The organism is Desulfovibrio sp., from assembly GCF_009712225.1.
Classification (GTDB): Bacteria; Desulfobacterota; Desulfovibrionia; order Desulfovibrionales; family Desulfovibrionaceae; genus Desulfovibrio.
On the sequence record NZ_WASP01000010.1, the window covers coordinates 42,668 to 99,295 of the forward strand.

The 56,628-nt window shown below is 57.4% G+C and carries 53 protein-coding genes, 2 tRNA genes and 1 riboswitch; of the genes, 45 read left to right on the top strand and 10 right to left on the bottom strand.

Going from position 1 to position 56,628, the window contains the following annotated elements; translation table 11 throughout:
* Positions 1-37: 37 nt before the first annotated feature.
* The 7 genes from F8N36_RS12595 to rplL all read left to right on the top strand — a co-directional run bounded on the left by F8N36_RS12595 (position 38) and on the right by rplL (position 3,456).
* Positions 38-114, top strand: a tRNA-Trp gene (locus F8N36_RS12595).
* Positions 115-136: 22 nt separating this feature from the next.
* Positions 137-376 (top strand): preprotein translocase subunit SecE, encoded by a 240-nt coding sequence (gene secE / locus F8N36_RS12600; RefSeq protein ID WP_291333167.1) that lies wholly within the window; start codon positions 137-139, stop codon positions 374-376.
* A gap of 8 nt (positions 377-384) precedes the next feature.
* A complete protein-coding gene (gene nusG / locus F8N36_RS12605; RefSeq protein WP_291333168.1) occupies positions 385-957 on the top strand; it encodes a transcription termination/antitermination protein NusG in 573 nt (190 codons plus the stop codon).
* Between the two features lie 66 nt (positions 958-1,023).
* Complete coding sequence (rplK, locus tag F8N36_RS12610; RefSeq protein ID WP_291333169.1) at positions 1,024-1,446, top strand: 50S ribosomal protein L11; 423 nt, start codon at positions 1,024-1,026, stop codon at positions 1,444-1,446.
* Between the two features lie 180 nt (positions 1,447-1,626).
* Positions 1,627-2,334 carry a 50S ribosomal protein L1 gene (rplA, locus tag F8N36_RS12615; protein WP_291333170.1) on the top strand — a complete coding sequence of 236 codons (708 nt, stop codon included), beginning with the start codon at positions 1,627-1,629 and terminating at the stop codon, positions 2,332-2,334.
* 165 nt (positions 2,335-2,499) lie between these two features.
* Positions 2,500-3,024, top strand: coding sequence for a 50S ribosomal protein L10 (gene rplJ, locus F8N36_RS12620; RefSeq protein ID WP_291333171.1), 525 nt, complete (start codon positions 2,500-2,502; stop codon positions 3,022-3,024).
* 51 nt (positions 3,025-3,075) lie between these two features.
* Positions 3,076-3,456 (top strand): 50S ribosomal protein L7/L12, encoded by a 381-nt coding sequence (gene rplL, locus F8N36_RS12625; RefSeq protein WP_291333172.1) that lies wholly within the window; start codon positions 3,076-3,078, stop codon positions 3,454-3,456.
* A gap of 69 nt (positions 3,457-3,525) precedes the next feature.
* Here the strand turns inward: rplL and F8N36_RS12630 are convergent, their stop codons facing one another.
* Positions 3,526-4,005 (bottom strand): hypothetical protein, encoded by a 480-nt coding sequence (locus F8N36_RS12630; RefSeq protein WP_291333173.1) that lies wholly within the window; start codon positions 4,003-4,005, stop codon positions 3,526-3,528.
* Positions 4,006-4,028: 23 nt separating this feature from the next.
* Between F8N36_RS12630 and F8N36_RS12635 the strand changes: the two genes are divergently transcribed.
* From F8N36_RS12635 to F8N36_RS12645, 3 genes are read left to right on the top strand one after another with little or no spacing between them, the layout of a single operon-like run.
* Positions 4,029-4,889, top strand: coding sequence for a c-type cytochrome (locus F8N36_RS12635; RefSeq protein ID WP_291333174.1), 861 nt, complete (start codon positions 4,029-4,031; stop codon positions 4,887-4,889).
* A gap of 3 nt (positions 4,890-4,892) precedes the next feature.
* Positions 4,893-6,245 carry a cytochrome ubiquinol oxidase subunit I gene (locus F8N36_RS12640; RefSeq protein WP_291333175.1) on the top strand — a complete coding sequence of 451 codons (1,353 nt, stop codon included), beginning with the start codon at positions 4,893-4,895 and terminating at the stop codon, positions 6,243-6,245.
* Positions 6,246-6,247: 2 nt separating this feature from the next.
* Entirely contained in the window at positions 6,248-7,801 is a 1,554-nt protein-coding gene (locus tag F8N36_RS12645) for a c-type cytochrome (RefSeq protein ID WP_291333176.1), read from the top strand.
* Between the two features lie 312 nt (positions 7,802-8,113).
* Here the strand turns inward: F8N36_RS12645 and F8N36_RS12650 are convergent, their stop codons facing one another.
* Both F8N36_RS12650 and F8N36_RS12655 read right to left on the bottom strand, forming a co-directional pair.
* Positions 8,114-9,343 (bottom strand): glycoside hydrolase family 3 protein, encoded by a 1,230-nt coding sequence (locus F8N36_RS12650; protein ID WP_291333177.1) that lies wholly within the window; start codon positions 9,341-9,343, stop codon positions 8,114-8,116.
* Between the two features lie 127 nt (positions 9,344-9,470).
* Positions 9,471-10,052, bottom strand: a complete 582-nt coding sequence (locus tag F8N36_RS12655) for a formylmethanofuran dehydrogenase subunit E family protein (RefSeq protein WP_366247051.1) — start codon at positions 10,050-10,052, stop codon at positions 9,471-9,473.
* A gap of 241 nt (positions 10,053-10,293) precedes the next feature.
* On the opposite strand from F8N36_RS12655, the gene F8N36_RS12660 reads away from it, so the two are divergent.
* The 5 genes from F8N36_RS12660 (at position 10,294) to F8N36_RS12680 (ending at position 14,594) form a co-directional block, all read left to right on the top strand.
* The gene (locus F8N36_RS12660; RefSeq protein WP_291333178.1) at positions 10,294-10,842 is read left to right on the top strand and encodes a cysteine hydrolase family protein; all 549 of its coding nucleotides are present in this window, start codon (positions 10,294-10,296) and stop codon (positions 10,840-10,842) included.
* 97 nt (positions 10,843-10,939) lie between these two features.
* Complete coding sequence (locus F8N36_RS12665) at positions 10,940-12,571, top strand: bifunctional metallophosphatase/5'-nucleotidase (protein ID WP_291333179.1); 1,632 nt, start codon at positions 10,940-10,942, stop codon at positions 12,569-12,571.
* A 107-nt stretch (positions 12,572-12,678) separates the two neighbouring features.
* Positions 12,679-13,614: a symporter gene (locus F8N36_RS12670; protein ID WP_291333180.1), complete on the top strand. Its 936-nt coding sequence runs from the start codon at positions 12,679-12,681 to the stop codon at positions 13,612-13,614.
* A 55-nt stretch (positions 13,615-13,669) separates the two neighbouring features.
* A riboswitch (Fluoride riboswitch) is annotated at positions 13,670-13,728 on the top strand.
* Positions 13,729-13,781: 53 nt separating this feature from the next.
* The gene (crcB, locus tag F8N36_RS12675) at positions 13,782-14,261 is read left to right on the top strand and encodes a fluoride efflux transporter CrcB (protein ID WP_291333181.1); all 480 of its coding nucleotides are present in this window, start codon (positions 13,782-13,784) and stop codon (positions 14,259-14,261) included.
* A gap of 9 nt (positions 14,262-14,270) precedes the next feature.
* Complete coding sequence (locus F8N36_RS12680; protein WP_291333182.1) at positions 14,271-14,594, top strand: DUF190 domain-containing protein; 324 nt, start codon at positions 14,271-14,273, stop codon at positions 14,592-14,594.
* A gap of 94 nt (positions 14,595-14,688) precedes the next feature.
* Here the strand turns inward: F8N36_RS12680 and F8N36_RS12685 are convergent, their stop codons facing one another.
* Complete coding sequence (locus F8N36_RS12685; protein WP_291333183.1) at positions 14,689-15,960, bottom strand: competence/damage-inducible protein A; 1,272 nt, start codon at positions 15,958-15,960, stop codon at positions 14,689-14,691.
* A gap of 233 nt (positions 15,961-16,193) precedes the next feature.
* Between F8N36_RS12685 and F8N36_RS12690 the strand changes: the two genes are divergently transcribed.
* A complete protein-coding gene (locus F8N36_RS12690) occupies positions 16,194-17,477 on the top strand; it encodes an O-acetylhomoserine aminocarboxypropyltransferase/cysteine synthase family protein (protein ID WP_291333184.1) in 1,284 nt (427 codons plus the stop codon).
* Positions 17,478-17,699: 222 nt separating this feature from the next.
* Positions 17,700-18,158: a hypothetical protein gene (locus F8N36_RS12695; protein ID WP_291333185.1), complete on the top strand. Its 459-nt coding sequence runs from the start codon at positions 17,700-17,702 to the stop codon at positions 18,156-18,158.
* A gap of 97 nt (positions 18,159-18,255) precedes the next feature.
* Here F8N36_RS12695 and F8N36_RS12700 read toward each other — a convergent pair whose 3' ends face one another.
* The gene (locus F8N36_RS12700) at positions 18,256-19,230 is read right to left on the bottom strand and encodes a glycosyltransferase (protein ID WP_291333186.1); all 975 of its coding nucleotides are present in this window, start codon (positions 19,228-19,230) and stop codon (positions 18,256-18,258) included.
* A 47-nt stretch (positions 19,231-19,277) separates the two neighbouring features.
* Entirely contained in the window at positions 19,278-19,976 is a 699-nt protein-coding gene (locus F8N36_RS12705; RefSeq protein WP_291333187.1) for a glutamine amidotransferase, read from the bottom strand.
* A 335-nt stretch (positions 19,977-20,311) separates the two neighbouring features.
* Between F8N36_RS12705 and F8N36_RS12710 the strand changes: the two genes are divergently transcribed.
* The 8 genes from F8N36_RS12710 (at position 20,312) to der (ending at position 28,403) form a co-directional block, all read left to right on the top strand.
* The gene (locus F8N36_RS12710; RefSeq protein ID WP_291333188.1) at positions 20,312-21,082 is read left to right on the top strand and encodes a DUF4198 domain-containing protein; all 771 of its coding nucleotides are present in this window, start codon (positions 20,312-20,314) and stop codon (positions 21,080-21,082) included.
* Positions 21,083-21,175: 93 nt separating this feature from the next.
* The gene (gene cbiM, locus F8N36_RS12715; RefSeq protein ID WP_291333189.1) at positions 21,176-21,787 is read left to right on the top strand and encodes a cobalt transporter CbiM; all 612 of its coding nucleotides are present in this window, start codon (positions 21,176-21,178) and stop codon (positions 21,785-21,787) included.
* Positions 21,788-21,803: 16 nt separating this feature from the next.
* A complete protein-coding gene (locus F8N36_RS12720) occupies positions 21,804-22,496 on the top strand; it encodes a cobalamin biosynthesis protein CbiL (protein ID WP_291333190.1) in 693 nt (230 codons plus the stop codon).
* A 9-nt stretch (positions 22,497-22,505) separates the two neighbouring features.
* The gene (gene cbiQ / locus F8N36_RS12725) at positions 22,506-23,267 is read left to right on the top strand and encodes a cobalt ECF transporter T component CbiQ (protein ID WP_291333191.1); all 762 of its coding nucleotides are present in this window, start codon (positions 22,506-22,508) and stop codon (positions 23,265-23,267) included.
* On the top strand, positions 23,260-24,000 hold the full coding sequence (locus F8N36_RS12730) for an ABC transporter ATP-binding protein (protein WP_291333192.1): 741 nt from the start codon (positions 23,260-23,262) through the stop codon (positions 23,998-24,000). The genes cbiQ and F8N36_RS12730 overlap by 8 nt, the downstream gene beginning before the upstream one ends.
* Before the next feature lie 354 nt (positions 24,001-24,354).
* Entirely contained in the window at positions 24,355-25,593 is a 1,239-nt protein-coding gene (locus tag F8N36_RS12735; RefSeq protein ID WP_291333193.1) for a diguanylate cyclase, read from the top strand.
* Positions 25,594-25,672: 79 nt separating this feature from the next.
* Complete coding sequence (locus F8N36_RS12740) at positions 25,673-26,845, top strand: RluA family pseudouridine synthase (protein WP_291333194.1); 1,173 nt, start codon at positions 25,673-25,675, stop codon at positions 26,843-26,845.
* A gap of 190 nt (positions 26,846-27,035) precedes the next feature.
* Positions 27,036-28,403 carry a ribosome biogenesis GTPase Der gene (gene der / locus F8N36_RS12745; RefSeq protein WP_291333195.1) on the top strand — a complete coding sequence of 456 codons (1,368 nt, stop codon included), beginning with the start codon at positions 27,036-27,038 and terminating at the stop codon, positions 28,401-28,403.
* A gap of 124 nt (positions 28,404-28,527) precedes the next feature.
* Here the strand turns inward: der and F8N36_RS12750 are convergent.
* Positions 28,528-28,621 (bottom strand) — tRNA-Sec (locus F8N36_RS12750).
* Between the two features lie 333 nt (positions 28,622-28,954).
* Here F8N36_RS12750 and ftsH point away from each other — a divergent pair.
* From ftsH to F8N36_RS12800, 10 genes are all read left to right on the top strand, one after another.
* On the top strand, positions 28,955-30,925 hold the full coding sequence (gene ftsH, locus F8N36_RS12755) for an ATP-dependent zinc metalloprotease FtsH (protein WP_291333196.1): 1,971 nt from the start codon (positions 28,955-28,957) through the stop codon (positions 30,923-30,925).
* Positions 30,915-31,793, top strand: coding sequence for a dihydropteroate synthase (folP, locus tag F8N36_RS12760; protein ID WP_291333197.1), 879 nt, complete (start codon positions 30,915-30,917; stop codon positions 31,791-31,793). The genes ftsH and folP overlap by 11 nt, the downstream gene beginning before the upstream one ends.
* Positions 31,794-31,888: 95 nt before the next feature.
* Complete coding sequence (locus tag F8N36_RS12765; RefSeq protein WP_291333198.1) at positions 31,889-33,166, top strand: diguanylate cyclase; 1,278 nt, start codon at positions 31,889-31,891, stop codon at positions 33,164-33,166.
* Between the two features lie 162 nt (positions 33,167-33,328).
* Positions 33,329-34,063, top strand: coding sequence for a diadenylate cyclase CdaA (gene cdaA / locus F8N36_RS12770; RefSeq protein ID WP_291333199.1), 735 nt, complete (start codon positions 33,329-33,331; stop codon positions 34,061-34,063).
* A complete protein-coding gene (locus tag F8N36_RS12775; protein ID WP_291333200.1) occupies positions 34,050-34,982 on the top strand; it encodes a CdaR family protein in 933 nt (310 codons plus the stop codon). The genes cdaA and F8N36_RS12775 overlap by 14 nt, the downstream gene beginning before the upstream one ends.
* A 154-nt stretch (positions 34,983-35,136) precedes the next feature.
* The gene (gene glmM / locus F8N36_RS12780) at positions 35,137-36,489 is read left to right on the top strand and encodes a phosphoglucosamine mutase (RefSeq protein ID WP_291333201.1); all 1,353 of its coding nucleotides are present in this window, start codon (positions 35,137-35,139) and stop codon (positions 36,487-36,489) included.
* 135 nt (positions 36,490-36,624) lie between these two features.
* Positions 36,625-37,497, top strand: coding sequence for a UTP--glucose-1-phosphate uridylyltransferase GalU (gene galU / locus F8N36_RS12785; protein WP_291333202.1), 873 nt, complete (start codon positions 36,625-36,627; stop codon positions 37,495-37,497).
* Positions 37,498-37,640: 143 nt separating this feature from the next.
* On the top strand, positions 37,641-40,019 hold the full coding sequence (gene priA / locus F8N36_RS12790) for a primosomal protein N' (protein ID WP_291333203.1): 2,379 nt from the start codon (positions 37,641-37,643) through the stop codon (positions 40,017-40,019).
* Positions 40,020-40,149: 130 nt separating this feature from the next.
* The gene (locus tag F8N36_RS12795; protein ID WP_291333204.1) at positions 40,150-41,430 is read left to right on the top strand and encodes an outer membrane protein transport protein; all 1,281 of its coding nucleotides are present in this window, start codon (positions 40,150-40,152) and stop codon (positions 41,428-41,430) included.
* A gap of 295 nt (positions 41,431-41,725) precedes the next feature.
* Positions 41,726-42,403 (top strand): outer membrane beta-barrel protein, encoded by a 678-nt coding sequence (locus F8N36_RS12800; RefSeq protein ID WP_291333205.1) that lies wholly within the window; start codon positions 41,726-41,728, stop codon positions 42,401-42,403.
* On the opposite strand, the gene F8N36_RS12805 is transcribed toward F8N36_RS12800, so the two are convergent.
* On the bottom strand, positions 42,400-42,768 hold the full coding sequence (locus tag F8N36_RS12805) for a hypothetical protein (protein ID WP_291333206.1): 369 nt from the start codon (positions 42,766-42,768) through the stop codon (positions 42,400-42,402). The two genes, F8N36_RS12800 and F8N36_RS12805, sit on opposite strands and share 4 nt — an antisense overlap.
* 272 nt (positions 42,769-43,040) lie before the next feature.
* On the opposite strand from F8N36_RS12805, the gene F8N36_RS12810 reads away from it, so the two are divergent.
* The 6 genes from F8N36_RS12810 (at position 43,041) to F8N36_RS12835 (ending at position 48,213) form a co-directional block, all read left to right on the top strand.
* Positions 43,041-44,621 (top strand): DnaA/Hda family protein, encoded by a 1,581-nt coding sequence (locus F8N36_RS12810; protein WP_291333207.1) that lies wholly within the window; start codon positions 43,041-43,043, stop codon positions 44,619-44,621.
* A gap of 234 nt (positions 44,622-44,855) precedes the next feature.
* On the top strand, positions 44,856-45,608 hold the full coding sequence (locus F8N36_RS12815) for an ATP-binding cassette domain-containing protein (RefSeq protein ID WP_291333208.1): 753 nt from the start codon (positions 44,856-44,858) through the stop codon (positions 45,606-45,608).
* A complete protein-coding gene (gene modA, locus F8N36_RS12820; protein ID WP_291333209.1) occupies positions 45,586-46,353 on the top strand; it encodes a molybdate ABC transporter substrate-binding protein in 768 nt (255 codons plus the stop codon). Before F8N36_RS12815 ends, modA begins: the two co-directional genes overlap by 23 nt.
* Positions 46,340-47,038, top strand: a complete 699-nt coding sequence (locus F8N36_RS12825; RefSeq protein WP_291333210.1) for an ABC transporter permease subunit — start codon at positions 46,340-46,342, stop codon at positions 47,036-47,038. The genes modA and F8N36_RS12825 overlap by 14 nt, the downstream gene beginning before the upstream one ends.
* A 78-nt stretch (positions 47,039-47,116) precedes the next feature.
* Positions 47,117-47,995 carry a ModD protein gene (modD, locus tag F8N36_RS12830; protein ID WP_291333211.1) on the top strand — a complete coding sequence of 293 codons (879 nt, stop codon included), beginning with the start codon at positions 47,117-47,119 and terminating at the stop codon, positions 47,993-47,995.
* Between the two features lie 11 nt (positions 47,996-48,006).
* Positions 48,007-48,213, top strand: coding sequence for a 4-oxalocrotonate tautomerase family protein (locus F8N36_RS12835; protein ID WP_291333212.1), 207 nt, complete (start codon positions 48,007-48,009; stop codon positions 48,211-48,213).
* 92 nt (positions 48,214-48,305) lie between these two features.
* Here F8N36_RS12835 and F8N36_RS12840 read toward each other — a convergent pair whose 3' ends face one another.
* Positions 48,306-49,130 (bottom strand): nitroreductase family protein, encoded by an 825-nt coding sequence (locus F8N36_RS12840; protein ID WP_291333213.1) that lies wholly within the window; start codon positions 49,128-49,130, stop codon positions 48,306-48,308.
* Positions 49,131-49,711: 581 nt separating this feature from the next.
* On the opposite strand from F8N36_RS12840, the gene F8N36_RS12845 reads away from it, so the two are divergent.
* From F8N36_RS12845 to F8N36_RS12860, 4 genes are all read left to right on the top strand, one after another.
* A complete protein-coding gene (locus F8N36_RS12845) occupies positions 49,712-52,132 on the top strand; it encodes a methyl-accepting chemotaxis protein (protein ID WP_291333214.1) in 2,421 nt (806 codons plus the stop codon).
* 369 nt (positions 52,133-52,501) lie between these two features.
* Positions 52,502-53,140 carry a carbonic anhydrase gene (locus F8N36_RS12850; protein ID WP_291333215.1) on the top strand — a complete coding sequence of 213 codons (639 nt, stop codon included), beginning with the start codon at positions 52,502-52,504 and terminating at the stop codon, positions 53,138-53,140.
* Positions 53,141-53,559: 419 nt separating this feature from the next.
* Positions 53,560-54,171, top strand: coding sequence for a rhodanese-like domain-containing protein (locus F8N36_RS12855; protein WP_291333216.1), 612 nt, complete (start codon positions 53,560-53,562; stop codon positions 54,169-54,171).
* Between the two features lie 57 nt (positions 54,172-54,228).
* Positions 54,229-55,098: an MBL fold metallo-hydrolase gene (locus F8N36_RS12860; RefSeq protein ID WP_291333217.1), complete on the top strand. Its 870-nt coding sequence runs from the start codon at positions 54,229-54,231 to the stop codon at positions 55,096-55,098.
* A gap of 119 nt (positions 55,099-55,217) precedes the next feature.
* Here the strand turns inward: F8N36_RS12860 and F8N36_RS12865 are convergent, their stop codons facing one another.
* Positions 55,218-56,603: a serine hydrolase domain-containing protein gene (locus F8N36_RS12865; protein WP_291333218.1), complete on the bottom strand. Its 1,386-nt coding sequence runs from the start codon at positions 56,601-56,603 to the stop codon at positions 55,218-55,220.
* Positions 56,604-56,628: the final 25 nt, after the last annotated feature.

A 56,628-nucleotide genomic window follows, 5' to 3' on the forward strand; every position in this document is an offset into this window, starting at 1 on the left:
CAGCCCCCGGGCCCCTCCCCCCCCCCGGACGGTGTGCAGGGCAGTAGCTCTAACGGCTAGAGCGGCGGTCTCCAAAACCGCATGTTGGGGGTTCGAATCCCTCCTGCCCTGCCATTTTTTATCTCCGGATTACACCATGGCAAAAAAACAAGCTCAAGCTGCCGACCTTAAGGCTGACAAAGGCCCCAACCCTGTCGTACGGTTTACACGCTACGTTGAGGATGCCAAGGCCGAATTGCGCAAAGTTACCTGGCCCACATTGCAGGAAACGCGCAAAGCCACCTTGGCTGTTTTGGGTTTTGTAGCCGTGATGGCTGTCATCCTGGGGCTGGTGGACTTTGGTCTGTCTACCCTGATCAAGACCCTACTGTCCTGAAGGCCAATATGAAAGACCCTGTTATCGACGAAACTTCCGAGCTCTGCAAAAAGGCTCGCTGGTACATCGTGCACACCTACTCTGGTTTTGAGCAGCGTGTGCAGAAGACCATTAACGAGTTGCGCCGCACCGGGCAGGATGAGGGGCTTATTGAGGAAGTTGTGGTTCCCACGGAAAAGGTTATCGAACCTACCAAGGGCGGCCAGCAGCGTACCTCTACTCGCAAGTTCTACCCCGGGTATGTCATGGTACGCATGACCATGACGGATCTTTCCTGGCATCTGGTTCAGTCCATCCCCAAGGTCACGGGTTTTGTGGGCGGTAAAAACCGTCCTACCCCAATGCGCGAAAGCGAAGCCCAGCGCATTCTCGATCTCATGGAATCGCGCCAGGAAACGCCAAGGCCCAAGTTCAACTTTGACCGCGGCGACGAAGTACGCGTTATTGAAGGACCGTTTGGCGGTTTCAATGGCGTTGTGGAAGACGTCAACTACGACAAGGGGAAACTGCGCGTTTCCGTTTCCATTTTTGGGCGTCAAACCCCTGTGGAACTGGATTTCGTACAGGTATCCAAAGGTTAATGACTTGCCACCGCGCAGTTGTGGTTTTGCCATAATCAGCGCGAGCAGCGATGAAGGATAACGAAAATGGCCAAGAAAGAAGTTGCCAAAATCAAACTGCAGATCCCCGCAGGCGCGGCTAACCCCTCGCCGCCGGTGGGTCCCGCTTTGGGTCAGCATGGCCTGAACATCATGGGTTTCTGCAAGGAATTCAATGCCCGCACCATGGAACAGAAGGGCACCATCATTCCTGTGGTTATCACCGTGTATGCTGACCGCTCTTTCACCTTCATCACCAAGACCCCCCCGGCCTCGGTGCTGATCATGAAAGCCGCAAAAATCGAAAAGGGCTCTGGCGAACCCAACCGTAACAAGGTCGGCAGCCTGTCCATGGCGCAGATCGAAGAAATCGCCAAGCTGAAACTGCCCGACCTGAATGCTGCCAGCATTGAATCTGCTGTGAAGACCATTGCTGGTACTGCTCGCAGCATGGGCATTGACGTAAAGTAAGGCTCTTCATGATGCCGTGAGCGCCCAAGGGCGCTCGTTACATATACGGCACTTTGCCTTACCAGGCTGCCCAGCATGAGCCACCGGCCAATGCACTGCAGCCATCGTTGAAATCAATTGTACTGCCGCCTTTGCGCAAGACAAAGTTCGGCAGGAGATGCAAAACGAAAGGATTATCCCATGCCCAAACATGGCAAGAATTTCCGCAAGGTTCTTGAAGGTAGCAATCTCCAGGAACGTCTCAGCATTGAAGACGCCGTCAGCAAATCGCTTGGCGCATCCTTTGCCAAATTTGATGAAACCGTCGACGTGGCTGTTCGCCTTGGCGTTGACCCCAAATATTCTGATCAGATGGTTCGCGGCGCTGTGACCCTGCCCAATGGGCTTGGCAAGACCGTTCGCGTGGCCGTTTTCTGTAAGGGTGAGAAGCAGGCTGAAGCCCGTGAAGCCGGTGCCGACGTTGTGGGCGCTGAAGATCTGGTGGCAAAGGTCAAGGAAGGCTGGCTGGAATTTGACGCCGCCGTCGCCACCCCCGACGTCATGGCCCTTGTTGGTCAGATTGGTCGCGTGCTTGGCCCCCGTGGTCTTATGCCCAACGCCAAGACCGGCTCGGTTACCTTTGATGTGACCAAGGCCGTTACCGAACTCAAGGCTGGCCGCGTGGACTTCAAGGTTGACAAGGCTGGCGTGCTGCACGCTCCCCTTGGCAAGGTTTCCTTTGGTCCCGAAAAGATCCTGGGCAACCTCAAGGCCCTGCTTGACGCCGTCAACCGCCTTAAGCCTTCTGCCGCCAAGGGCGCTTACATGCTCTCCATGGCAGTGTCCACCACCATGGGCCCCGGCTTCAAGGTTGACATGACTCAGGTTAAAAAATTTCTTGAGGGCTAAGCTCTCAAGGTTGTGGGCACTCTGCAAAGAGTGCCCACTATCTGTCTAAGGAAACGGAATTCGAGTCGAAGACGGCAGGTGAGCGAAAGCTCTTAATACCCTGTCTAGACACATCTTCTTTGGCTCGGCATTCCACCTGGCAACCCCGAACGTGAGAGGTATCACGTGAACAGGTCTGGAAAAGCCGCTATAATTGAAGCCGTTAAGGCCCGTGCCGACAAAGCTTCTTTTGCGGTTATCACGGACTTCAAGGGCATGACGGTGGAAGAGCTGACGAACCTGCGTGTTGCCCTGCGTAATGCAGGCGGCGAGTATCTCGTCGTTAAAAACACGCTGGCCCGAATTGCTCTGACCGACGGTACGCACGACGCTATCAAGGACAAGTTCCATGATAACTGCGGCGTGGCCTTTGGGTTCGATGACCCCGTGGCGGTGGCCAAGGCGCTCAGCGATTTCGCCAAGCAAAGCAAGCTCTTTGAGCTGCGTTGCGCCAGCCTGGACGGCAAGGCTATGGACGCCGCCCAGATTGACGCTCTGGCCAAGCTGCCCGGTAGGGAACAGCTCCTCGGCCAGTTGCTCGGCACCATGAACGCCGTGCCCACCAACTTTGTTTCGCTGTTCGCCAACATGGTGCGTGGCCTGCTTTATGCCCTCAAGGGCATCGAAGATCAGAAAGCCAACGCCGCGTAGCGATCAACCATCGAATTATTTGCACTCAAGCCAAAGATCAGGAGACTTATCATGGCCGTTACCAAAGAAGAAGTTGTTGAATTTATCTCCAATATGACCGTTCTCGAACTCTCTGAGTTCATCAAGGAACTGGAAGAAAAGTTCGGTGTGTCCGCTGCCGCTCCTGCCGCCGCCATGGTTATGGCTGCTCCCGCCGCCGCTGCTGAAGCCGCTGAAGAAAAGACCGAATTCGACGTTATCCTGAAGGAAGCTGGCGCCAACAAGATCGGCGTCATCAAGGTTGTGCGCGCTCTGACCAGCCTTGGCCTCAAGGAAGCCAAGGAAAAGGTTGACGGCGCCCCCGCTACCCTGAAGGAAGGCGTGTCCAAGGAAGAAGCCGAAGACGCCAAGAAGCAGCTCACCGAAGCTGGCGCCACCGTCGAAATCAAGTAAGTTCGGTTTTACCGTACTTTTTGGGGCGGAACCTTCGGGTTCCGCCTTTTTTTTGTCTTTTCACACAATTCACATGCGCATTTTTTCCGTATACCAGCCTGATTGAATGCCAGTCAGATCATTACTTCGCCTTGGGTCTAGCAAAACTGCGCCCTGATAGTTAAGGCTTCTGACCGCAGCCAACGAATTTCTCCGCCTCGCTTGTGCTTCACTCTGCAAATATGCAGCTGCACACCTTCGTGCCAGCTCTTGCACAAAAGCCATTCCTGCATGGCTCGTCATGGCGATTGCACCTCGCCCAAATTTTTCCAAACGAATGGTTCCATGGCCGGTCTGAGCAGCAAACAGGCAGTACATCAGCCCTGTTTTGCCTCCATTTGCTGCACTATTGACGGGGATAGGCAAAAGCTGTGGGTACTGAGCTTTCTGATGATCGTACCCGCTATGTTGACATAGCGTGATGTTCTGATACCCATTAGGATATATCTGTTTTTTTCCTTCCACTCGTGCCTTTGAGAATTTTGTTCGACCAGGGGCCTCTTGATTCACGGTCACCGCCAACCGGAGCCGCCATGAACAACCGTAATCTTCTGTATGCTCTCGCTCTCTGCTGTATCCTGCTCGCTTTTGGAGCCTGGATACTCGGTTTCTTCCATTACAGTGCGCCTGTGCGGCAAAGCCCGGCGGCCCAGGTGCTGCCCAACCTTCAAAACGCCCCCGCTGCAGAGCTCAAATATGCCCCTCCCCGACCGCAAGACGCGCCAGAATCCATCAGGGAGGCGGTCATGCTCGGCTTTAACATCATAAACGACACGGCCCAGTATGCATCAAAGCATGTGGGCAATGAGCTGGCCTGCGCCACCTGTCACCTGGAGGGAGGCACCAGCAAGGCGTCCATATCTCTTGTGGGCGCTGCGGCAACGTATCCGCGTTTTTCCGCCAACCACGGTACCAGCATTGATCTTGCGCAAAAGGTGCAAGACTGTTTTGCCCGCAACCTCAACGCAACCCCACCGGCCCACGACAGCCGCGAGATGCAGGCTGTGCTTGCCTACCTGCAATGGATTTCAAAAGATATCCCCGTATATGCCAGCCTGCCCTGGGCCTTGCCCGGCAAACTTGATACTTCTCACAAGCCCGATGCCGCCGCTGGCGAAAAAGTTTACGCCGAAAGCTGCGCCGCATGTCATGGTGATGCAGGCGACGGCTCTCCGCCGTTATGGGGCAAGGGAGCCTATTCCGATGGCTCGCCCCTGCACAATGTGGACACCTTTGCCGTTTTTACCCACCGCTTTATGCCGCCAGAGGCAGCCACTCTCACGCCAGAGCAGTCACTTGATGTTGCGGCCTACGTAGACGGTCAGCCCCGCCCGCACTTTGCACCAGCACAATCTCACGGCGACGCAGGACAAAAGTCGCCACAAGGAAAGTAGGCCATGAACTTTCCTATTCTGCACATACCGGTGGTGGGTGATGGCATGACCATTGCTCTCAATGCCGTACTGCATGTCTGTATCAGCCACGGGCTGGCTATTGGCCTCATGGGCATGGTGGTGCTGTTTCAGACACTGACATGGAAGGGCAAGGGACAATTTTGGGCCGATATTGCCCGCAAGGTGCTGGGGCCGCTGGTGGTTATTACCACCTCCATTGGCGCAGTAACCGGCGTTGGCATCTGGGTTCTGACCGGCAGCCTTGCACCCGAGGGCATCGGCGCGCTGATCCACCTGTTTTTCTGGCCCTGGTTTATCGAATGGTTTGCCTTCACCGCTGAAGTAATTCTGCTGCTCTACTATTATTATAACTGGGAAAAGCTGATCACCACCAGACCCGGCAAGCTGGCGGCCATCGGCTGGGCTTACGTGGCCACATCGTTTGTTTCGGCTGTGCTCATCACCGGTATTCTGGGTTTCATGCTTACGCCGCAGGGTTGGCCCTGGGCCCGCAGTTTTACCGAGGCCTATTTCAACCCCACTTTTGCGCCCCAGTGCTTTTTGCGCGTAGGTGGTGGATTTGCCATGGGCACGCTGATGATGATGGGCTGGATTGCCTGGCGCTTCACCGGCACCCCGCTGGAGCGTGGCCGGGCCTTGCGGGCATGCGGCATTGCGCTGCTGCTTTCAGTGGCCGTAACGGCTGCCGCCAGTTATGTGTATTTTTCGCGCGTTCCGTCCACCTACCTTACCCACTGGAAGTTTGCGGTCGCCACATCATACCTTTCGCAAATGCCCGACTTTCTGCCTGCCGCTAATGTGGGGGCAGTGCTGGTGCTGGTGCTGGCCGCACTGGCCGCCATGGCACGTCCCCCGGTGCTGAGCCGTCTGCTGTGCATACCGGCGCTACTGCTAAGCATCTGCTTTGTTATGGAATTTGAACGCGTGCGCGAGTTTGTTCGCGGGCCGTACCTCATGCCGGGCTATATGCACGCCAGTCAGATAACCCTGGTGGAAAGCGAGGCCATGATCGCCGAAAACCAGCCCCTGCTGCCCAGATTGCGCTGGGTCAACACCAGCGACAAGCTGCCCCCGGCAACACAGGCCGCCAGGGCGCTGTTTGCGGCCAACTGCGGCGTGTGCCATGCGGAAAGTGGCATCAACGGCATAGATCAGCGCCTTGCCGGGCGTTCTGCGGACGGCATCAACGCCATGCTGGGCATTACACAACGGCTTGCACCGTATATGACCCCCTTTGTAGGCTCGGAACAGGAACGCACCCTGCTGACAGAGTATCTGTTCCAGCTTTCTTCCAACTATTCACGCCGCAATCAGCAGGCAACGAGGGAGAAGTAGCCATGCAGCAATGGACTGACCTTTTCCTCAATATGCCCCTGCCAGAAAACTGGATGAAGGGCCTGCTGTTCATCACCTTTGGCCTGCACCTGCTCTTTGTGCTGCTCATGCTTGGTACGGCCATCCTGAGTCTGCTGTTCTTTTTGCGTGATCTTTTGCGGCAGCCCTCGCCCTCGCAACACTGGAACGAGCATGTGGCGCATTCGCACATGGGCCTCAAAAGTCTGGCAGTGGTGCTGGGCGTGGCCCCCCTGCTGATCATGCAGGTGAGCCATTCACAGGCGTTTTTTACGGTCACCGTGCTTTTTTCGTACTCATGGCTGGCCATTATCCCGCTGCTCATAACGGCTTTTCTGCTGTTTGACGCCTTTGCCCACAAGCTTGGCTCCACCACGTGGCTGGCCCTGGTCTGCGGGATTGTGGGCGTGGCGGCCCTGCTCACGGTGCCAGCCATCTTTACCGGGGCGCTTGCCCTCATGGAACGTCCCGCAAGCTGGGCCGACTTTGCCGCCCATGGTGTAAGCCTAGATACAGACTGGATGCCGCACTGGGTGCTGCGCTATCTGCATATCGTGGGCGCGGCTCTGGCCTTTGGCGCGGCCTTTCACCTGTTTTATTCTGCCAAAAATGATGCGCCCAAGGCAGTATTGCTGCGCAAGTGGCTTATTGGTGCTCTGGCAGTTCAGGCGATCATCGGTTTTGCACTGCTGGCAACCATTTTGCCGCAAATGTCATCACCTGTACTCACGCTTATCAGCCTTGGCGCTCTGGCCCTTGGTTCTGCCCTGTGGATACTGCGCCCCGATTCAACTGCGGCAGCTTACCGCCTGCTGGCACTGCTGCCCCTTATTTTTGTAACCATGCTGCTGGCCCGCCAGCTGCTGCAAAACGAGGCCATGGCCCCGGCACAGGCCGAGGCAACAGCCTGGCGCGCACAAAAAGCGGCAGAGCTGGCTCCCTTCAGCCAAAAAGCGCTCGATGCCTTTGCCGTCAAGCTGCGCACGGTCTACGACAACGGCGACACCATCTATGACGGCGCGTGCGAACCCTGCCACGGTCTGGACGGACGCGGCGTAGGATCGGAATCGCACCGTCTGCGCATCCCCGCCACGGATCTGGCCGCCCTGCGCATCGACCGCGACTATGCTTACGAGATGATCCGCGATGGCACGCCGGGCACAGGCATGCCGTATTTTCGCATGTTTGACCGTGAAAAGATTGATGCCCTGCTAGATACCCTTGACCGTCGCTTTTCCATGTTTGCGGCCACACCGCCGCCCCCGCGCGACATCAGCCCCGACTCGCTGGAGGTGTGGATAGCCGCCTGCGCCAAGTGCCATGCGGCAAACGGCAGCGTTACCGCCAGTGGCAAGGCAATGCAGCCGCCGCCGCCCGATTTCAGGCGCAGCAGCGTGACCCACGAACGCGCGCTCAAAATAATTACCGAGGGTTACCCAGGCACGGGCATGCCGGCGTACCGCAATCAGCCTGAAAAAATACGCGAAGATCTGGCCATAATCAGCAACAGTTTTCGCGCTGCCCACAACAAGAACTGATACCCGACACCGGGCATAAATAGCACCACGATAAAGCCCCCGCTTACATGAAGCGGGGGCTTTATCGTCAAAATACATCATCGCGGCCTTTCGGCCCGGCTATTTGCCCTGTTTGCGGGCTTCTTTTTTGGCCTTTCTGCGCAAGCGCCTTTCTTCGTCATCAAGCAGAGCACGCTGCTTGTCAAAGGGTATTCAACCGCAGTTCAAGCGGTCGGTGGGTAGCCAGCCTTTTTTGAGGGCAAACAGGTACAGGGCGGCAATTCCGCCAAATACCAATAAAAGAATAAGTATATCCATGAAACCTCCGCCGCGTTATCTGGCCCAGGGATAAAGCGCTGCCGAACCGTCGGCTGCTGCCCTGACGGCAGTGGCGCGGTTTGTATACAGATTTGAGATGCGCAGCCAGGATTCCATAATGCGCTGCTGCGAAATTCGCCCGCTTTCCACAAGCCCCTTGAGGGTAGCAAAGGCTTTGCGCGGCAGGTTCTCGTCCCAATACAAGTTATTGCCAAACAGCAAAATGTCCACCCCCGCGTTAACTGCCAGCAGCACTGCCTGCTCAAGGCCATAGTGGTCTGTTATGGCCTTCATCTGCATGTCGTCGCTGATGATCACGCCTTGCCAGCCCATGCGCCCGCGCAGCAGATCGGCAACAATCGCGCGGGAGAGCGTGGCCGGATAATTGGCGTCAAGCCCGGTATGGAACAGATGCCCCAGCATGACCATGCCCGGCCAGCCCTGAGCAAAAGCCTGCGCATAGGGCGCAAGGTCTGCCTTGGCGTTCCAGCTGCGGGTGATATCTGTCAAGCCCAGATGCGAATCTTTCTGCGCACCGCCCTGACCGGGAAAGTGCTTGAGCGCGGGGATAACCCCCTGCTGCGCCAACCCCTGTCCAAAAGCAAGGGCGTGGGCCGCCACAAGGGCCGGGTTGGGGCTGAAGCTGCGTTCAAGCGCGCCGATGGCAGGGTTGGCGGGGTTGCTGTTTACATCGGCCACCGGAGCCAGATCTACCGAAATGCCAAGGGCTGCCAGTTCCTTGCCCAGCTGGCGGGCCATGGCGCGGGTTTTTTCGGGCTGTCCCGCGCCCATGCTCTGGGCAGAGGGCAGATCGGCAAAACCCTTTTGTGTTTTGAGCCGCCGCACACGGCCGCCCTCCTGATCTACGGCTATGAGCAGAGGACCGGGCGCTGCCGCCCGCAGCGTGGCCGTAAGCTGCCGCAACTGCCGGGGCGAAGCAATATTACGCTCCCCACCAGTGGTAACATCGCGGTCAAACAGAATAACATGTCCCACGTGCCCCGTACGCACCTGCGCAAGAAAGGCATCGCCGGGGGGCAACTCTGCCCCGCGAAAACCCAGCATGAGCATGGAACCAATCATCATGTCCAGCGATGGCGTATTCCTGGCAGAGTTTTGACCGGTCGCGCCGGTACCGGCTGCAGGGCCAGAGGCCGCAGAAGCAGCAGTTACGCCCCCCAAAACCACAAAGCACAAGGTCACCGCAAGGCACGCCACGCGTGCCGCTGAAAACATCAAACGCATACTCCTCCCTGTGCAGATTGCCAGATCATGGCAAAACATGTTGGTGCCACCATGCGGTGGTGTTCGCAGGCACATGCCGCACAGGCCCGGCAGCACTCAAGGCAGGCCGGGCACTCAGGGGCACGGGCTAGGCCTCCGGGTCGAGCGTGGTGTAGGGGGCCTGCCCCTGACAGCCAAGGCACTGGGAGCCGTGCTCCAACGGGTAGGCCTCGCCGCAGCAGCTGCACACGCTCACCGTGCCCATGTGGCCATGGCCCAGAAATTCCTTGTCAATCTGCACGCGCTGCACCTTGCATATACAATGCCCGGCCTGTTCAATCTCGCGCTCAAGTTCTTCCACATCCTGAGCTTGCTTGGGCTTTTCCTTCATGAACCAGCCGCGTATTTCCGGATATGCATAGAGCTTGGCGGGGTCTATGCTCACCCGCACGCCCACGCCCGTCTTTTTGTCGTACAGCGAAACAGCGTACAGCCCCAGATCGCGAATGTGCAATCGCCTGTTGCCAGTACTGCACAGTGTGAGCAGCTGCACGGCGTCTGGCAGGCATTTACCGGTTTCAACCACTGCTTCAAACAGGGTTTCCTCTGGCAGCAGCCCTTTGGCAAGCTCAACCATATAGCCGCCAACAAGCAGGCCAGGAGCAGCATAGCCGTGAAATTTTTCTGCAATTTCATTGAATTGCGAAAAAGTATACGCGCCAATATTCATGGGACCACCATTGAGCCTACGCGAGTGCGGAAAAAAGGTGGGATGCACAGACAGTGAAACCGCAGCGCAAAATACGTGTTCTTCTGGCTCAATTGTCACCATTTACCTTGCAGCGTCAAGTGCACCACAGGCCATGCTTGACCATGCAAAGCGCGTGCTGTTATCGAACAAAACACAGTCATTCAATGCGTCAGCATTCCGCATAATCCTGTAGGAGCGGTACGTCCGCGTGAGGCATAGCATGCAAGCTCTGGTCATCATAGATATTCAGAACGATTACTTTCCCGGTGGCAAGATGGAACTTGTGGGCAGCAATGCCGCAGCAGAAAATGCAGCACTGCTGCTTGCCGCTTTCCGCAAGGCGCAGAAACCTGTCTTTCATGTGCAGCACATTTCACTAGCCCCCACGGCCACATTTTTTCTGCCCGATACGCCGGGCGCGCTGTTCCACCCTCTGGTCTGCCCGCAGGAAGGCGAAACGGTTGTGCAAAAGCACTACCCCAACTCATTCCGCGACACTCCCCTGCTGGACCTGCTGAAGGTGCGAGGCATCAACAGCATCGCCCTTGCAGGCATGATGACCCACATGTGTGTGGATACCACAACTCGCGCCGCCTTTGACCTTGGTTTTACCTGTCATCTGGCGCACGATGCCTGTGCCACCCGCGACCTGGCGCACGATGGCAAAACAGTGGATGCCTCTCACGTGCAAACCGCCTATATGGCGGCTCTTGGACAGGTTTTTGCCAAGGTTTTGAGCACGCAGGAAATGTGCGCCAACCTCGCCTGACAGGTCAACCCGCCCAAACCACGCGGTCTGCCCCACACCACGGCACGGTAGCCGCAGCGCCACCGCTGCACGCAAATTCCACCATCAGGGGAATATCATGGACACACTGCTGAAACGTCTTCGCAGTAGCGCACGCACACTGTTTTTTTGCGTCAGTCTGCTTACCGGTCTTTGCCTGTTTGCTCTGCCCTGCACGGCGCAGGGCAATGCCGGACTTGACCTGATACTGCTGCACACCAACGACCTGCATTCGTACATTGCGGGCCGCGATGCACAAGGCAATGCCTGTTTTAAATCAGAGGGATGCACCGGCGGTCTCGCCCGCCTTGCCACCGCCATGAAGCGCGTCCGCGCCGAGCACGACAACGTGGTGGCGCTTGATGCTGGCGACCAGTTTCAGGGAACCCTGTTTTTCACGGCCAACAAGTGGCCCATGCTGGCCGACATAAACTCGCTGCTGCCCTATGACGCAATGACGCTGGGGAACCACGAATTTGACGACGGCTGCGAGGCCACGGCGGGTTTTGTGCGGGCGCAGCCCTACCCGGTACTGGCCGCCAATCTGGATGCCCGTCCCGGTTGCCCTCTTAAGGGTATGCCCTTCCGCCCCTGGATCATCAAGGAAGTGCGCGGCGTAAAGGTGGGTATTATCGGCCTTACCAACCCCAGTGTGCGCTCGCTTTCTGCCGCATGCCCTGAAACATGGTTTCACAAAAGCGAACCCACGCTAAAAAAGGCCGTGGCTGAACTGGAAAAACAGGGGGTACGCCACATCATACTGGTAACGCATCTGGGCCTGCCCAAGGATCTGGAACTTGCCCGCAAGATTGACGGCATTGATGTTATTGTTGGCGGCCATACCCACGATTATCTTGGCCCCGGCTCCTCCAAGGGGCCGTATCCCATTGTGGAGCATTCGCCCTCCGGCAAGCCCGTGCTGGTTGTGACCGCCGGGGCGCTTGCCAAGTACATGGGCCAGCTGGAGGTAGGCTTTGACGCGCAGGGCGTACCCGTGCGCTGGCAGGGCGCAGCGCTGCCGCTGGATGCCTCTGTTGCCCCCGACCCGGCTGTGGAAGCCAAGATCGCCCAGTACAACCAGAAGCTTGAGGTCTATACCTCCAACATTATTGGGCAGAACAACCTCAACGCCCCTGATGGACTGCACCAGTGCCGTGTGGGCGAATGCCTTTCGGGCCTGATCGCCACCGATTCCATGCTGGAATATGGCCGCGCCCATGGTGCGCAGATCGCCCTGATCAACGGCGGCGGCCTGCGCGCTCCGCTGCGGCAGGGCCCGCTGAATGTCGGCGACATGCTGGCGGTGCTGCCCTTTGGCAACAAGGTTATCATCCGCGAATTTACGGGGGAGCAACTGCTTGCAGCCCTGGAGCACGGCGTGGCGGATTACAAGGGCGTGGGCGCTCCCGTGCTGCATACGGCGGGGCTGCGCTATGCCTACAATCCCGCCCTGCCCTCGGGCAAACGTGTTGTGCGCGCAGATCTGCTGGCCGAAGACGGAACATCAAAGCCGCTGGTACTCAACGCCCGTTACCGGGTGGCACTGGTCGACTACCTTGAGCGCAGGGGCGACGGTTACGCCATGCTGGGCAAGGGCACGCCCGTGGAGGCTCCAGACCCCGTGGATGTGGACGTGCTTTCTGCCTACATCCAAAAGCACAGCCCCTTGAATATTCTACCGCCAGACCGGCTGCTGAAGCAGACAAAGTAAGCCCAGCCAGGTAATTACAACAGGCTGCGGGCTTGCCGCACCACCAGGGGCAACAGGCTTGCCAAGTGCAGACATGTTGGGCAATGTGGCAAAAAAGTTGAGGCCTTATGAATTTCCGCGACCTTATCATGGTCATGTCTTCGCTGCTTTCCATGGCGGCGGGCGTGTTTTTGCCGCAAGTGGCAGAACCGCTTGCCGCCATGCCGCGCCTTATTCTCATTTTCATGCTTTATATGAGTTTTCTGGCTGTGGGTATGGAAGCGCTGGTGCGCGAAATACGCCACATGACCGGCACTGTCTGCCTGCTTATCACCCTGCGCCTGCTGGCGCTGCCCCTGCTGTGCCTTGCGGTTTTCCGGCTGGTCATGCCGCAGTTTGCCCTGGGAGCCTTTTTGCTTGGCGCGGCCCCGGTGGGCGTGATGGCCGCTGTTTTTTCGCTGATGGTGGGGGCCAACACGGCCATGATTCTTGTGGCGAACATGGCCACATCACTGCTGCTGCCTGCCAGCCTGCCCGCCCTGCTCTCTGCCACCGATGCAGGTCTGCGCATGCTTGGCCTGCCCCCGCTCGACATGCCGGCGCATCTGGAACTGGGGCACATGAGCCTGTCGTTGTGTGTGACCATTCTTGTGCCCTTTGCCGCCGCCCACCTCACACGCATCCATCTGGACAGTCTGCGTAACACTCTGCTGCGTTGGCAGTTTCCGCTGATCACTGTTTCCATAGTGGTTTCCAACATTGCCATTTTCAGCCATTACGGTGACCTGTTGCGGCAGTCGCCCGAGCTGCTGCTCAAGTCGCTGGCGGCGGCCTCGCTGCTGTGCCTTATCATGACCCTGGCCGCAATGCCGCTGTCCCGCCGCATGAGCAGGCAGGTGGGCATGGCCTATCTTATTTCGTTTGGCGTCATCAACAACGTATTGATCATGATCGTGTGCATGGAATTTTTTAGCGCTACCGAGGCCATCATGGCTGCGGCCTATCTGGCCCCCCTGTACGTATTGCTGTTTTATTACCGCCTGTGCAGCCGCAAAAAGCGCTGATCTGGCCTGCCCCGGCCAGTTGCGTGTTTACTTCTGCCACTGGCGGATGTAGAAAAAAAGCACAGGGGATGGAGTTCCCCTTGAACCGCATTTGCTGATAACTCCTACCAGGGCCATGGCGTTGGTAGACTTTTTTGCGACCGCGCCAAAGCGCGGTTGCTTTTTTTATGCAACGCCGGGGCATAACCGCTGCCACGGCAAGCCAGAACACGGGGTTGCCCACAGACAACGGTCACCCCGCAGAGCGGACATACGTCATGGTCAAAAACGTTCTTGTCATTACCCTGGGGGCCGGAGCCGGAGCCTGCCTTCGCTGGGTGCTCTCCATGCTGCTCAATTCCATATTTCCCGCCATCCCCATGGGCACGGTGGCCGCCAACTTTATCGGCGGGTTTGGCATTGGGCTGTCGCTGGGTGTATTCAATGCCATGCCGGGTCTGGCACCTGAATGGCGGCTGTTTATCATCACGGGCTTTCTGGGCGGGCTCACGACCTTTTCGACCTTTACGGCAGAAATTGGCACACTGCTGCAGGAGCAACGCCTCGGCATGGCGGCCGGGGCCATTACCCTGCACGTCTGCGGCTCGCTGATCTGCTTTTTCATGGGGCTTGGCGCCGTATCGCTTCTCAAATCCCTTTTTCGCTAGGAGCAGACCATGAACGGTTTCAGACTGACCTTTTATACACAGCAGGGTCGCACGCACAATCACGTGAGCATTGCGGAATGGCTGCTCAGGGAGGCCAAGGCCATAGGCGTTGAAGGCGCAACTTTTGCCGCCGCGCAGGGCGGCTACGGTCGAGACGGCAAATATCACAGCGCGCGCTTTTTTGACGTGGGTGAACAGCCCATGGAAGTGACCATGGCAGTGAGCCCGGAACACAGCGAGCAGCTTTTTGCCCGCATCGAACAGGAAAAATTGCAAATCTTCTATATGAAGATTCCTGTGGAATTTGGCATCACGTGCACTGAAAAAAACTAGTTTTTCCAACTTGTTTTATAAAATAAAAAAACCGCCGGTGAACACAGCATTTGCGCTGTATTCACCGGCGGTTTGCATTGAAGTGCGGCGATGCCTAGGCCGGGTCAAGACTCCACTGGTCTTCGACCGGCAGACCGGCAAGGCAGCGACGCAGCATGTCCAGCGCGTGGCTTGATGCCAGACGGCGCGTCCATTCACGCCCCAGATACCTTCCCTGCGGGCGCATGACGCGCACCCAGATATTTTCCTCATCACTCAGGGCAATGTATACAAGGCCCACAGGCTTTTGCGGGGTGCCACCGCCGGGGCCGGCAATGCCGGTTATGCCAATGCCATAATCCGCGCCGCTGAATTCGCGCGCGCCACGGGCCATGGCCCGCGCCACTTCGGGGCTTACCGCGCCGTGGGTACGCAGCAGGTACTCCTGCACGCCAAGCATGCGCTGCTTGGCCTCGTTGGCGTAGGTTACCATGCCGTAACCAAAAACATCTGAAGAACCTGGCTGATCAGTGATACGCTTTGCCAGCAGGCCGCCGGTGCACGATTCCGCCGTGGAAACAGTTTTGCCAAGCCGCGCCAGCTTCGACACAACCACGGCTTCGAGCCCGGCAACGTTCACACCATAAACAACATCACCCAGCAGCCTGTGCACTTCGGCTACCATGGGTGCTGCCAGGGCCTCGGCTGCGGCGGCATCCTGCGCCTTGGCCGTCACGCGCACAAACATTTCCGCATCGCCCGCGTAGGTGGCCGCCGTGGGATTGGCCCCACCTGTCAGCTCTGCTATGCGCAGGGCGGCAATGCCCTCGCCGATGCCAAAGGTTTTTACCATAAATGAGGCAATGACAGCCCCGCTCATGCGCTGCAAAAATGGCACGGCGCTATCGCGCAGCATGGGCAACAGCTCGGATGGCGGCCCTGGCAGCATGAGCACCCAGCGCCCGTCGCCCGCTGGCGTGGCGCACCCCGGCGCGGTACCTGCCAGATTGGGAAAAGCCACGGCTCCACGAGGCAGCATGGCCTGTTTGGCCTGGTTGGCAGACATGGGGCGCGTGCCGAAATATTCTCGCAGGCGGGCCATGCTGTCAGCATGCTCCTCAAGCGGCGCATTGGCCACAAGAGCCACGGTTTCCTTGGTCAGATCGTCTTCTGTGGGGCCAAGGCCGCCCGTGGTTATCACAACTTCCGCGCGCACAAGGGCTTCGCGCAGGGCTTTTTCCAGCCGCTGCGGATTATCGCCCACCGTATGCACCTGCAACAGATCAAGGCCGAGGGCAGAGAGCTCGCGCGCCACATGGGTGGCATCGGTGTTGATTGTATGCCCCAGCAGCAGCTCTGTGCCTACCGATATGATTTCCGCCTTCATGCGGCCTCCGTTTTGTTGACGCGCCAGCCCCGTTACAGATCGGCACAGCGTTCAGCCGAGCATCCTAGACCTGCCGCCCGCTCTGCGCAAGCTGTTGCAAACGGCAGGATGTGGCCTTGGACGCGGCTTTTGCTTGACAATGCGTGCTTTGTCAGTCAAACATTTCTTACCAATTTACTAAGAAATATTTTCTCGGATACAAATCCTAAACTGCACTGAATCGGGGGGCAGAAATGAACGAAAACAAAAAGCCGCGCTTTGAGACCCTTCAGGTTCATGCGGGGCAGGAACAGCCGGATCAGGCCACTGGCGCACGTGCCGTGCCCATCTATCAGACGACATCATTTGTATTTGACGACTGTGCGCACGCTGAGGCCCGCTTTAACCTCAGCAACGCTGGCAACATATACAGCCGCCTTACCAACCCCACACAGGATGCCTTTGAACAGCGTGTAGCCGCCCTTGAAGGCGGTGTGGCCGCTCTGGCCACGGCCAGCGGCGCGGCAGCCGTAAGCTACGCCCTGCAGAATCTGGCGCGCACGGGTGACCACATTGTGGCGGAAAAAACCCTGTACGGCGGAACCTACAACCTGCTGGCGCACACGCTCAAGGCCTGGGGCATAGACACCACATTTGTGGACCCAGACGAAGCGGGAGCCTTTGAGCGCGCCATTACGCCGCGCACCAAGGCCATATTTATCGAAACCCTGGGCAACCCGCACAGTAACCTTGTGGATATGGAAGCGCTGGCCAACCTCGCCCACAGCAACGGTATTCCGCTGGTTGTGGACAATACCTTTGCAACGCCCTGGCTGTTGCGGCCCATCGAGCACGGGGCGGACATTGTCGTGCATTCGGCCACAAAATTTATGGGCGGCCACGGCACAACCCTTGGCGGCGTGATTGTCGATGGCGGCAAGTTTGACTGGGAGGCCTCGGGCAAATTCGCGCATCTGTGCGAGCCAGACCCCAGCTATCATGGGCTGAGTTTTTCGCGTGCGGTGGGGCCTGCGGCTTTTGCGGTGCGCGCCAGAGCCATACTGCTGCGCGATCTGGGCGCGACCCTGTCGCCCTTCAATGCATTTATGCTTTTGCAGGGTCTTGAGACCCTTTCGCTGCGGGTTGAACGCCACGTAAGCAATGCCCTGGCGGTTGTGCAGTACCTTGCCAACCACCCCCGCGTTGAACGTGTCAACCACCCCAGCCTGCCCGCAAGCCCGAGTCACGAGCTGTACAAGCGCTACTTTCCCAGGGGGGGCGGGTCCATCTTTACGTTTGAGGTCAAGGGCGGCGCGGACGAAGCCAAGGCCTTTATCGACAGGTTGCAGGTGTTCTCGCTGCTGGCAAACGTGGCCGACGCCAAATCGCTGGTTATCCACCCTGCGTCCACCACGCATTCACAGCTCACCGAAGCAGAACTGGCCGAAACAGGTATCCTGCCCAACACGGTCAGACTGTCCATAGGCATCGAGCACGTGGACGACATTATTGAAGACCTGGCCCAGGCTCTGGGCTAGCACAGCCACCGGCTGAAAACTGAGCTATCCGCTGATTTCAAGTGTCCTGCCGCCCCGCGTGGCAGGACACTTTTTTTGCGCCCCGCGGAGGGGTAAAAGCCATTGTGTTTTCAGGGGGCATTGCATACAACTGGCTGATTCCGCGCACGGGCATTGCCTGTGGTCTGCCGACCGGTGGGTATTTCCGTTTATTGCCGTGCGCCCTCATGCAGGAGAATTTCCATGTTCAGAAAACTTGCGGTTTTTCTTTTTGTCATGCTCCTTGCTATCCCTGCTCTGGCAGACGACGTGAGCACCAAGTACATTACGGTTGATCTGCCCGACAACTGGAAGGCAGTTATGCCCCCCACGGAAAATCAGGGTGTTACCACCGTTATTTTTACCAATGCGGCGGGCAACTCCACCGTCAATTTTGTTACCGGCCCCAACGGCGGCGCGGATCTTAAAACCGTGGCCGAAACCTTTGCCACCCAGTTCAAGTCGCTCAAACCTCCGGTGGAAAAAGGCGGCCAGTACACCTTTGCCTTTACCCAGCAGCAAACACCCGGCCAATCGTGGGTGGCAGGGATGGGCGACATTTTTATGGTCACCACCATCACGGGTGACCGCAAACTGGGCCTGGCCTTCATCAAGCGCTACGTAAAAAGTGCGGAGTATGCGAGCCTGCTGCCCAAGTTTTAGAGCGCGCCAAAGCAAACCCAATTATCAGCCGCAATGCAAAACGGCCTGGCAGTGTCACTGTCAGGCCGTTTATTTTTTATAACAGGGAATCTTACCGTTAGTCACCGCATCCCTGTCCGCAGGAACTCCATATTCTCTTCATGCGCTGCACCACGGTGTCAGAATACATGTCGTCGTTTCTGTCTGCCGCTGTCAGGTTGTCCAGCAGGTTTTTGCTGCGGCGCAGGGCCACCTTGATGGGCTCGTAGGCAGGGTCTTCTTCCAGCACCAAGTTGTAGCCATCCATATCCTTGATGCGGTAACGCAATGGAACTCTCCAGTTGCGCACGCACATGTTATAAAGATAATAATTCAGCAAAAACATGCCCACGCCGCCATCTTCTTCCTTGAAAAGGCGGGCGTGTTCCGCATTTTTGTTGAGCTCTGTATCTTCATATTCCGAATTGTCAAAACTGCCGCAGTGCTCAAAGCAGGCGTTCACGTCGTAGCAGTATTGGGTCACCCCGGCGCAGGCCAGCCGCGCTCCGTAGTCGCCGTCGTCAGCGCCGTACAGCCCGTAATCTTCGCTCCAGTAGCCAATGATGTCTGAAACGGTCTTGGGGATGATGGTTGCGCCCCCCGGTACATTGCCCTGGCAGATTCCAAGAATGCCGTCGGTGGTATGCTGGGTGCCGGGGTCGGCCGTCAGCTTTGCCTGATCAAAAATCGGCCCGATAATGGATACAGGGTTGCCATGCGACCACAGCCTGAAAATGTGTTCAAGCCAGTGCGGCGTGGTGGCCACCATGTCGTTGTCGAGCTTCATGTAATATGGGGCGTCCACGGCACGCCAGCCAATGTTGCAGGCGCACGATATGCCCATGTTGCGCGGCAGCAGAAAGAGATTGTCGATGAGCCCGTCCTGACGCAGGTTCACCAGCCGTTCGCGCAGGTCAGAGGCGCTGCCGTTGTCTACCACCGTAACTACAAAAGGTATGCCGGGCACTGTTTTGCGCAGGGCCAGCAATGTTTTCTGGGTAAGGTGGTACCTGTTGAAAACGGGAATGGTGATGTTCAGAAGTGGGCCGCTCATCAGGGTTCTCCTGCCTTGCTCCTGTGTTCAGATGCCCTGGCTCTGGCTCAGTGTACCTCTTCGGCCAGCCAGCGCCGCATAAAGGCCACACCAGCGTTGCGCGCCTGAGTGCCCAAGTTGCGGGCATCATCCCGAATGGTGCGGGGGTCAAAACCGCTGACGCCCAGCTCGCAGCAATGGCCCACAAGCCACGTTTCCATCATGGCCGCGTCCATTTCAGCATGAAACTGAAGGGCGAGCTGCCCCGGCCCGGGGCGAAATGCCTGATGCGGCGTGATGGGTGTTGAAGCCAGCAGGTCGCAGCCCCTCGGCAGGTCATAGGTATCACCGTGCCAGTGCAGCACTGGCGCAGCCGTCAGCTCGGCCAGAGGACCGCTGAGGCCTGCCGGGGTGAGGTCAACCTGCCCCCAGCCAATTTCCTTGGCGGTGCCGGGGTACACGGCGGCATCAAGGGCGCTGGCCATAAGCTGCGCGCCAAGGCATATGCCCAGAAGGGGCCGCCCCGATGCAAGCCGGGTTGCCACCAGGGCTTTCTCGTCGGCAAGGAAAGGATACAGGTCATCCTGATACACGCCGATGGGGCCGCCCAGCACAACCGCAAGGTCTGCGTCCTTCCACAGCTCCGGCTCAATGGGTACCACGCCAGCCTGCACATAGCTGATGGCAAAGCCTGCTTCTTCAATGGGTTGCACAAACACGCCCAGATTTTCAAAAGCCACATGCTGAATGGCAACGCAACGCTTCATACAGTCTCCCGATACTTAAATGCAGGTCATAGACTGCCAGAACCGCCCATGGCGGCTGGCAGGCCTTGCGCCCGTCTTGTGGCGGGCATTCTGAACGCCGGGGGGAAGCGGTGTGCGCTCAGCAAGCCAAATGCAACATATTCGCCCTGATTGTAACACGCTCAGGGCCGTTGTCATGCTGCAGCATGTTACGCAGCTTGCTGATGAAGCGCAAGAATGACTCCGGGGGGTTGCCAAAAAGACCTTGCTACTTTTTTATTTTTCTTGTTACTAAGAAGTCAGCCACGTCATGACATTGCGGCAGCCCCATCCACCTCAACAACAGGAACTTTTCTATGTGGAAAACTTGCTGCGCCAGCCTTGCCCTGCTGCTCTTGCTGGGAACCCAGGCCCAGGCCCACTTTGGCATGGTCATTCCTTCTACCCCAACGGTGATGGACAAGAAGGACGCCAACCTGCAGCTGGAAATATCCTTTATCCATCCCATGGAAATGCAGGGTATGGACATGGCTGCCCCCGCCGCGGCCACGGTAACCCATGACGGCAAGACCGAAGACATCAAGGCGACCCTCAAGCCCGCCACGGTGTTGGGTCACAAGGCATGGCAAACCACCTTTGGCATCAAAAAGCCCGGCGTGTACCAGTTTGCAGTTGAGCCCTCCCCCTATTTTGAAGCGGCGGAAGACAAGTTTATCATCCATTACACCAAGACGGTTGTGGCCGCCTTTGGTGAAGAACAGGGCTGGGACACCCCCCTCGGCCTCAAGACGGAAATAGTGCCCCTTACCCGCCCCTTTGCCAACTACACGGGCAATGTGTTCAGTGGCCGGGTGCTGCTCGACGGCAAGCCAGTTCCCGGTGCGGAAGTGGAAGTTGAATGCTATAACAAGGGCAAGGCCCACGCTGCCCCCAACGACTTTTTTGTTACCCAGGTGGTCAAGGCCGATGAAAACGGCGTTTTCACTTACGGTATTCCGTGGGCTGGCTGGTGGGGCTTTGCTGCCCTGAACACCGCCGCCGAAAAAATGGAATACAAGGGCGAAGCCAAGGAAGTGGAACTGGGCGCAGTGATATGGGTTAATTTTGCCGCTCCCAAGACCAAGTAATTCAGCGCCAGGTACGGATGCGGCTGGCCGAACCGGAATCTGCCCCATTCCGGTTCGGCCCTGATCCGCCCCAGACCAAATAAAGGACTGACCATGCATATTGCCGAAGGCGTTCTTTCCCCCGCAGTACTTGCCACGGGCTACGCCCTTACCGCCGCCGGAACCGCTCTGGGCCTGAAAAAACTGGACTATGACCGGCTTATGACAGTGGCTATTCTTGCCGCTGCCTTTTTTGTGGGCTCGCTTATCCATGTGCCCATCGGGCTGACCAGCGCACACCTCATACTCAACGGCATGCTTGGCGTGCTGCTGGGGTGGGCGGCCTTTCCCGCCATTCTGGCGGCGCTGGCGCTACAGGCCCTTCTGTTTCAGTTTGGCGGGCTGGTGGTGCTGGGCGTCAACACATTCACCATGGCCTTTTCGGGTGTTATGGCTGGCTATGTGTATTGCGGTATGCGCCGTGTATGGCCCACACCTACGGGGCAGAAGGTAGCCGCTTTTTGCGGTGGAGCGCTGGGCGTTATGGGCGCGGGCCTGCTCACCGCTGTGGCCCTGGCCTTTAGTGAAGAGGGCTTTGTCACAGCAGCCCGTCTGCTGTTTCTGGCCCACCTGCCTGTCATGCTGGCCGAAGGGCTCATTACCATGATCACTGTGGGCTTTATCGCCAGGGTTCGCCCGGAAATGCTGCGGCTTACGGCGGCCTAGACTGCAAGGAGTATTCATGCCTTCCATACGCAAACCCATGATCCCAGGCGCAGTATCTCTGGCTCTCATGCCGCTAGTTCTTGTGGCCTTTATTCTGGGAACAGCCGCCAGCGCCCTTGCCCACAGGGTGAATATTTTTGCCTGGACCGAAGGCAACGAAGTTGTCGCCGAGTGTGGATTCAACGGCGGCAACAAGGTCAAGCAGGGGCAGATTGCAGTTTTTGATGCCGCCACAGGCGCAAAACTGGCCGAAGGCCGCACGGATGATTTTGGCGTTTACCGCTTTCCCATTACTGCCGAGGGCAAGGCCCACGGTGTGCGCATAGTCATCAAGGCTGGCGAGGGCCACCAGAACGACTGGACCGTTGAAGCCTCAGAGCTTTCCGGGGTTCAGCCTGCGGCACCAACTTCTGGGGCCGCAACACCTGCCGTCATGTCGGCTGTAACGGCTGGCACCGCAACGGCCAGCGCCCAGGTCCAGCCCACAAAGAAGGCTGAGAAAACAACCGCCCAGCAGACCGCAGGCATCAGCGCCGAAGAACTGCAGGGTATCGTCAATTCGGCTCTGGACGCCAAACTCGGCCCCATTCGCAAAGAGCTGGCCGAAATGCGCGTTGCGCGTCCGAGTTTTTCAGAAATTTTTGGCGGTATCGGCTGGCTGGTAGGCCTGGCGGGCATTGCCCTTTACTTCAAGGGACGTCGGGGGTAAAGGCTGGGAGTGTTTGACCAGCCCTTTGTACGCCCTTCGCTCATACAGCGCATCGACCCCCGTTTTCGCATGGCCTGCGCGGGGGGCTTTGCCTTGTGTGTTTCGTTGCTGCACAGCATAGCGGCCTGTATGCTGGGCCTTGGTCTTGGCGTGCTGCTGCTGGCCGCCGCCAACCCGCCCATGCGTCCATTGTGCCAGCGTCTGGGGGCAATCAATCTTTTTGTACTTTTTTTGTGGTGCGTTACGCCCTTTACCACACCCGGAACCCCGCTGGCCCAGTGGGGATTTTTTGTGGTTACTGAACAGGGGCTGCATCTGGCCCTGCTGGTGAGCATAAAATCCAACGCCATCGCCTGCGCCTTTCTGGCGCTGGTTGCCAGCATGAACGCCCCCACCGCCGGGCACGCGCTTGAAAGACTGCACTGCCCGCCCAAGCTTGTCTTTCTTTTTCTGTTTACGGCCCGGTACGTGCACGTAATCGCCCAGGAATGGCGCACCCTGCATGTGGCCGCGCGTCTGCGGGGTTTTCGCTCGCGCACCAACATGCACACCTACCGAACGGTGGCATCGCTGCTGGGGCTTTTGCTGGTGCGCAGCTACGAACGCTCGTTGCGCGTGCGCGAGGCCATGCTGCTGCGCGGTTTTACCGGTCATTTCCGGTCGGTTTCGTCGTTTCGCACGCGCATGGGCGATTATTTTTTTGCGCTGGGCCTGCTGCTGTGCATGGCTGGCATAATTGCGGTTGAATGCCTGGGGGTTTTCAATGTCTGACCATCACCACACGCCCATTTTCAGCCTCAAAGGCATCAGCTTTGGCTATGGGCAGAGCGACAGCATGCGGCCAGTGCTGCACGATGTGGATTTTTCCCTGTATTCCGGCCAGCGCATTGGCCTGTATGGCCCCAACGGCAGCGGCAAAACCACCCTTTTCAGATGCATCACCGGTCTTGCCCGCCCCCAGAGTGGGCAGGTGCTGTTTCACGGCGTGCCGCTCAATGACGAAAAGGATTTTTACGAACTGCGCTGCAAGGTAGGCTTTGTTCTGCAGCATGCGGAAGACCAGCTGTTTTTTCCCACAGTTCTGGAAGATGTGGCCTTTGGTCCCCTGAACCTCGGCCTTGCCGCCGACGAAGCCAGGGAGCGCGCCCTTGAAACACTGCGCGACCTGGGGCTTGCAGGCTTTGAAGACCGCCTTACACACCGCCTTTCCGGTGGCGAAAAAAAGCTGGTATCCCTTGCCGCCGTTATGGCCATGCAGCCAGAAGCCCTACTGCTTGATGAGCCCACAAACGGGCTCGACAACGATGCCCGCCAGCGTATCATCGACATTTTGAGCAGCCTGGACACTGCGCGCATAACAATATCGCATGACTGGGATTTTCTGGCGCAGACATCCACCCAGTACCTCACCATCGCCCACAATCACCTGCACAGCTGCGCTCCTTCTTTTGCGCACGCCCACATGCACGCCCATCCGCTGGGCAACGAACCGCACGAGCATTGATCCAAACCGCACGATTCTGACATGACCTAATCGCCTTGGCGATTATTGGCACTGCCTTCGCAAATAATGTTGCAGCCATGCAACATTATTTCGATTATCTATAGCCATATATAAATTCGTACTGGTAAATTTCCCTGATCAGGCATATCCTCGCCAGCAACGGTTATGCCTCCCCCTGTTTTTTCTTTCTACTGAAAAGCCATAAATCCTGTAATCCAAAGTATTTTTATGCAGAATTCCCCATTCACTCCGCATCAACCGCTTATTGAAATGGACACCGACGATGCCGTATGGGAATGGCGCGTTGCAAATGATATTTTATGCTTGAGCAAAGGTGCCAAGCGCATGTTTGGCATGAACGGCAACATTCCTGAGAGCATGTTTTCCTTTATTTCTGAGTGCATGGAAGAAAAGCGTGAGCTGTTGCAACAATCACTGCAAACTTTTGTAGAGGGGCACATTGGCGCGCATGTGGAAATGTGTTTTCCTATCAACGGAATTCTGGCCCGCTGCCAACTTGTAACCATCACACGCAGCCCTCATGGCAGGGCAGAACAGATCATCGGCTGCATCAGCGCCATCGACAGACAGTCGCCCGGTCTTTTGCCTTCCGCCCGTTTTTCCATACAGCAGATATCAAACGCCCACACCACGCAGGACCACGCCCGTCTCATGCTTGCGCTCAACGCCTCTGGTGACGGTCTGTGGGATTGGGACGCTGTGACAAATTCTGTATATTACAGCCCCCGTTATATCGAAATGCTGGGCTACACGCCCGATACCTTTCCGGCAGTACTGAGCTCGTGGGAAGAAAAAATCCATCCCGACGACCACATTCATGTGGTTCCCATGCAAAAGGACATCATCGCATCGCCCACTTACGGCGATTCCTTTGAATGTACCTACCGCATGCGGCGGGCCGACGGATCATGGGCATGGATCCTCGGGCGCGGCAACGTGACACAGCGCAATGGACAGGGGCAGGCCACCAGAGTGGTGGGGCTGCACACGGACATAAGCGCCAGTCAGGCCGACAGGGCCCATCTTGAAAACCTTGTGCGCAATGACCCCCTCACCGGGCTGCGCAGCCGCACATTTTTCACCATGACAGTGGACGAACTTGAACAGCAGGCAGTGCGCCCTGTGGGGGTGATTGCGGCCGACGTCAACGGCCTCAAGATGATCAACGACCACCTGGGGCATGAAGAAGGCAATGCCGTGCTTTGTCAGGCGGCACTGCTGCTGCGCGGCGGCCTTGATTCCGCCGCATGTGTGGCGCGCATGAGCGGCGACGAATACACTGTACTGTTGCCTGGGTGCAGCATAGAGGCAGTTGCCGAGGTCATGCATGCCCTGCTGCAACGCTTTGAGCGGCACAATGAGGGGCAAAATCGCTCTCCGGTTTTGCTCGCCATGGGGTGCGCCTGCGCCGAAACCATGCAGACAAGCATTGCCAGCGCCATTGTTGAGGCAGACAGGGCAATGCTGCGCCACAAGCTCACTACCAGATCAGAGACGCGCCAGCGTATCAAAAAATGGATAGAAAGCCATACAAATGCCAGGGTTTCACTCAACGACTGCCGTTATCTGTAACAATTAAGCTACAGCGAGTTCTCGCACTGCACCACCCTGCACTCTTGACGCCAGCCGGGCTTTACGCCACAGTATCCCCATGTCGGAAGATAACCCTCCCCCTACGCAGGCCCAGGGCTCTGCCGTGGGTTCGGGCACGCAATCGCTGCCAGAACAACCCATGGTGCAAGAGACCGAAAGCGGCCAAAAGTTGTTACAGTTCCTGCAAAGGCGGCTGAACCTGCCACCCACCCTGCTACACCGCTGGGTGCGTACGGGTCAGGTGCGTATAAATGGCAGCCGATGCAAACCCTTTGCGCGTGTGCAGACTGGCGACATTGTTCGCCTGCCTCCTTTTGCGTTTAAAATGGCAGAAGAAAGCACCGCAGCAACCGATTCCCGGTCGGGCACTGCCTTTGAATCCGCCACCTGCAAGGTCGATGCTCCGCCCCTGCCGCCCATGATCGGCACAGACGGATACCTGTGGGCTTTCAACAAGCCAGCAGGACTGCCCACCCACCCTGGCACCGGGCACGACGACAGCCTCAGCTCGCGGCTGGCAGCTTATTTTGCCGATGCGCCCTTCAAGCCCGTGCCTGTTCACCGGCTGGACAAGGAAACCTCTGGCGTTTTGCTGGTGGCGGCCTCGTACGAAGCCCTGAGCACGGCGCAGGAAGCCCTGCGCTCGGGTACTCTCTCCAAGGAATACGTGGTCTGGGTTCAGGGCAGCTGGCCCTTTGCCGAAACCCGTCTGCTGCGCCATTTTTTGCGCAAGGATTCAGCCCAGGGTTATGAAAAGGTGCGCCCCGCAGCACCGGGCGAGGCTGACAGCCGCGAGGCCCTGTGCCTTGTGCGCCCCCTGCGAGTGGGTACGCGCCAAAGCCTGCTGCTTGTGCGCCTGCTGACAGGCCGCACGCACCAGATACGCGTGCAGCTGGCGGCCATGGGACACCCGGTGGTGGGCGACGCCAAATACGGCATTGCGCCACGCCGACATGTGCCGCGTGGTGGCAGCAGTCTTCCCGCGCCTGCCCGCATGATTGACACGGACAAGGCAAAACTGTTGCCCGCAGATAACCTGATGCTGCATGCCCTGCGCATAGCCATGCCCTGCGGACGTATTTTTTCCTGCCTGCCCCAGTGGACAGGAGAACACGCCCTTGAACAGATGCCCGAACCTGTGGAAGCCGGAGAAACCCCGGAATATGGGGGCGCTTGCGGGGCCTTCCCTTTGACAGGACAAAGTGCTATAAATAAATTTTTACGCCAGTAAAGCCGTCATAAAACCCAACAGTCACTGGCTGCCGGGGCAGTTTGCCCGGGCTACGCATGCCAGACGCAGCAGCAAGCGGGGATTGATCCCGGTCTGTTTATAGCCGCAGCGCACAAACCTGTGACGGCGCACTCCACTTCACGCACGCAATCATGCCTGGCACCGCCCAGGCGCACACTAAGGTATTCTCATGGCAGATACATTGCCCCGCGTCATTCTGGTGGGCCGCCCCAATGTGGGCAAATCCACCCTGTTCAACAGGCTCATCCGCAGCAATCGGGCCATCACCCATGACCGCCCCGGCGTTACGCGCGACCGCATGGACGGCGTGGTGCGCCGCAAGGACACCCCCGTTTTCGGCATTGTGGACACGGGCGGCATCACCCTTGACGCGCATGCCGCCGTGGTGGAAGGGCCTGAAGGTATCCGCGGTTTTGAGCGCGATATTCTTGCGCAAACCGAGGCGGCGCTGGCTGATGCCGCAGCCGTGGCCTTTGTGGTTGATGGCCGCGACGGTCTGCTGCCCCTCGACGAGCACCTTGCCGCCCACGTGCGCCGCAAGGGCCTGCCCACCCTCTGCGTGGTCAACAAGGTTGACGGCATTGAACGCGAAGACGAGCACATGGCCGAATTTCACGTCCTGGGCTTTCCGCTGCTGGCAATTTCGGCCGAGCATGGGCACAACATCAATGCCCTGGTAGAAGAACTGGTGGCCCTGCTGCCAGAAGAAACCTCCACCGAACCGCCAGCACCTCCCACGCTCAAGCTGGCCATGCTTGGCCGCCCCAACGCGGGCAAGTCGTCGCTGATCAACGCCATCTCGGGTTCTGACCGCATGATCGTTTCCGATGTTGCGGGCACCACGCGCGACAGCGTTGACGTGCGCTTTACCCGCAACGGGCGCGACTATGTTTTTGTGGATACCGCCGGTATCCGCCGCCGCACCAAGATCACCGACAGCGTGGAAAAGTACTCGGTCAACTCGGCCATCAAGTCGAGTACCAAGGCCGACGTCACCCTGCTCACCCTGGACGCTGCCGAAGGCGTAAGCCAGCAGGACAAGCGCCTCATGGACATGCTCAACACGCGCAAAACGCCCTTTATGGTGCTGATCAACAAGTGCGATCTGGCCCCGCGCGATTCGCTGGACAGGCTCAAGAAAAACATATCCGAGATGCTGGCCTTCTGCCCGCATGTGCCGATTCTGAACGTGTCGGCCCTCAAGGGCACCGGCCTGAAAAAGATCCTGCCGCTGGCTACGCAGATTCACGAAGAATGCAGCGTGCGCATACCCACCGGCAAGCTCAACCGTGCCATGGAAGAAGTGCTGGACAAGCATCAGCCGCCCGTGGTCAAGCGCGTGCGCGCCAAATTCTTCTACCTTACCCAGGCAGAAACCGCGCCGCCAACCTTTGTGTGCTTTGTGAGCGATGCCGACCGCGTACCCGAAAGCTACACCCGCTATCTCGAGCGCGCCCTGCGCAAGATATTTGGCATTACGCACGCACCCATGCGGTTGCACCTGCGTTCCAGCCACAAAAAGAAATCAGACAAATAGCTCTGCACCGGGGCCAGCTGCAACAGGCTGGCCCCGCGCGCACCTGACGCAGAAAAAGAAAAACCCCGGCAGAACCGGGGAATAAAAACGCCAGCCGGGCAGGCTCGCGATACAGCTGTTTTACTGGCGGAGACGTATAGGGGTCGAACCTACCACAGACCGCAAGGCCTGCCACCGGTTTTGAAGACCGGGCGCCACACCGGTGACGAAACGTCTCCGCATGGGCGCACCATAGGGTAAAAGTCCTTTGCCCGCAAGGGGGTGCATGCATCCCGACCGGTTTCAAGCGCTCAACGGCATGCGCGGCAGTTTGCCCGCCAATGCCGCGCACCGAGTTTCGTACTATTGTAAGGCCTTTTGTCCATTGCCAATAGTATTTTATGCATTATAATCAACAAGACAGGCGCAGTCGCAACGCCTGCTGCATGGGTCGCAAATGCTTACGAACATTTGACACCGCCCGCATGCAGGTAGTAATTTCGTAACTGTGCTGGCCATATATACGGCCTGGCCGTGCGCCCCCGCGCGCGGAAAACGTAACGGAGGCAGTGTTGAATCAGATAAGTCGCAACCTGATGCTGTGGGCAATAATCGTCCTGGCGATGGTCATGCTCTTCAATATGTTCCAGCAGCCGCAGGGTATTACCCAGCGGGTGCCCTATTCGGATTTTCTCAGTCAGGTGGACAACGGACAACTGCTGTCCGTCACCATCCAAGGCCACACGCTTACCGGCAGAACCTCTGACGGCAAGATGGTGCAGTCGTATGCCCCACAGGATCTTGGCCTGGTGAACCGCCTTATTGAAAAAAAGGTTGAAGTAAAGGCCGAACCGCCGGAAGAACAGCCCTGGTACATGACCCTGCTCGTTTCGTGGTTTCCCATGCTGCTGCTGGTGGGCGTGTGGATTTTCTTCATGCGCCAGATGCAGGGCGGGGGCGGCAAGGCCATGAGCTTTGGCCGGTCGCGCGCGCGTCTGCTCAATCAGGAAAGCGCCCGCGTTACCTTTGCCGACGTGGCTGGCGTTGACGAAGCCAAGGACGAACTTTCGGAAGTGGTGGAATTTCTTTCCAACCCCAAAAAGTTCACCCGTCTTGGCGGCCGCATTCCCAAGGGCGTGTTGCTCGTGGGCCCTCCCGGCACGGGTAAAACCCTGCTGGCCCGCGCCGTTGCCGGCGAGGCCGGGGTACCCTTCTTTTCCATCTCTGGCTCCGACTTTGTTGAAATGTTTGTGGGCGTGGGCGCCTCGCGCGTGCGCGACCTTTTTGTGCAGGGCAAAAAAAATGCTCCCTGTCTTATATTCATTGACGAAATCGACGCCGTGGGCCGCCAGCGTGGCGCTGGCCTTGGCGGCGGGCATGACGAACGCGAACAGACCCTGAACCAGCTGCTGGTTGAAATGGACGGTTTTGAAAGCAACGAGGGTGTTATCCTTATTGCCGCCACCAACCGTCCCGACGTTCTCGACCCCGCTCTGCTGCGTCCCGGCCGTTTTGACCGTCAGGTCATGGTTCCCACGCCCGACCTGCGTGGCCGCCGTCGCATTCTTGAAGTGCACACCAAGCGCACCCCGCTTGCCGCCGATGTTGATCTGGAAACCCTGGCACGCGGCACACCGGGCTTTTCGGGTGCTGATCTGGAAAACCTGGTCAACGAAGCAGCTCTTCAGGCCGCCAAGCTCAATCAGGACCGTCTGGACATGCACGATTTCGAGTATGCCAAGGACAAGGTTCTCATGGGCCGCGAACGCCGCAGCCTGATCCTTTCCGAAGAAGAAAAGCGCATCACCGCTTACCACGAAGGCGGCCACGCTCTTGCGGCCCGTCTGCTGCCCGGCTCTGACCCGGTGCACAAGGTCACCATCATTCCGCGTGGCCGTGCTCTGGGCGTCACCATGCAGCTGCCTGAAGAAGACCGCCACGGTTACTCGCGTACCTTCCTGCGCAACAACCTTGTGGTGCTGCTGGGTGGCCGCGTGGCTGAAGAGATCATTTTTGACGACATCACCACCGGTGCTTCCAACGACATTGAACGCGTCACGCGCATGGCCCGCAAAATGGTGTGCGAATGGGGCATGAGCGAAGCCGTGGGCACACTTGCCATTGGTGAAACCGGCGAAGAAGTTTTCATTGGCCGTGAATGGGTGCAGAATAAAAATTTCAGCGAAGACACCGCCCGTCTGGTGGATTCTGAAGTCAAGCGTATTGTGGAAGAGGCGCACAGCCGCTGCCGCCAGCTGCTTGAGGAAAACCTGGACGCCCTGCACCGCATCGCCCAGGCCCTGCTTGACCGCGAAACAATCACTGGTGACGATCTTGAGCTGCTCATGGACAATCAGGAACTGCCGCCGCTCGACAGCAACGGCAAGTCCACGCCGTCCACGACCAAGGCTAAGCCTGCCAAGCCCTCTGCAGACTTTGTCATTGAACCTGACAACAGCGCACAGAGCACGGAATCCAAAACCGAAAACGCTGCTGAAAAGGCTGATCCCAGCCGGAACAACAGTAACGAAAATGACCGATAGCACTCGCCAATCCGCTTTTGTTAAAAGCGCAGACTGGCATATTCTTGGGGGGCGGGCGTTAAAGACGCCCTCCCCCTTTGGCGTAATGGGCATTGTAAACCTGACCCCCGACTCGTTTTATGACGGCGGCCAGCACGACAGCCCCGTACCCGGCATCAGGCACGCCCTCGCCCTGCGCGATCAGGGAGCGGACATACTTGATCTGGGGGCGGAATCATCGCGTCCGGGAGCGGCAGAGCTTTCACCCCGGCAGGAAACACAGCGCCTGCTGCCAGTTCTGGCCGGTCTGCAACGCGAGGCACCAACTGCCATTATTTCCGTTGATACGTACCATGCCGAAACAGCCGCCAGTGTGCTGCAACTGGGCGTATCCATCATCAACGATATTTCCGCATGCTCGTTTGATCCGGCCCTGCTGGACGTTCTGGTGCAGTACAAACCCGGTTATGTGCTCATGCACAGTCAGGGTCGCCCCAAGACCATGCAGCAAAATCCCCGCTATGACGACGTGCGCCGTGAAGTGCGCGAGTTTTTTGAATGTGAGATGTCACGTCTGGTGCGCGCCGGTCTGCCGGAAGACCGCATTATGCTTGATCCCGGCATCGGCTTTGGCAAAACGCTCGAGCACAACCTGACCCTGCTCGCCCACCCCGAAGACTGGCTTGACCTTGGGCGCCCCGTGCTCATGGCACTTTCCATGAAGTCCGTCTTTGGCGGGCTGCTGGGCCTGCCGCCGCAACAGCGGGGGCTTGCCACGGCCACGGCCACGGCCTTGCTGCGCGGCAAGGGTATTTTCTGGCACAGGGTACACGATGTTGCTGCCGCCCGTCAGGCCATGACTGTTGCGCTTGCTCTTGAGGGTCACTAAAGAACCGTTTTTAACTGCGAGCTGCCGGTATGGTGCGATTTTTTACAACTCGCCCTTTTTTCGGAATACTGCTTGTATCACTGACGGTTAACCTATTGTTAACATGGGTTTTGGTAGACCGCACCCAGCAGGTCAACCACGTCAAGGTTGAAAGCATAGCCCGCTCGCAGCGCGACAATCTGCGCAACGAACTGCTGCGCCTTGTTTTCAAGATAGAAACCCTCAGTACGCTGGTTATTGATGGCAACGGCCGCATAGAAGAATTCGAACGTGTGGCCGCCGCCCTGCACGACGACCACACGATTCAGGCTTTTGCCCTGGCCCCCGGCGGCATCATCACCAGAGTCTACCCCTGTTCGCCTGCCAACAACAAACTTCTGGGGCAGAACCTGCTTGGCCCCGGTTTTGGCAGCCGGGAATCCATGGCCGCCCGCCACGCTCCCCGGCTCACCCTCACGGGGCCTGTCACCCTGTCTGATGGCAACACAGTCCTGATAGGTCGCCTCTCACTTTATTTCAACAATTCAGAGGGCCGCGCGCAGTATTGGGGAACAGCCGCCATATTTCTGCCTTTTCCCGACGTACTTGAGGTCTCTGACCTTTACATATTGGAGAACCTGAACCTGCCCTACGGCCTGTGGCGATCAGGCAAGCAGAAGGATGAAAGGATTCTGCTTGCTGGCAGCCAGGAATCGGCCAGTGGCCCCAACCATATTGAAGTACCGCTGAATATTCTTAACACCCGCTGGGATATTCACATCGGCGCAGGCAAGGCCTGGTACGAATCATTGGAAACATGGCTGTACGTGGCCCTGAGCATTCTTTTGAGCCTTTTCCTTGCTGGTCTTGTGCAACGAAACCATGATCTTATGGGTATTCGTACCTATCTGGAGGCCATTGCCTACAGGGATCCCCTCACCGGCGCGCTCAACAGACGTGGCCTGTTTGATGAATTGCAAAAACGAGTCGCGTCTGCCACCTGTAAAAAATTTACAATATATTACATAGATTTAAATAATTTTAAAGCCATCAACGACACCTATGGACATGAAGCCGGTGACCGAGTATTGCAACTATTCACGGAGGTTGTGCGCGCACATGCGCACGTGACCCACGTTATGGGCCGGATCGGTGGAGATGAGTTCATTCTGCTGCTCAACGGCTCACCGGATCCAGAGCTCGACCAAGAGGTTTTTGAAGCCATGCGCAAGGATCTGCAACGGGGGCTGCCCGCACAAAAAATTTCCGGCCCCATAACGTTCAGCATGGGCCGAGCCGTCTATCCGGACGACGCCCAGACTGCAGACGGGCTGCTCTCTTGTGCAGATGCCAGCATGTACCTCGAAAAGGCACGCGCCAGGGCCCGGAGCTAGAACAGACTAACACGCGCAACACCCCGCCGCTGGTAGCATTGCCCACGCGCCCCCTTGCGCTCATGGCGAACCCGGCTGGCTCTTGCGCCCGCAGTATCTGCCAGGCAGACTCAGGCAGTTGTGCTGCGGTTGCACGATACACATAGCTGCAAGGAACACACCGTGTTTGAGCATATTGCCATAGACTGGCGCGATATCATGGACATAGCCGTGGTCAGCATACTGCTGTATCAGGTCATCCAGATGTTGCGCGGATCGCGGGCTCTGACCGTTCTGACGGGTCTGGGCCTGCTTACCCTGCTGTACTTTTTTTCCAATGCCCTGGGGCTTTACACCCTCACGTGGCTCTTGCAACACATCTTCAGTTCCCTGTTCATTCTGATTGTGGTCATCTTCCAGGCCGACATCCGTCAGGCTCTGGGTGAAATGGGCGCACGGCCTATTTTCCGCCGCTCGAGCAGCCAGAAACCTGGCGTCGATGAAGTTGTGACCGCCTGTGTTGAAATGGCCCGACTGCGGGTGGGCGCTCTTATCGTCATTGAGCGGGGCATGCGCCTTGGCGACATGATCAAGCGCGAGGGCGTACGCATCGATGCCCAGCTTTCGCGCCAGCTGCTCATGAATATTTTTTATCCCAAAGCCCCCATGCACGATGGCGCTGTGATCATCAGCCGGGGCAGAATTACTGCCGCCGCCTGCATTTTGCCTCTGGCAGAAGCCAAGGGGCAGAACTTTGGCACACGCCATCGGGCGGCCCTTGGCATTGCCCGCGAAAGCGACGCTCTTGTTATTGTGGTATCTGAAGAAAGGGGCGAAATATCCGTTGCCCTCAAGGGTGAACTTATGCGCGCCCTTGACGCGGCACGTCTCAGGCAGGTGCTTGATGAAATCCTCTGATCCCTCGCGCCGCCCGCCGCATCTGCTTTCCATGCTGCTTGCAGTGTTTATTGCCGTAAGCATGTGGTACATGGTCAGCGTTCGCGACAGGCTCGAAGCGCAGATAGAAGTAAACCTCGACTACGTGGGTATTCCCGCCAATCTGGTGGTCACGGATGGCCTCATCAGCAAGGCGGTCGTACGCCTGCGCGGGCCAGAAACATTGCTGCGCTCTGTAACACAGGGCAAAATCATTCAGGCCGTAGACCTTTCCAGCATCAAAAAAGGCACCACGGTTGTGCCCCTTTCTGCAGAACATCTCGGAGCCCGGTTCCGCGCGTTTGAACTTATCGACGTGCAACCACCGCGCATTGTGGTAAAGGCCGACAACCTTCAGGAACGCAGCGTACCCGTACGGGCGGTGGTGGATTCGCCCCTGCGCGGAGGCGCGCTGACGGTGGAAAATGTCAGTGTCACCCCGGCCACGGTGGTGCTGCGCGGACCGGAATCTGTCATTTCGGCCATTTCAAGCGTGCCGCTTACCATCATGCTCGACCCCAAGGCTGCAGGCTCGACCGTACACCAGACCATTACGCTTGATACGCCAAGCATGGTCACGGCCAACCCGCCCTCGGTGAAGGTGCAGTATACCATCACCAGCGGTCGAACCGTTGTTTCGCGCCGCTGCAAGGTCGAGCTTGCCAAGGAAAGCAGGCCCTTCTATACAGTGGAGCCCGACGAGGTTGCCGTTCTGGTGGAAGTGCCTGATGCGCTGGCCAAAAATGGCCGCTACCTTGGGGAAATGGATATTTCGCTCATCACACCCGACATTCCGCCGGGTGAGAGTGTCAAGGTGCCCTTGCGCTTCAAACTGCCGGAAGGCATGACTCTCTTGAACCCCGTTACGGAAGAAGTTACGGTAACAAGAAAAAAGAAATAGGTTGCGCTGGCTTGCGGCCTGGGTATCTAACGCCGCAGCCTAGCCCCCATACCGCGTTGCGGCCTCGGCCCAGCGCGGCACAAAAAACTCAAAACGCTGCCACAGCCTTTACAGGGCGGGCACAGCGTAACGCATACTCAGGCAAGGAGTCTTCATGGCTGAGCGTCTTTTTGGCACAGACGGACTGCGCGGCACGGTCAACAACTATCCCATGACAGTTGATGTGGCCCTGCGCCTTGGTCTGGCGGCGGGCGTGCGTTTTCGGCGCGGCAACCACCAGCACAAGGTGGTTATCGGCAAGGATACGCGCCTTTCTGGCTACATGTTTGAATCGGCGCTTACCGCAGGCCTGTGCGCCGCCGGCATGCACGTCATCATGACAGGCCCTCTGCCCACCCCTGCCATTTCTTTTCTCACCCGCAGCATGCGGGCCGACCTTGGCGTGGTTATCTCCGCCTCGCACAATCCTTTTCACGATAACGGCATCAAGTTTTTCGACGCCGAGGGCTACAAGCTGCCCGACATGACGGAAGACGAAATCTCCGCCATGGTGCTCGATTCCAGCTTCAAGTGGCCCTACCCGGAGGCGCGCGGTGCTGGCCGCGCCACCAAAATCGAAGATGCCGGAGGGCGCTATATTGTTTACACAAAAAGCTGCTTCCCCACGCAGTTGACCCTTTCCGGTCTGCGTATTGTGGTTGACTGCGCCAACGGGGCCAGCTACAAGGTTGCCCCGCTGGCTCTTGAAGAACTGGGCGCCGAGGTTTTCCGCATTGGCACAAACCCCGACGGTACCAATATCAACGAGCACTGCGGTTCGCTCTACCCAGAAGTGGTGGCGGCCAAGGTGCGCGAGGTGCGGGCAGACGTGGGCCTTGCGCTGGACGGCGATGCCGACCGCCTCATTGTTGTGGACGAACACGGCAATATCATTGACGGTGACCAGCTCATGGCCATGTGCGCCCAGGCCATGATGGCCAGAGGCGAGCTGCCCGGCAACCTGCTGGTGGCCACGGCCATGAGCAACATGGCGCTGGAAATTTTCATGAAGGACCACGGCGGTTCGCTGATGCGCACCAAGGTTGGCGACCGCTACGTTATGGAAGCCATGCGGCGCGAGGGCGCCATGCTTGGCGGTGAACAGTCGGGGCATCTTATTTTCCACAAATACAGCACCACTGGCGACGGTCTGCTGGCGGCCCTACAGATTTTGCGTATCATGCGCGAAAAGGACAAGCCTCTCTCGGAGCTGGCTGGCAGGCTCCAGCCGTTCCCGCAGGTACTTATCAATGTGCGTGTGGAAAAACGACTGCCCTTCGAGGAACGGCCCGCCATCGGCGAGGCTGTTGCCAAGGTTGAGGCTGACCTGGCTGGTCGCGGCAGGGTACTGCTGCGCTACTCTGGCACAGAAGCCCTGTGCCGCGTTATGGTGGAAGGCGAAAACCCCAGCAAGGTCAAAGCCTACGCAGAAGATCTGGCCGTTGTGGTTGAACGCGAATTACGCTGATTTTAAGGACATGCGGCAACCATCATGGAATTCTGCAAGGCATGCACTACTTGCAGAACAGCTGCCATGCGTATATTGCTTGCATCGTTTTGTCGCTAATCCGTATTGACTTGTCTACCCCACTTGGAGGCATGCATGAAGAATATTCGTAAAGTCGTCATTCCCGTGGCCGGATGGGGTACCCGTTCCTTGCCAGCAACCAAGAATATTCCCAAGGAAATGCTGCCAATCTACAACAAGCCCGTCATTCAGTACGTGGTTGAAGAGGCCCAGCGCGCCAATATCGAAGATGTGATTTTCGTGACCAACCGCGACAAGACGGTGATCGAAGACCACTTCGACTACAACCTGCAGCTTGAAGGTGTGCTTGAACGCGCCGGCAAGCTGGACAAGCTGGCCGAAGTGCGCAAGGTGGCCGAAATGGTCAACATCATGTCTGTGCGCCAGAAGCGCCAGCTTGGTCTTGGGCACGCGGTGCTGTGCGCGCGCGAACTGGTGCGCGACGACCCCTTTGCCATCATGGTGGGCGACGACCTCATGTTTGGCGGCGCACCCGGCATTGGACAGCTCATTGAAGTGGCCATGGCAGAAAAAATGCCGGTCATCGGCGTTATGGAAGTGCCGTGGGAAAAGGTGAGCCGCTACGGCATCATCGACGGCGACGAAGTGACTCCCGGCGTCTTTCGCGTCAAAAGCATGGTGGAAAAGCCCGCCCGCGAGGACGCCCCCTCGCGCATGGCCATTGTGGGGCGCTATGTGCTCACCCCCGACATTTTCGATTATCTTGAAAAAGTCGAACCCGGCCACGGCGGCGAAATCCAGCTTACCGATGCCCTTCAGGCCATGGCGCAGGAAAGGGGTATGATGGCTGTGCGCATGTCTGGCATGCGCTTTGACGCTGGCGACTGGGCGGAGTTTCTCACCGCCAACATATACTTTGCCCTTCAGGACGAAGAACTGCGCTACGACCTGCTCAAGCTGCTCAAAAATTTTGTGCAGTTTCATTAAAAATATATCCACAGGCCCGAATCCGCGTGTCTCCTCCGGTACTGCCGGAGGAGACACGCTTGTTTTGCCCGTGCATCACACAAGAAATTTTGTCACTACGCAGAGGCTTGCCTTCGTGCCCGTATTGCGTAACTCTGCCCCTCATGTACGCCACCGTTGCCCTGCTCACTCCGCCTTACACCAGCCTTACCTACCTGCTGCCGCCCGAATTTCCCGCTGACTTCTGGCAGCCGGGCTTGCGCGTTGCCGTGCCGCTTGGCAGGGGAGAACGCTCTGCCCTGCGGGCCGCAGTGCTGTTGAGGGTAAGTCCCACCGCCGATATTCCTGAAGGCGTGGAGTGTAAAAGCCTTGCGTGGCCGCTGGAAAACGACGCACTGCTCCCCGCTGGACTGCTGGAACTGGCCGAAGATCTGGGCCGCCGCCAAGGTCTTCACCCTGGGCACATTCTCGGGCATGTACTGCCCCAGGGACTGCGCCTTGCCCGCGTACGGCTGCGCCACATTGAATCGGGTCAGGCTGCAGCGTGGACGCTTGCACGCATCCGTGAGGCCACACCGCAGCAACGGCAGGAGCTGGCGCAGGCCCTGTGCAGTGGAGCGGCCCGCATGCTGCCCCCCGGCACAGACGCCGCCAGCGAGGAATTCTGCCTGCTGCGGGTCGACCCGCCCTGGCCCGTGCGCCCCTCGGCCAAAAGGCAGATCGAGGTACTGGACTACCTGCACCAGCACGGCAGCGTGAGCCGCAGACGGCTTGTACAGTCCCTGGGGCAGGCCGTTGCTCCGGCGCTCCATACCCTGCTTGAAGCCGGGCATGTGAACCTCGCACGCGAAAGCGGTTTTGACGACGATGTCATCGACGCCACGGAACAAAGCCTGCTGCCCCCACCGCCGCTCCCATTCAGTCTCAATGATGATCAGAACACGGCGCTTGAGAATATGCTGGAAGCCCTGCACGCCGATATGGCGGCCTCGCGCCTGCTGTTTGGCGTAACCGGCAGCGGCAAAACCGCCGTGTATCTTGAGCTGGCCAAGGCATGTCTGGCGGCAGGAAAGAGCATTCTGCTGCTTGCGCCAGAGGTGGCCCTGGCCCACAAGCTGCGGCGCGACGCAACCTGCGCCCTGCCAGATGCCCCCCTGTTTTTTTACCACGGCTACCAGTCTCCAGCGCGGCGCGAAGCCACATTTCGCCAGCTGGCCCAGCACACGGGCCCCTGCGTGGTTGTGGGTACGCGCTCGGCCCTGTTTTTGCCCGTGCCGCATCTGACCTGCATTGTTCTTGATGAAGAGCACGACGGCTCGTTCAAACAGGATGAAAGTCTGGCCTATCAGGCCAAGGAAGTGGCATGGTTCAGGATTGCCCAGACCAGAGGGCTGCTGATTTTGGGATCAGCCACACCGGACCTCAAGACATTTTACGCTGCGGAAAACGGGCATCTGCCCAAGCTGAGCCTGCCGCGCCGTGTGGGCGGACGCGACCTGCCGCCGGTGGAACTGGTGGACATCAGCTCTCTCTCGCCTGCGTCAACCAGCATGGACGGCCTGCTGGCCCCGCAGAGCGAAGAAGCCCTGCGCGAAACCATTGCCCGCGGCGAGCAGGCTGTGGTGCTGCTGAACAGGCGTGGCTACGCGCCAGTCATGTACTGCCTTGACTGCAACCGCACCCTGCGCTGCCCACACTGCGAAATCGGCCTTACCTACCACAAGGGGCTTGAAAAGCTTGTCTGCCACTACTGCGGCTACAGCCGCCCCTTTCCTTCGCCCTGCCCCGAATGCAGCGGCATGAACTTTTTGCCCATGGGCGAGGGCACGGAAAGGCTGGCCGAGCGCCTGAGCGTGCTGGCTGGCGGCCCCGTGCTGCGGCTCGACCGGGACAGCACCCGCCGTCCCGGCCGCATGGAAGAAATACTGGCGGCATTTTCGCGGCAGGAGGCCCCCATTCTTGTGGGAACGCAGATGCTTTCCAAGGGGCACCACTTTCCGCTGGTTACACTGGCCGTGATCGCCGATGGCGACCTTGGCCTCAACCTGCCCGACTACCGGGCCGCAGAACGCACCTTTCAGCTGCTGGTACAGTCTGCCGGACGCGCTGGCCGGGGCGACAAGCCTGGCCGCGTCCTTATCCAGACGCGCGACGTAAGCCACTACTGCTGGCAATACGTGCGCAATGCCGATTATGAAGGTTTTTATCAGGCGGAACTGGCGCGCCGCAAACTGCGCAGGTATCCTCCTTTTGTGCGTTTGGCGCTCATACGCATTTCTTACGGCATCACCGAGCAGGCGGGAGCGGCAGCTCTGGGCGAACTGGCCCAGGCCCTGCGCGGCAAGGCCACAGAACTTGGCGTGCAGATGCTTGGCCCTGCGCCCGCTCCCCTGGCCCTGCTCAGAGGCCGTAAACGTTTTACATGCCTGATAAAAGGGCAGGACTGGCAAGCCATACGGTCTTTGTATTTTTTTGCCCTTTCGCAAAAAGCTTCAAGATTTCTGCGACTTTTTCTTGACCTTGATCCAATAAATATGTTGTGACACCCCATTACTGTTGGTGAGGGCGGTCCCCAGCCGCATACTTTCCGCGCCACAGCAGCCGTACCAGCGTGCATCAGGCAAGCCGGTTGGGTAGTTGTGCGCTTTTTTTGCAGCCTTAGCGGAGGAATTGATGAAGGTTTTTCGTGCGGTATGTTTTGCGCTGGCCCTCGTGGTTTGCTGCGCGCCCGTGGCCAGAGGTGAAGGTTTCGCCCTCAATGAATGGAGCGCAAGGGGTGTTTCCCTTGCTGGTGGTATGGTTGGTCGTGCTGACGACGTTTCTGCCATTGCCTATAATGCAGCAGGTATAACCCAGCTGCCCGGCACGCGGCTTATGGGCGGCTTTGCCCTTATCAGCCCTTCAGGCAACATCACCACCCAGATGGGTGGTCGCGAAACCAGCACCTACACCAAACCCGCCCTCTGGAATGCCCCCCACGCCTATGCCAGCCATCAGCTGAGCGACAACGCCTGGATAGGTATGGGCGTTTTTTCGCGCTTTGGCCTCGGCAACAGTTACGCCGGCGACTGGGCGGGCAAGTCCAATGTCTACGACATTGGCGTGCAGACCATCTCGTTTGTTCCCACCCTTGCCCTCAAGCTTAACGACATGCTTTCGGTTTCTGTGGGCGTAGAAGTCATGAACGCTCACATGTACATGGGCAATAAAATTTATACGGTCAGCCCCTCCAGCCCAACCAAGCCTTTTTATAATGACATGCAGCTCGAAGGTAACGGCTGGGGCTACGGTGCGCACCTTGGCCTGCACATGCGCCTCAATGACCAGTGGTCAGTGGGCCTTTCGTACAAAAGCCAGGTGACCATGAATATCAACGGCGATGTGGAATTTGCCTACAAAGGCAGAAACCTTGCCGCCTCCACCCTGCATCTGCCCCAGGCCAGCAACTGCTCTGCCAATACCGTTTTGCAGCTGCCCGATTCTGCCGCTCTTGGCATTGCTTACAAACCCCTCGACAACCTGAGCTTTGAACTGGGCACGGTGTGGACCCGCTGGTCTACCTACAATGCCCTGAACATCTACATGGACAACGGCTACAATTCCATCAACAACAAGGAATGGCGCGACGGCTGGAACTTCAACGCCAGCGTTGAATACAAGCCCCTTGACTGGTGGACCCTGCGCGCAGGTTTTTCGTATGAGACCCCGGTGGTCAACGAGAGCCACGCCGACTTTATGATTCCCACCAATGGCCGTCAGACACTCAGCGTCGGTACTGGCTTTAACTGGAACAACTGGACAATGGATCTTGCATACGCCCACCTGTGGATCAACTCTCTGGACTACAGCAGCACTGACGCCAAAGGCATTTCTGGCTCTGCTGGCATCACCGGCGGCAAATCCAAGGATGTTTCGGCCAATATTTACATGCTTTCCTTGAGCTACACATTCTAAATAGCGAGTTGCTTTCAAGCAACCCACTGTAATTACATACCCTGTCTGTCGGCCAGCGTGCCACAGCAATCAGTACCCGACTGTTTTGTACAAGCAGCCGGGTACTGATTTTTTTTACAATGCACTCAGAGTTTCAATCCGGAACAACAGACGAAACAAGAATGTAACACGCTAAAACATCATCGATATATATTACAATAGCTTAAAATATAGAAAAAATATTGACATTTTCTAATGATTGTTTCAACTTTAAAGCTGCCTTCTTTTTTGAAGGAAAGTACCTAGGAGGACTGTCATGAAACGCTTTATTCTTGCGTTGGCGCTGGTGCTGAGCTTGGCCCTGCCCAACATTGCCGCTGCCGAAGGCAACGGTATGTATCTGGCCCCCAAATTTTTGATGAGCTTCCAGAATTCTGGCCAAATCGAACGTTCCCGCGCTCTTGCTGGTTCGGGCGTAGACCAGTACAGCCAGTTCACCCTTGGTGGTGCCATGGCTTTTGGTTACGACTTCTGGCCCCAGCAGATGCTGCCCCTGCGTGCCGAAATTGAATTCGCACTGCGCGGCAACAACGAAAAAACCTGGAGCGACGGCGGCGCCGCCATCAAGCAGGTCAAGGGTACCTGGAACAGCTCTACCCTGTTTGCCAACCTGTTTTGGGATTTCCACAACGATTCCATCATGACCCCTTACGTGGGCGCCGGTCTTGGCATGGCCTTCAACTACGCTGGCTATGACTTCACCGACAACGCTGGTAACAAGTTCTCTGGCGACGAACGCTTCACCAATTTTGCCTGGAACGTGGGCGCTGGTGTGGCTTTCAACATCAACGAACATTTTGCCATCGACGCTGGCTACCGCTTTGTGAGCCTTGGTTACAACGATGTTAAGGTTACCTCTGGTGGCAACAGCTACAACGTGGGCAACCGCCCCTACAACAACGAATTCATGCTTGGCCTGCGCTACGGCTTCTAGCCATAGCACAGACCACGCGCCCCCAAAGGGCAGGTGCATTTCAGCGGAAACGCACTACAGTGCTGTGGACGCAGAGGCTGGTCATAGACCACCCAAGCTGCCCTGCGTCCAACACGAACAAAAACCCCGGCCATTGGCCGGGGTTTTTGCGTTGTGTACCCTGCCGGTTGGGACAAAACCATGCCCCAGGGGTTCGGGAACAAAACCTCAACACTTTCTTGATTTTCTTTTAAATCAGCAGGTTTTAAAAATTTACCAGCCAATCCCCCCTCAACAAATACGCATATCATCAAGGCGAAAATTTCTTTTTCCCTCTTGACAATCTGCCTTCCCTTACGGTGCGCATGGTTCAGTGCATACAACATAAAAAACAGAGTATAGATGAGAAAAACGAAGAAAATTCAAATTATCTTTGTGGAAAACATTTTTTTATCATGTGCAAAAATAGCCATATCAGCATAAAAGCGTTGCTGCTTAAGGATATCCTCTTAGGGGGCTGCAGGCCGCTAACTAAAAAATAGCTACTATTCAAGTAGATTAGCATATATCTCACTTGGGGATAAGAAAAAGGCCTCATGCCGCAAACGGCTCATAATCATCAATTGCCCCAAATTCTGATTTTGGGCTACAAGGCGGCATGCGCGAACAATGGTCAGAAATTTCTGAAAATCTCAAGAAAATGCTGCATTCCGGCGTTTTCAAGGTCTGGATTGCACCCCTGCAGGCTCAAGTGCACGCCGGGGGGCTTTTGCTTACCGCGCCCAATGCCTTTGTTGCCAGCTGGCTTGAAGGCAAGATGCTTGCTACCCTGCGAGAGGCTGCCGCCCCGGTTCTGGGTCTTGAGCCTGCAGCGGTGGATGTGCGTATCACCGCAGCCACCGATGCCCATGCGCCTGTAGCTTCTGCACAGGCAGCCAACGCGCGCCCTGTTGCCAACGGCCAGACCTCGGGGATCGTTCCCGCTGCGTGTGTGCAGCAGACCGCGCCCATTCAGCTTTCTGCCGCTGCAAATTCTGCAGCCATCAGCAGCCACGATGACACCGACTCTTTCGCGCACACGTCTGCCGTGCTGGGCTCTGCGTTTTCCGGCCTTGCGGCTGGCGCTGCCCCCGCCTATCAAGAAACGCCGCTACCTGCCGCCAGACCCCAGCTACAGGCCACCCTGCCCATAAGCAGCGCGCCCGCATACCGTCTGGCCACCAACTGGCGCTATTCTTTCGCCGATTTTGTTGTTGGCCCCACCAACAACATGGCCGTAGCCGCAGCGCAGGATGTGAGCCGCAGCAGTGGCTGTGTGCGTACCCTGTTCATGAATTCCGCTCCCGGTCTTGGCAAGACCCATCTGGCCCAGGCCGTTGGCCGCGCCATTGCAGAGGAACGCAGCGGCGCCCGCGTGGGTTACCTTACCGCCGAAGATTTTGCCTCGCGCTTCGTGGCTGCCCTGCGCACCCACGACATAGAAAATTTCAAATCACGCTTCCGCGACCTTGATGTGCTGCTGCTTGAAGACGTTCATTTTCTTCAGGGCAAAGAAAAGATGCAGGACATGGCGCTAGCCGTGGTGAAAAACCTTCAGGCCAAGGGCGGTCGGGTTATCTTTACCTCTTCCTTTTCTCCCCGCGACCTGCAAAAGGTCGACAGCCAGCTGGTTTCACATTTCTGCTCGGGCATTCTGACCGATATCGGCCGCCCCAACGAAGACATGCGCCGCCACATTCTTGAACGCAAGGCCAAGACGTTTCAGGTGCTTTTGCCCGATTCCGTTTGCGAACTGCTGGCCAGCCGCCTCGATGGCGACGTGCGCCAGATGGAATCGTGCCTCAACAGCCTGATCTTTAAGGCGCGCCTGCTCAATTGCGGGCTCAACCTTGATCTGGCCATGGAAGTGCTGAGCCAGTACGCCGAGATTTCGTGCGGCCCCGACCTGCCCACCATAGTGCGCCTTGTGTGCGAAAGTTACGGGCTCAACGAGCGCCAGCTCAACTCGCGCTCGCGCCGCAAGGAATGCGTTATTGGCCGCAATACCGTGTACTACCTTGCGCGTAAACACACAGAACTTACCCTCGAAGAAATCGGTGGCAAATTCAACCGCCGTCACTCCACGGTTATCAAGGGCATTACCAGCGTGGAACGTGAACTTTCAAGAGAAACAACCCTTGGCCGCCAGATTGCCAGGGCCATGAAACTTATCGAACGCAATGCGGGCATGGGCGCGTAAAGCGCCCTTCCGCCCGTCCCCCGCTTCCCTGCATTTTTTCCTCATCCTGCTCATCGCGCCCACAAACGATGCCGCGTTTCTTTATGCGCGGCCTTTCGCCGGCCATGTCACGCTTTTGCAATAAAACGTGCGGTTGTTGATGCATGTCAGCTTGGCCCGTATGGTTACAAACATGCGGGCCAAGCTGGCGAGCAGTGCGGCCAGTAATACTTTGCCCCGCTGTCAGGATAGGGCATGCTGGAAGTACACATCAGCCTGAAACGAGGCAACTTTGAGCTTGAGCTGGGCTTTCACCTGGCCGAATGCGGCATAGCTGTTATTTTTGGCCCTTCCGGCTCTGGCAAAACCAGCCTTATCAATTGCATTGCCGGGCTGGAAAAGCCCGATGCCGGTCGCATTGTCTGCCACGGCCAAACCTGCTTTGATTCAGATCTGGCAATAAACCTGCCTCCGGAAAAAAGGCGTCTTGGCTACGTCTTTCAGGATGCCCGCCTGTTTCCACACCTTTCTGTGCGCGAAAATCTTTGCTTTGGTCAACGCTTTCACCCGGTACCGCCGTCGCGGACAGTCCCGAACATTGACGATGTGGCCGACCTGCTCGACATCGGCCCCCTTTTGCACCGCCCCCCTGCCAATCTCTCTGGCGGCGAAAAGCAGCGGGTGGCCATTGGCCGCGCCCTGCTTTGCAGGCCCCGCCTCATGCTCATGGACGAACCGCTTTCGTCGCTGGACATGAATCTCAAGGAGGGGCTTTTGACCTACATCGCGCGTATTCCCAGCCAATGGCATGTGCCAGTGCTCTATGTCACCCACTCGCCGGAAGAAACCCACACACTCGGCAACAGCATGCTGCTATTGCGCAATGGCCGCCTTGAGGCCCAGGGAACTGTAGACGCAACCCTGTGCAAAGCCCGCCAGATGGGTCTTTTGCCCTGTAGCACCTTTAGCCTGTCAGGAGCCCCGCATGAAGCCCCTTGCCCTGCCTGAACGCTTTTGCCTGCTGTGCGCCCTGGTAGCGCTGCATCTCATTTTTGCGCAGGCGGCCTGCGCTGGAGGGCCAGCAATAACTACAGGCCTTGGCTACAAGCCCATGGTGCAGCAGCTGTGCGCGGCCTATGCTGCGCAGACTGGCATGCAGCCAACAGAGATGTACAGCGGCAACATCGGCCAGATCATTGAACAGGCCAGAGCTGGCAGCAGCGTAAGCATTATTGTGTCCGAAAAAGCCTCGTTGCAGGAATCTGGCCTTGCCTTTGCCGCATACAAGCCCCTTGGGGAGGCCGTGCTTGTGCTGGCGTGGCGCAAGGGGCTGCACCTCGCCTCGCCACAGGACCTCAACAGACCGGAATTTGCCAGAATCGGCTACCCCGACGCCAAGGCGGCCATCTATGGACGGGCTGCGGTGGCCTTCATGAAGGGAAACAATCTCTTTGAGCCCCTCAAGCCCCGACTTTCAATGCTTGCAACCGTTCCCCAGGTTTTTTCCTACCTTGTTTCAGGCGATCTTGATGCCGCCTTTGTCAACGAGGCCGTGGCCCGCAAACAGGGCGACAGCCTCGGCGGCTGGATGGAAGTGCGCGATGGCTACACGCCGTTGCTGCTGGTGGCTGGCGTGGTGGCAGGGCAGGATAACAATGCCGAGGTGCGCTCCTTTTTACAGTTTCTGAACACGCCCGAAGCCCAGCGCATACTTGCTGGCAACGGCCTGCGCCCGGTCCATGCAGCTGAATGATCTGTGGAGCGCCCTACGCGCTCCCGAGGTCAGTTTTTCCGTGCTGCTTACCCTGAGGATATGTGTTGCCTGCCTTGTTCTGCACGCCCTTGCGGCTATTCCCCTGGCCCGTCTGGGCATGGCAAAAAATGTGTACCTGCGACGTGTAGTAAATTTTGTCATAACCCTGCCGCTGGTTTTTCCTCCCATGGCCATGGGTTTCCTGCTGCTCATGCTTTTTGGGCGCAATGGGTGGGGCGGCATGGCCCTGCAACAGGTCTTTGGCATGAGCCTCGTATTTTCGCAGGGAGGCATAATCCTCGCCGCGTGGCTGGCTGGCTTGCCCCTGGTCATCAAGCCCGTGCAGACGGCCCTGACCAATCCCGACCTCTTACGGCTTGAGCAGGCGGCGCGCGTGTGCGGCGCCTCGCCCATCAGCTGTTTTTTTCTGGTGACCTTGCCCCTCATACGGCACGGTCTGGGCGCTGGCCTGCTGTTGGGCATCACGCGGGCCATGGGCGAGGTGGGCATCAGCCTCATGCTGGGCGGCAACATTGCCGGGCGCACCAACACCCTCTCACTTGAAGTGTTCAATGCCGTCTCAACGGGCGAATTCCAGCGGGCGGCCCTGCTCTGTTCCATGCTGGCGATCATCAGCCTTTTGCTGTATCTTGGCATCGAATGGTGTCAAAAAAGGTCATTTTAGGACAATGCGGCATTACGAGAGCCCGCTCGCGCCGTACAGCTCCAAACCACATTTCGCCCGCATTTTCAGGAGCAAGCCATGCACTTTACCTGTCCCGATACCTGGCTTGAGGGGCTGCTGGCAGACGATTGCCCCGGCCTTGATCTTACTGTGGAACTGCTGGGCATCGCCGCAGCACGGGGAACAATACGCTTTGCGCCCAAGGGCGATTGCGTGATCAGCGGTGTTGAACAGGCAGAGCTGCTGTTGCGCAAGTGTGGCCTGGCCGTGAACCGCACCGCCAAAAACGGGCAGAAACTTCAGGCGGGGCAGCACTGCCTGGAGGCCAGTGGCACAGCTGCTGCGCTGCACCGGGGATGGAAGCTGGGCCAGACCCTTATGGAATACATGAGCGGCATTGCCACCCGCTGCGCGCACATGGTCGAGCAGGCCCGCACCGTGAACCCCGCCGTGCGGGTCGCTGTTACCCGCAAAAACTTTCCGGGTGCAAAGGCTGTATGTCTTGAGGCCGCCATGGACGGCGGGGCCATCGTGCACCGTCAGAACCTTTCTGACAGCATACTTATTTTTGAACAGCACAGGGTTTTTTTGCCAGTCACGCCCCAGGCCTCGCTAAGGAACGTTGCTGCCATGATGGAAAAGCTGCGTTCCCGGGCACCAGAACACAAGATCAGCGCCGAGGTCGATTCGCTTGAGCAGGCCATGCTGGTGGCAGAAGCGGGCATAGACATTGTGCAGTGCGAAAAATTTGCCTGCGAATTGCTGGCCGAAACCGTGGGCGCGCTGCGCGCTGTGCGCGATGACATTGTCATTCTTGCGGCTGGCGGTATAAATGGCGACAATGCCGCCCAGTTTGCCGCCACCGGAGTGGACGTGCTGGTGACCAGCTGGCCGTTTTTTGGCAAACCGGCTGATATCAAGGTTGTAATGGAAAAAACTCCTACAGATCCTCAATAGCGGAGCACACAATGCCCTTTGTCAATATCAAGGTTACGGGCGGTTCCGAAGCCCCCACGGCTGAACAGAAGCAGGAACTCATCAAGGGCGCAACAGAACTGCTGCAGCGGGTTCTGAACAAAAACCCCGCCACCACTGTTGTTATCATTGAAGAAGTTTCCACAGACAACTGGGGGATAGGCGGCGAGAGCGTTACCGTACGCCGCCGCAAGCAGTAGACGGACAGCGACAGAATCAGAACGGCCCCCGGCATCAGGTTTGAGCCTGAGCCGGGGGCCGTTTGCATTTTTCAAAAACGGCGCACGCCGCATTACAGCCAGGTTACATCCAGCGCTTTACGTGGCGGCCTGAAATGGGGCGCAAGCCTGGGAAAGCCCATCATCTGCGCCGCATACACCTGCTCGTGCTCCTGTACGGCCACAAATTCCCGCAATTCGTGCGCCGCTGGGTGCGACAGGGCAAAACACACATACCCGGCCCAACAGCAGCCAACCTTGCGGGCATTGGCCAGCAGTTCCAGATAGGCGGCCGCAATGGCTGCATCCGAAGCGCCCCAGGGGCCCTTGGGTGCAACAATCATGGCAAGCTGAGGCGCGTGGCGGCAAATGACATCATAGCCAGCATCCCAGGTACGCACCAAGCTCTCTGCATGCACGGCCTTTGCGTTTACCGAATCCACCTTTGAAAGATTGCGCAGCCAGCTTATGACCAGCGTTGCAAGTTCTTCTGTTTTTTCAGGGGATTCCAGCACTATCCAGCGCAATTGCTGTGTATTTTTGGCCGTGGGCGCATAGCGGGCCGCCTCAAGCAGCTGGGTCAGCGTTTCGCGCGGCACAAGTTTGTTCCTGAAGGTGCGAACAGACCGCCGGGAAAAAACCAGTTCCTCGGCCTGTTCGGGCGTGGGCATGTTCTGCGGATTAAGAGGCTGGCTCTCCTGCGATGACAGGCCGGGAGCCGAACAGGCATTGGCCGGGCAAAATGCCATGCACTGACCGCAGCCAATACACACCTTGGCCTTGTGTGAAGCCATGGTGGGCAACTCGCCAACCTTGCCCTCAATGATCTGGATGGGACACACTTTTGCGCAAATGCCGTCTTTGCGGCACAGACTTGCATCTACAGTAAATGGATTCATACGTTCCCTGGCGTCTAACCGTCTGATCTGGATCATAAAAAGCCAAACCGCAAGTCATGCCTGCGGCTGGATAACTCCTTGTGACAAGGGGGCTGCACGCTGGCAGCCACTGTTTCAAAAATACGGCAAGCCGCATCAAAAGGCAAAAAGACGCATTCCACAGGGCCAAACCTGCGAGCATGCTCACGCCCCAATGCCAACAACTTGCAATATCAGATAATTATCGAGTGATCGAGCGCAAGCTACTGATGTACGTTGAGTATAAAAACAGCTCTCCATTTATTATTTTTTTGCGCGCAAACATTGGCATGCAAGGATTTTAACCCCATTTAATTCATGAATTCCAATTTGAGAATTAATTCTCATTGACCAAACTTATCATCTGGAAACTTGTTTTTTAAATGTCAATGTGGTAGTATTAATGCAACTTTTTTTGGGCAAATTTCCGCCTGAACGAGTCACTATTTTTACAAAATAGTGACCTTCGCATTTTTATCCTTTCTGCACAGCAAGTTAGTTATCTAAACTTTTATTGCGCGCTGCCGATAAGACAACCAAACTATTGCATATGGAGATATCTGATGCAATTACGTACAAAAGTATGCATTCCGATCGCCGCAATAACACTTGCCATTGGCATATGTTGTTATTTTATCATTCAAAAACAGTTTGAAAATCTCAACGATACAAATATACAAAATCTCGTAGAGGCCAAGTCTTCGCAGATGCAGCAAGCTATTGAACTGTGCAGCGAGCAGGCCATGCGCATGGCCGCCCTGATGAGCCGGATGCCAGAAGTTGAAGCGGCATACAAAAAGGCCATGGAAGGCGACGTAAACGACGAAAACAGCGCGGCATCACAAGAAGGGCGGGAAATGCTGCGCAAATCGCTCGCACCCATGATCGACGGCTTCACTGCCGTGATTGGCGAAAAGCCCCAAATCCACTATCACCTGCCGCCCGCGCGTAGCTTTGCCCGCCTGTGGCGCGACAAGCAGACCAAGAAGGGCGACAAGTGGGTTGATATTTCTGATGACCTTTCGTCCTTTCGCCCCACTGTGCTCGACGTAAACAAGAACGGCAAGGCCCTGTGCGGTGTCGAAATTGGCAGCGGCGGGTTTGAAATCCGCGGTCTGGCTCCGGTTACAGGCGTTGCAGGCAATCGGCTGGGCTCTGTGGAGGTGCTGGTCAGCTTCACCCATGTGCTTGAAGGCCTCAACACGGGCGCAGGGCAATCTGCAATGCTGTACATGAACCTTGAACACCTCAAGGTTGCCACCGGACTGCAAGACAAGAACAAGAATCCCATTGTGGCCGATTCTTACGTGCTCGTACGCGGCACCAAGGAAGGCAAGACCGAGGCTCTGCTGGACAAGGCTTTTCTTGACGCCTCCCGCAAAGGCTCCATCACCAGAATAGTTGGCTCTACCCTGCTTTCTGGCATGCCCATCACAGACTATCAGGACAGGCAGATCGGCATTCTTGTGTTCAGCACCGACCTTGCGGAACAGCAGAATATCATGAGCCGTGCGGGTATCATCATTACCACCACATTTCTCACCCTGCTTGTTGTGCCGCTGATCATGATATTTGTTGTTCTCAGTATTACGGTTTTGCGCCCGGTTCAAAATATTCGCCAGACAATTCAGGAAATTGCCGAAGACAGGGCCGTGCTGGCCAACCGCCTGCAATACCATTCCGGCGATGAAATCGGGGCGCTGGCCCTGTGGTTCAACAAGCTGCTCGACAAGATTGAAAGCATGCTCTCAGAAGTGCAGGGCTACAAGAACCTGCTCAATGCTGTGCCAGACCCCATTTTTGGCGTGGACGAAGACTACCGTATCATCATTGCCAATACAGCTACAGAGACCCTGCTCAAAAAGGATATAGACAAGCTCAAGGGGCAGTTTTGCCACGACAATTTCAACACTGCAGTCTGCCAGACAGAAGATTGCCCCATCGCTCAGTCAAAACTCAGCGGTTCGTTTATTCAGGCTGGAATCATCGACATTGGCTCTGGGGAAAAGCCCCACTTTGTACAGCCTGTGAGCGACGTTCTACGCGATGGTCAGGGCAACAGGATCGGCTATGTGGAGATCGCCAGAGACGTTACCAGTCTGGTGCTGAAAGAACGTGAAATTGAAGAAACCATGAAGCACATGCGTGAGGTCAACGCCTCTATCGCGCAAGCCTCGCACAGCCTTGCCGAAGCGTCTTCGCTCATGACCAACCGCTTCCATAAGGTTGCCGAGGGGGCCGACACCCAGAACCACCGCGCCCAGGAAACCGCCACGGCCATGGAAGAAATGACCTCGACCGTGCATGAAGTGGCGCAAAATGCCGCTGCGGCGGCCGATCAGACCGAGGATGCGCGGCAAAAGGCCCAGACCGGGGCTGGCATTGTTGACGAAGCCATTTCGGCCATTGCCGAGGTCAACAGCCACACCAGCACCCTGCTCAAGGAAATGGAATCACTCGAAACCCATACCCAGGGCATTGGCAGAATTCTTGGCGTTATTTCTGATATTGCCGACCAGACCAACCTGCTGGCCCTGAACGCCGCCATTGAAGCAGCCCGCGCTGGTGATGCTGGCAGGGGCTTTGCCGTGGTGGCGGACGAAGTGCGCAAGCTGGCCGAAAAAACCATGCTTGCCACCAAGGAAGTGGCCGAGGCGGTTACCGCCATTCAATCTGTAGCCCGGGGCAACATGCAGGAAATGCGCACCACCGTAGATACCGTGAGCCGAGCCACTGACATGGCCCACCAAAGCGGCACAGCCCTTACAGAGATAGTTGAAATCGTTGAAAATGCCAGCAGCAGCGTACAATCAATCGCCACTGCGGCAGAGCAGCAGTCTGCCACCAGCGAAGAGATCAACCGGGCCATTGTGGATGTAAAGCATGTTGCTGAAAGCACCAACAAACTGACCAACGAGCTGAACACCACGGTTGCCGAGCTTTCGCACCTCGCCGACCAGCTCAAGCGCCTTTCGCAGTCCTGATGCTCCCAGGCCGGGCCTGCCAGTTTCCCCCCCCCCCCCCGGTCCGCGGGGGGGCGGGGGGGGGGACTTCTTGACCTTTGATGCAAGATGCCCTAGGCACATTTGTGGGCCGATGCGGTTTTTCAAGGCAACACTGCGTATCCCATGTCCGAATCCACGGCCCTTGCACCCCCCATTCTCCAAACTGCTTCTGGCAGATGCCAAGCATTCCTGCCTGTAAGCCAATCAACCCCGGTGGCAGATCCAATACCTGCGCAGACAGGCATTCTTGCCTGAAATTACGATGCTCCCCTATGCTGGTTGAACATACAACCGAACAACCCAGCCGAACTGCCACACCGCCGCAAACGCGGCCATTGAGGTTTATTGATGAAAAATGTCGAACGCCTGCTCCAGGGAAATGAGTTTTTTCAAAAAAACTATTTCTGCAAGCATGAAGAAGAACTGCTTGATCTTGTCTCCAGCGGTCAGCACCCCAAGGTGCTGTACATTGGCTGCGCCGACTCCCGGGTTATTCCCTCGTTGATCACCAACACGCCTCCTGGTCAGCTTTTTGTGCTGCGCAACGTGGGCAACTTTGTGGCACCCTACAAACCCGACGAAGACTATCACGCCATGGCCGCGGGCATTGAATACGCCGTAACAGCTCTGAATGTTGAAGAAATCATCATCTGCGGCCACACCCACTGCGGTGCTATTGCAGCACTGTACAAAGACATTCACGATGAAGCCTTTGTGCACACGCAAAAATGGCTTTCGCTGGGCAAAAAAGCCAAGGAGCTGGCAAGTCTGGCCCTAGGCAAGGACGAAGAGCAGGAAAAACTGCTGCGCCTGACAGAAAAACTCTCCATCATTTTCCAGATCGAGAACCTTATGACCTACCCCTGTGTCAGCAACAAGGTGAGCAACGGAGAGCTGCACGTTCACGGCTGGCTGTACCATATCGAAACCGGCGAAATCAAATATTACGACCCAGACGAACACGACTTTTTGGCGCTGAAGAAATAGCGCCTGCGTAGCCGCACCATCTGCGGCCATCCTTCCAGTTCCAATTCCCGTCAGCGGGTTCTCCGGCAACGTGAGAACCCGCTTTTTTTGTAACCAGCCAGCAAAAAAACGGCAGATGTATGGGCACGCTTGTCAGTCACCAGCAAGTGATTATGTTTACATACAGATTCTTATGCAAACAAACGACGCACAAACCAGACCACAATGACATGACATTGAACAATAACCACAGCACATTACAGACAATACACACGTCATTGGCAAAGTTGCCTGCATTTCAATCCCAAGCCATGCACCTTTGCAGTTTGGCAGTATTGATGTAGTGTATATATGGCAGATCACCAAATGGCATGTTGTGGCAATTGCCACCAACACATTTTCCTCCACAGTCACCCGGAGGCCGCTCCCCAAGGAGGCCAATGATGACAGCCGTTAAAAGCATAAGCGCACAATCCCTGCGGCAAAAAGATCTCAAGCAGGCGCTGATTGTAGATGTGCGCACTCCCATGGAATTCGCGGAAAAACGACTTGCCCATCCGGCAACCCTGGCTCCGGTAACGGAGCTTGATCCTCAAATGGTTGCCTTGCGAAGCGGGGCATTGCCCAGCACCCCCATCTATACACTTTGCGCGAGCGGCAGGCGCGCGCAAACGGCAGCGGCCAAGTTTATCGAAGCCGGATTTACAGACATAACCGTGATTGAAGGCGGCCTTGCGGCCTGCAAGGAAGCAGGCTTTCCCACTGTTGGGCAGGGCCTGCCCAAGACGGGCGAAACCTCGCCCACCCTCGACAGGCAGGTGCGCCTTGTGGCCGGAGCGCTCACGGCCCTGTTTGTTCTGCTGGGGCTCTTTGCACACAAGGCATTTCTGCTTGGCGCGCTCTTTATTGGCTGCGGGCAGGTATTTTCTGGCCTTACAAACTGGTGCGGCCTTGCGCTGCTGCTCGCGCGCGCGCCCTGGAACAAAAAGGGTTGCACAGGCGGCGCCTGCCCCATCGGCGGGGGCAAAAGCCCGGGCGCAAGCTGCCAGTAGTGCTGTTTGCCAAGATTGCCAGAAATTCCACCCAAGCTTTTTGCAAAGGAGTTCGCCATGTCTGCACCCAACGTGCGCGGATTTTTTGATCCCGTTACAGCCACCTGGACATACGTGGTCTGGTCTGCAACCGACGCCCAGCGCCGCTGCGCCATCATAGACAGCGTGCTTGATTTCGACATGTACGCCTGCCGCACGTCCACGGCTTCGGCAGATGCCGTTATTGATTTTGTTCGCCAGCAGAATTTTGTGGTTGAATGGATTCTTGAAACGCACATTCATGCCGACCACATTACAGCTGCCAGCTATATCAAGGAAAAAATGGGCGGAAAAATCGCCATCAGCAAACACATGCTCGATATCATCGCCACGTGGACGCCCATTTTTCAAACGCAGGAGGACACTCCCGCTGACGGTTCGGCCTTTGACTACCTGTTCGACAATGACGAGGAATTCACCATTGCCGACATGCCCGCCAAAATAATTCACACCCCCGGGCATACCCCGGCAGACACAACCTATATTGTGGGCAATGCCGTCTTTGTGGGCGACACGATCTTTCTGCCCGACGTGGGCTCGGGGCGGTGCGACTTTCCCGGTGGCAGCGCCGACGATTCGTATGATTCCTCGCGCAAACTCTTTGCCCTGCCAAACGACACGCGAATCTACGTGGGGCATGACTACCCGCCAGAAGGTATGCGCGGCCCTCAGTGCATGGCCACAGTGGCAGAACAAAAAACCGGCAACGTGCGCCTGAACCAGCAGGTCGGCAAGGCAGATTTTGTAACCAGACGTCGCGCAGACGACTCGGGCAAGGCCGTGCCGCCTCTGATCTTGCCCTCGCTGCAGGCCAACATGCGCACAGGCAAATTTGGCAAGGCAGTTAACGGCATGCAGTATGTAAAACTCCCCCTCAACCGCATGTAAGAACGACGCCCAAACATCACAACCGAGCCCCTCTGACACGCAAACCTGCGTATCAGAGGGGCTGAATATTTAGATATGGCAGACACGCGGGCCAGCCAGAGGGGCACCCTGCCCTGCGCCTACTTTTTTGCGGCTTTTTTGTCCGTCTTCTGACCGTACAAGGCCTGCGCCAGGCCAACAGCAAAGGGCCCAGCCATGCCCGTGGGTGTGGTATTGGTCAAAACCACAAAGGAAATGCCATTTTCGCGGTCCATAAAAAAATGGGTTCCGTAAGCGCCGCTCCAGCTCAGGGTTCCTGCTCCAGCGTTGTACTCTGCTTTTTCGGGCTGCAACAGAACAGCACCGCCATAGCCAAAACCCCAGCCGGGGGCAACGACTTCATTCGTTTTTTTTGCGGTCGCACTCATGCGTTGCGAGTAGACGGAGCACACCTGATCAGAGGTCATGGCCGTGGCGGTTTCCGGCTTCAACACAGGGCCGCCGCCCGTACGCAGTGCTTCCAGAAATTTCAGATAATCGGCAGCAGTGCCCACCATGCCCGCACCGCCAGAGGGGTAGGCCTGATCGTCCAGCGCACGGCCGGGCTCATAGCGCGTGGCCGACACACCGTGAGGAACGACCTCGGTTTCTGCCATGCGATGGGGCTTGCCATCGGCCCACAGGTAGGCCGCGGCAAGCATCTCTGGCCTGTCGGCCACAAAGCCTGTGGAGGTCATACCCAGTGGCCCGGTAACGTACTTTTTAACCACATCGGGCAGGGAGTCGCCCCCGGCTCTGGAAACAACCTCGCCCAGAACATCAATGGCAAGGGAATATTTCCAGCTTGTGCCGGGCTCATAGTACAACGGCACTGATGCAAGCCGCCAGATATTTTCTTCAAGTGTGATGGTCGGATTATCCAGCCCGTCAGATACTTCGGCCTGCGCCATGGGGCCGTCTGCCGGTTCCAGAAAACCATATGACAGCCCGGCTGTATGGGTAAGCAGGTGCTGTATGGTAATGCCGTGCTCAACCTTGCCATGGTACATGGGAGTAAAGAAAGGAATCCAGCGGGTAACCGGGTCGTCCAGATCTATCATGCCCTGATCTGCCAGAGCCAGAGCGGCCACGCTTACAATGGCCTTGCTCATTGAGGCCAGACGAAAGCGCGTATCAAGGCTCATGGCCCTGCCATTTTCCCGGTCGGCCATCCCCACGGCCCGCTGATACACCAGTTGACCGTTACGGGCGGCCATCACCACAGCCCCCACAATTTTTTGCTGTGCAATTGCCTCGTCCAGCACGGCATCAAGGCGTTTTGCCAATGTGGCATCTGGCGTACCCACAGCATCGTGCTCATCACCGGTGCTGGCCGCTGCAGCGCAACGCACGCTTATACCGTTGGGCATGCCGTCGTTAATGCCGCCGCAAGGCCAAACGCTCAGGACCGCAAAAAGCGTTATAAAGCATGCCACGGCGCGTAGCCTGCCCCGGTGATCAGACAGACAATTGAACAATGTAATCATGCAGCCTCCCAGCGGGCATGTGCGC

Bases quoted from the DNA above. Each gene is read 5' to 3' on its own strand.
- secE (WP_291333167.1), top strand. From the start codon at position 137: ATGGCAAAAAAACAAGCTCAAGCTGCCGACCTTAAGGCTGACAAAGGC.
- nusG (WP_291333168.1), top strand. From the start codon at position 385: ATGAAAGACCCTGTTATCGACGAAACTTCCGAGCTCTGCAAAAAGGCT.
- rplK (WP_291333169.1), top strand. From the start codon at position 1,024: ATGGCCAAGAAAGAAGTTGCCAAAATCAAACTGCAGATCCCCGCAGGC.
- rplA (WP_291333170.1), top strand. From the start codon at position 1,627: ATGCCCAAACATGGCAAGAATTTCCGCAAGGTTCTTGAAGGTAGCAAT.
- rplL (WP_291333172.1), top strand. From the start codon at position 3,076: ATGGCCGTTACCAAAGAAGAAGTTGTTGAATTTATCTCCAATATGACC.
- F8N36_RS12635 (WP_291333174.1), top strand. From the start codon at position 4,029: ATGAACAACCGTAATCTTCTGTATGCTCTCGCTCTCTGCTGTATCCTG.
- F8N36_RS12640 (WP_291333175.1), top strand. From the start codon at position 4,893: ATGAACTTTCCTATTCTGCACATACCGGTGGTGGGTGATGGCATGACC.
- F8N36_RS12645 (WP_291333176.1), top strand. From the start codon at position 6,248: ATGCAGCAATGGACTGACCTTTTCCTCAATATGCCCCTGCCAGAAAAC.
- F8N36_RS12650 (WP_291333177.1), bottom strand. From the start codon at position 9,343: ATGCGTTTGATGTTTTCAGCGGCACGCGTGGCGTGCCTTGCGGTGACC.
- F8N36_RS12655 (WP_366247051.1), bottom strand. From the start codon at position 10,052: ATGAATATTGGCGCGTATACTTTTTCGCAATTCAATGAAATTGCAGAA.
- F8N36_RS12660 (WP_291333178.1), top strand. From the start codon at position 10,294: ATGCAAGCTCTGGTCATCATAGATATTCAGAACGATTACTTTCCCGGT.
- F8N36_RS12665 (WP_291333179.1), top strand. From the start codon at position 10,940: ATGGACACACTGCTGAAACGTCTTCGCAGTAGCGCACGCACACTGTTT.
- F8N36_RS12670 (WP_291333180.1), top strand. From the start codon at position 12,679: ATGAATTTCCGCGACCTTATCATGGTCATGTCTTCGCTGCTTTCCATG.
- crcB (WP_291333181.1), top strand. From the start codon at position 13,782: ATGCAACGCCGGGGCATAACCGCTGCCACGGCAAGCCAGAACACGGGG.
- F8N36_RS12680 (WP_291333182.1), top strand. From the start codon at position 14,271: ATGAACGGTTTCAGACTGACCTTTTATACACAGCAGGGTCGCACGCAC.
- F8N36_RS12685 (WP_291333183.1), bottom strand. From the start codon at position 15,960: ATGAAGGCGGAAATCATATCGGTAGGCACAGAGCTGCTGCTGGGGCAT.
- F8N36_RS12690 (WP_291333184.1), top strand. From the start codon at position 16,194: ATGAACGAAAACAAAAAGCCGCGCTTTGAGACCCTTCAGGTTCATGCG.
- F8N36_RS12695 (WP_291333185.1), top strand. From the start codon at position 17,700: ATGTTCAGAAAACTTGCGGTTTTTCTTTTTGTCATGCTCCTTGCTATC.
- F8N36_RS12700 (WP_291333186.1), bottom strand. From the start codon at position 19,230: ATGAGCGGCCCACTTCTGAACATCACCATTCCCGTTTTCAACAGGTAC.
- F8N36_RS12705 (WP_291333187.1), bottom strand. From the start codon at position 19,976: ATGAAGCGTTGCGTTGCCATTCAGCATGTGGCTTTTGAAAATCTGGGC.
- F8N36_RS12710 (WP_291333188.1), top strand. From the start codon at position 20,312: ATGTGGAAAACTTGCTGCGCCAGCCTTGCCCTGCTGCTCTTGCTGGGA.
- cbiM (WP_291333189.1), top strand. From the start codon at position 21,176: ATGCATATTGCCGAAGGCGTTCTTTCCCCCGCAGTACTTGCCACGGGC.
- F8N36_RS12720 (WP_291333190.1), top strand. From the start codon at position 21,804: ATGCCTTCCATACGCAAACCCATGATCCCAGGCGCAGTATCTCTGGCT.
- F8N36_RS12730 (WP_291333192.1), top strand. From the start codon at position 23,260: ATGTCTGACCATCACCACACGCCCATTTTCAGCCTCAAAGGCATCAGC.
- F8N36_RS12735 (WP_291333193.1), top strand. From the start codon at position 24,355: ATGAACGGCAACATTCCTGAGAGCATGTTTTCCTTTATTTCTGAGTGC.
- F8N36_RS12740 (WP_291333194.1), top strand. From the start codon at position 25,673: ATGTCGGAAGATAACCCTCCCCCTACGCAGGCCCAGGGCTCTGCCGTG.
- der (WP_291333195.1), top strand. From the start codon at position 27,036: ATGGCAGATACATTGCCCCGCGTCATTCTGGTGGGCCGCCCCAATGTG.
- folP (WP_291333197.1), top strand. From the start codon at position 30,915: ATGACCGATAGCACTCGCCAATCCGCTTTTGTTAAAAGCGCAGACTGG.
- F8N36_RS12775 (WP_291333200.1), top strand. From the start codon at position 34,050: ATGAAATCCTCTGATCCCTCGCGCCGCCCGCCGCATCTGCTTTCCATG.
- glmM (WP_291333201.1), top strand. From the start codon at position 35,137: ATGGCTGAGCGTCTTTTTGGCACAGACGGACTGCGCGGCACGGTCAAC.
- galU (WP_291333202.1), top strand. From the start codon at position 36,625: ATGAAGAATATTCGTAAAGTCGTCATTCCCGTGGCCGGATGGGGTACC.
- priA (WP_291333203.1), top strand. From the start codon at position 37,641: ATGTACGCCACCGTTGCCCTGCTCACTCCGCCTTACACCAGCCTTACC.
- F8N36_RS12795 (WP_291333204.1), top strand. From the start codon at position 40,150: ATGAAGGTTTTTCGTGCGGTATGTTTTGCGCTGGCCCTCGTGGTTTGC.
- F8N36_RS12800 (WP_291333205.1), top strand. From the start codon at position 41,726: ATGAAACGCTTTATTCTTGCGTTGGCGCTGGTGCTGAGCTTGGCCCTG.
- F8N36_RS12805 (WP_291333206.1), bottom strand. From the start codon at position 42,768: ATGTTGTATGCACTGAACCATGCGCACCGTAAGGGAAGGCAGATTGTC.
- F8N36_RS12810 (WP_291333207.1), top strand. From the start codon at position 43,041: ATGCGCGAACAATGGTCAGAAATTTCTGAAAATCTCAAGAAAATGCTG.
- F8N36_RS12815 (WP_291333208.1), top strand. From the start codon at position 44,856: ATGCTGGAAGTACACATCAGCCTGAAACGAGGCAACTTTGAGCTTGAG.
- modA (WP_291333209.1), top strand. From the start codon at position 45,586: ATGAAGCCCCTTGCCCTGCCTGAACGCTTTTGCCTGCTGTGCGCCCTG.
- F8N36_RS12825 (WP_291333210.1), top strand. From the start codon at position 46,340: ATGCAGCTGAATGATCTGTGGAGCGCCCTACGCGCTCCCGAGGTCAGT.
- modD (WP_291333211.1), top strand. From the start codon at position 47,117: ATGCACTTTACCTGTCCCGATACCTGGCTTGAGGGGCTGCTGGCAGAC.
- F8N36_RS12835 (WP_291333212.1), top strand. From the start codon at position 48,007: ATGCCCTTTGTCAATATCAAGGTTACGGGCGGTTCCGAAGCCCCCACG.
- F8N36_RS12840 (WP_291333213.1), bottom strand. From the start codon at position 49,130: ATGAATCCATTTACTGTAGATGCAAGTCTGTGCCGCAAAGACGGCATT.
- F8N36_RS12845 (WP_291333214.1), top strand. From the start codon at position 49,712: ATGCAATTACGTACAAAAGTATGCATTCCGATCGCCGCAATAACACTT.
- F8N36_RS12850 (WP_291333215.1), top strand. From the start codon at position 52,502: ATGAAAAATGTCGAACGCCTGCTCCAGGGAAATGAGTTTTTTCAAAAA.
- F8N36_RS12855 (WP_291333216.1), top strand. From the start codon at position 53,560: ATGATGACAGCCGTTAAAAGCATAAGCGCACAATCCCTGCGGCAAAAA.
- F8N36_RS12860 (WP_291333217.1), top strand. From the start codon at position 54,229: ATGTCTGCACCCAACGTGCGCGGATTTTTTGATCCCGTTACAGCCACC.
- F8N36_RS12865 (WP_291333218.1), bottom strand. From the start codon at position 56,603: ATGATTACATTGTTCAATTGTCTGTCTGATCACCGGGGCAGGCTACGC.